Origin of the sequence: Paenibacillus glycanilyticus, from assembly GCF_051200795.1 — a bacterium.
Lineage (GTDB): Bacteria > Bacillota > Bacilli > Paenibacillales > Paenibacillaceae > Pristimantibacillus > Pristimantibacillus glycanilyticus.
Window position 1 is genome coordinate 2317763 of sequence record NZ_CP195155.1, and the last position, 56295, is coordinate 2374057.

Consider the following 56295-nt stretch of genomic DNA (forward strand, 5'->3'; position numbering starts at 1 on the left):
CGTTCCTTATTCCGTTTTTCATGGGTAGCGTAATTGCTTACCTTTCGTTCTGGAATTTCCACTTGATCTACCGCAAGCTTCAAGATCAGATGGAGAACGAGAAGAAGAAGGCAGCGGCGGAGCAGGAAAACGAGTTTGCGGAGCTTACGGAGTCCGAGAGGGACCGGAACCAGTAAATAGCAAGCAAAGCGAAGTTTACTTTTGCCGGATTTACGTCTATAATAGCAATACATCCTGCGATGTTCGTTTCGGCTTTTCGTTGTTTTGAACCAATGGCTGTTTCTAGGGAGACCAACATTGAAACGCGGCTGACAAGCCCCCAAAAGGGGATCTCAAAAACGTTTCTGCGGACACCCACCTGCGAGAGCGGGTTCAGAAGCATGTAAGTCGGACGGCATTCGCGGGTTTTTTCTTGCCATTATAGTGACCGGCAGTTCCTTGGTTATCCTCACCGGATGATCAAGGAACTGCTTTTGTATGTTGAACCAGGTTAATGGACTTTTTTCATACATATAAACATGCTACAATTATATTGATGTACATAGATGCTAGAGGGGGAGATCATCGTTGTTGAAGCGCACTCTAATCGGACTGCTTCGCAGTCACGAAGCGACGGGCGATAAAGCTAAAGACCCACTGCTCAAATCACATATCTACAAGCTTTCGAAGGAAAAGGCATGGGAGGAAGTTGTGTCCACCCTGAAGAAGATGCAGGGTTACAAGCTGCTCCACGAAGTGAAGTCAGTTGGGGAGATTGTCCTGGAGAAACGTACGATGACAGGACGTACAATGGATATAACGGTTACCGTTATTAGCGTGAATCCTGTTACCTCGGCAGTTGATATTTATTCCGCTTCCAAAGGCTCGTTAGGCGATCTTGGTTCCAATTACCGGGTTATTCTTGATATTTACCGGACGCTGGACAAGAAGCTTGCTGCATTCAAGGCATAAGAAGGAATCACATAATAAATAAAAAAGCGAGGAAGGTAAGCCTTCACTCGCTTTATTTACGCGTAAATTATACGAGAGCTTTAACCGCGTTAATCGCTTGCTCGTAGTTTGGATGTTCCGTCATTTCGGACAGATATTCGACGTATTGTACTTTATCGTTTGCGTCGATGACGAAGATGGAGCGCATATCAAGACCGAATTCTTTTATGTATACGCCGTAAGCTTGGCCAAAGTCATGCGATTTGAAGTCCGACAGCATAACGACTTTATCTACGCCTGCCGCACCGCACCAGCGGGATTGCGCGAATGGAGTATCAACGCTAACTGTCAGCACGATTACGTTATCGCCCAGCGAAGCGGCTTCTTCGTTGAAACGGCGGGTTTGCGCATCGCATACGCCTGTATCGATCGAAGGAACAACGCTGATCAATTTTACTTTACCTGCGAAATCTTTCAAGGATACGGAGTCGACAAGCGATTTGTTGACGGTGAAATCAGGAGCTTGATCTCCCACTTTTACTTCCGGTCCGATTAATGTAATAGGATTGCCTTTAAATGCGGCAACGCCAGTGCGTTCTTGTGACATAATGGATATGTCCTCCTTCTCACGTTTAAGGTTTGTAACAGGTTTTATTATAAGCTTTATGAATCGGGGTTGTCCAATGGTTGGAAGGAGTGATACGTAATGATTTTTTTAAGATACGAAAGCTTTCGGGGTTATTTGCGCGCCTATCCGGTTACTTCCGTCATCATTGCGCTTAATCTCATTTATTTTATTGCAATCGCCGTGACGGGGGATATTAACGACAATTATCATTTAATGCGGTCAGGCGGGTTTGTCAGCTATATGCCGGATAATCCGTACGGGCTTCATGAACCTTGGCGGATCATAACCTCAATGTTTATGCATTCAAGCTTTCAACATATTTTCTTTAATATGTTTTCGATCCTTGTATTTGCTCCGCCTCTGGAGCGGTTATTGAAGCCGGCGAAATATGCCGTGTTTTATCTCTTATGCGGAATTATCGCGAATTTGTTAACCGGAGCGGTTCATGGTCTGTTTGGGGATGACCGGACAATTTATTTGTCCACAGGGGCTTCGGGAGCGATCTACGGGGTGTTTGGAGCGTTTCTCTATATCGCAATCTTCCGCAAGGCATGGCTGGACCAAGGCTCAAGAAAAACGGTATATACGATTCTTGGCTTTGGACTGGTCTTCTCGGTTATCGTGCCTAGCGTAAGCTTGCTCGGGCATGTTGGGGGCGGAGTTGCAGGATTTTTGCTTTACGGCTTATTGGACCGCGCGATGACGAAGAGACGGCGCGTGTATTAGAATCAGGATGTACGGGAGAGATTGGAGACATTATGGAACTACGACAGCTTTATTATTTTGTGAAGGTTGCCAAAAAAGAACATGTGACGCAAGCGGCCGAAGAGCTGCATGTTGCGCAATCTGCGGTCAGCCGTCAAATCCATCAGCTCGAGGAAGAGCTGGGTGTGAAGCTGTTCCTGCAGAAAGGGCGCAACCTGCAGCTGACGCCGGTAGGTCAGCTGTTTCTTAAACGCGCGGAAGTGATCCTTGACGATCTGGAGAGGGCAGTCGTGGAAATTCACGAGTTTATGGATCCGGAGAAAGGGGAAATCCGGCTAGGCTTTCCGCATAGTCTCGGGGTGTCGGTTGTTCCCCAGGTTGTCGCAGCCTTCCGCAAGCTTCATCCTAATGTCAAATTTCGATTCCGTCAGGGGATGTACCCGTCCTTGATTCGGGATATGGTAAAGGGCGAGATTGACCTCGCTTTTATCTCGCCTTTTCCGGATGAGCACGAGCAGGTTTGCGGCGAAGTTCTGCTTACGGAAGAACTGTTTGCTATCCTGCCACCAAATCATCCGCTTGCCGGAGAGCAGGAGATCGACCTTATTCAACTGAAGGAAGATACGTTTGTTATGTTCAGTGAAGGGTACTCGCTTCGGCCAATCGTATGGGAAGCCTGCCAGGAGGCTGGATTTACCCCGAAGATCGGCTTTGAAGGGGAAGAGACCGAGACCATCCGAGGTCTGGTTGCAGCCGGTATGGGGGTAAGTCTGCTGCCGGAGATGGCTTTGTATCATGCGGGTGTGCTGCAATCGGCCAAGGTTCGCGTAAGAACTCCCAATGTCACGCGGAATATCGGCATCATTCATCGCTCTAACGAGAAGATGCCGCTAGTGGCAAAAGTATTCCATGGCTTCCTGCTGAGATACTTTAACGAGCTTGAAGGGAAACAAGGACACAAAGAGAAATAAACGATAGAAAAAGGGCTGTCCCATCGTCATGTGACGATTGGGGCAGCCCTTTTGTTATTGGTTAGTCATCATTGTTCGAAGATGTGAAGATCATAATGTACTTAACCAGCTCCAGCAAAGAGATCAGTGCTGCCGCCACGTAAGTGAGTGCAGCTGCGTTAAGTACTTTGGCTACGCCACGTTCTTCTTCGTTTGTAATAAAGCCTTCAGCTACCATTAAATCGCGTGCCCGATTACTTGCGTTGAACTCGACCGGCAACGTGATCACCTGGAAGGCAACGGCAACGGAGAAGAAGATGATGCCTAGTCCTACAAGGTTCATTGCGTGGAACAGGAAACCGGCGATGAGCAGGAACGGTGCAATGCCGGATGCGATGTTAACGACCGGGAATATCCGGTGGCGAAGCACCAGCATCGGGTAATGGACTTTGTGCTGGATCGCGTGGCCAACCTCGTGGCAGGCAACCGCAACGGCGGAAATCGAGCTTTCATAGTAGACCGGCTCGGATAATCTGACAACGCGGTGGATCGGATCGTAGTGGTCCGACAAGGTGCCGCGTACGGGCTCAATAGGTACGTCATGCAAGCCGTTAGCGTCCAGCATGCGTCTTGCAGCCTGGTAACCGGTCAATCCGTACGCGGTTTGTACGCCGGCCCAACGGTTGAACGTTCCTTTTACCCGGAACTGCGCCCAAATGGATAAACCGAAGGCGATTAGGATAAGGAAGTCCATAGGGTGAAAAAACATGTGATCATACCTCCATCAGAGTGGTCAAGGATTGCATCGATGGGACATATCCTTACATAAACGGCCCCTTGTTAATGAGAAGCATTAACGCCTCGATGCAAGCCGCGGTTTGCGGCATCAAGCGGGTGTACAGCCGGTTTGCTTGTCTCGGCTTAAGCTGTTTGATCACCGGCTCCAGCTCTTTTACTTCGCGTTCCAGCTGGGATAGGTGATGCTGAAGGTCTGTCAGCTTCTGAGACACTTGCTCCTCCGGCGTAACCTTGCTCCAGCCGTCCAAAGCTTCCTTGATTTCGTCTAGCGTATATTTTTCGTTCTTCATTTGTTCGATACGTTTGAGACGGACTAAAGTTTCATCATGGTACAAGCGATAATTTTTGGCGGAACGTTCCGACGGTTCTAGCAGGCCCATTGAGGTGTAATAATCAATTGTCCGAGGGCTGACACCCGCTAGCTTCGCGAGCTCGCCTATACGATAAAGCTTCGTATCCCCAATCTCTCCACCTTCTTTCTATAATACTGTCCCCTAATCATAATCGGAAACTAACCGTACAGTCAAACGTGTTACATGAATGTACAAATTTCGCCTCTTTAATGAAAGTTCGTAGATTCTGATTCCAAAGTCGTAGATTCAAAATGCGAAGAATGGATAGGCTCTAGAACCAATTCCCTAGGGGATTTGTGAAAAAACTTAACATTCCGTTCGTTTTGAGACACGAACGTTAGATTTTTTTTCTATTTTACAAGAATATATATTGTCAAATTAGGTGTTCCTGACTATAATGACATTAAGTCTTTCCTAACATGTTAGTAAACATCACATTAAGGGAGTGGTCGTATTGATTAAGAAAATGGTGTTAACTTTAGCTGCGTTATGCTTGGTGTTCCCGGCAATGGCATTTGCCGATGACCCAACGGCAGGAACACTTAACATGGGAATTAACTCGCTGTGGGTAATGGTAGCCTTCGTGCTCGTATTGCTCATGCAAGGCGGTTTTATCCTTTTAGAAACAGGCTCCACCCGAATGAAAAACGCTGGCCACGTTGCCGGCAAAACGATTTTCACGGCAGGACTTGCGGCATTGATTTACTGGGCGGTTGGTTACGGCTTCGCCTTTGGCGCCGACAGCTCGATTAACGGATTTATCGGATTCGGCGATTTTCTTTTTGATCCTTCTATTATTAGCGTAGATGACGGTCTTCCTACTACCTTGTTCTTCCTGTTCCAATTGGCTTTCGCTGCTGTATCGTTGTCCATCGCATGGGGCGGCTTCGCGGAACGAGCTAAATTGTCCTCTTACTTTATCTTTACGATTGTTTTCGTTGGCGTTATTTATCCAATCGTGGCTCACTGGATCTGGGGCGGCGGCTGGCTTGCAAAAGACGGCGCGCAAGATTTCGCGGGTTCTACCGTTGTTCACTTATCAGGCGCGCTTGCGGCTTTCGCGGCAACTGTTCTGTTGAAACCTCGTATCGGCAAATTTAACAAAGACGGTTCCGCTAATGAAATTTCCGGTCACAACCAAGTGTTTACTGCACTTTCCGTATTGCTGCTGTGGGTTGGCTGGTTCGGCTTTAATGCTGGTTCTACTCTTGCAATCGGCGATGGCTTCTTTGGTTATGTAGGCTTTACTACTATGCTGGGTGCAGGCGCCGGCGCCGTTGCGGCTCTTCTGATCTCATGGGCGGTTAATGGCAAAGCCGACATTACGACTATGCTGAACGGTACTCTTGCCGGTCTGGTTGCCATTACGGCTTCTTGCGCATTCGTAGAGCCTTGGGCTGCCGTTGTTATCGGTTTGGTAGCAGGCGTTCTTGTATTCTACAGCGCGAAATTCTTCGAGAAAATCAAAGTCGACGATCCGATCTATGCGATGTCGGTGCATGGCGCCGCAGGTATCTGGGGTACGCTGGCTAACGGTATTTTCGCAACGGACGAATTGGCTGCAAAAGTTGGCGTTGGTCAAGGCGGTCTGATCGATACAGGCAGCTGGCACCAATTGGGCGTTCAAGCGCTGTCGGTTCTGGTATGCGGCGTGTTTGTCCTTGCGGCATCGTTCTTGGTTCTTTTCCTCATTAAAGTAGCAATCGGCTTCCGCGTAACGGAAGAGCAAGAAATTATCGGTCTTGACCTGAGTGAGCACGGCGCTTATGGTTATCCTGAGCAACTTAAAAAAGGTCAAGGCATCCAAGGTTAAGGCAAGGTTTGTTGGACTGACCTGAGGGGAGAGGCGGCGGATGGGCGATCCGGTGCGTGTGCAGCTTCTGAAGCAAATCGGCAAAGCCGATAACGTGAATGTACTGCGCAATTTGCGGGATCAAGTACACGAGCATATGAAAGGTATTCTCCAGATGAGTCCGGTCGAACAATTCAACGAACAATTAAATGAGCTGCATGATACGCTTATCTGCCGCTCAATCATATTAGCGGAAGCGGAAATGGCACGGTTGGGGATGGGTTCTCCCCCCGTGCCTTACGCGTATCTATTGTTCGGCAGCGGAGGACGTCTGGAACAGACGCTGTCGAGTGATCAGGACAGCGGTATTGTGTTTGAAGACTCCGCAAGCGATTCGGAGGAAACAACGGCTTATTTTCAGCAATTAACCTCAATCATCGTCTCGATGCTGCATCAGTCCGGTTATCCGTTATGCGAAGGCAATGTGCTGAGCAACAACCCGGAATGGTGCATGTCGTTAACCGAATGGAAGGTCAAGCTGAATGGCTGGTTTAGAGAACCTTCCTGGGAAGCTGTGCGGTACTTGTTGATTTTGGCGGACGGAAGGTCGGTTTACGGCGATCATCGTCTCGCATTTGAGCTAAGAGATCAATATTTCAATAATGTAATAGAGTATCCGAATATCACGCGGCGAATGCTGGACAATACCATGCGTCATAAAGTGCTGCTCGGATTATTCGGTCATCTGCTGAAGGAACAATACGGATCGGATGCCGGCAGTCTGGATATCAAATACGGCGCTTATATCCCCCTAGTGAACGCGATTCGGCTTCTGGCCGTTCAAGCGGGCATCCGCGAGACGTCAACGTTGTCGCGAATCCGCACGCTTGCCCTCCACGATCAATTGCCATCGGAGGAGGCTGCGGCATATGAGCAGGCCTTCCTGCTCTTTCTCCGGCTTCGGTTAATGACAACGGAGCAGAATGAGGACGGCCTATATGCCAACAACGGTAAACTCTCCAGCCGGAGCTTGTCGAGAGAAATGACCGAGGAGCTGAAGAGCGCGTTAAAAACCGGCAAGAAGCTACAGCGCAAAGTGTTTAAACGGACAACGGGAAGGCTTATGTAAGGCGGTGATGAAAGGGAATGAAGGAACCAAAAGGCGTCGGACGGATGTGGAACCTGTATAAAATGGGAGGCTTTACGCCTGCCCTTGCTTCCATGCTGGGCTCGCAAAATGCGCAGCAGATGGCGTTTATCCGTTCCATCAACAAGGAGCAGCGCAAACAGTCCATGCTGGATACGCCTCTGAGGGAGCTAGATATCGTTGTTTTTGATTTGGAGACGACCGGTTTTTATCCTTCTAACGGCGACGAGATCATATCGTTTGGGGCTGTCCATATGAAAGGCCTTGAGCTTGACGAATCCAGGCAGTTCCATAGTCTTGTTAATCCGAAGCGCCGTATTCCAAGGCAAATTATCGAGCTGACGGGGATAACGAACGAGATGGTGCAGGATGCGCCCGATCTGATGCAGGTTCTCCATGATTTCATGGAGTTTATCGGAAGGAGGCTGCTGATTGCGCATGCGGCCGGACACGATAAGCAGTTTTTGAACGCAGCATTATGGCGGACCTCCAAGGTCAGCTTGAATCACCGGGTATTGGACACCATGCTCGTTGCCAAATGGCTGGAGCCGAAGCGGGCTTCCTATGCGCTCGACGATCTTCTGGAGGACTTTGGGATTCCGATTACCGAGCGTCATCATGCCCTGCAGGACTCCCTGATGACGGCGAAGCTATGGCAAAAGTTTCTTGTCCGGATTTTGGATCGGAATATTACGACATTAGGGGATTTATACGCTTATTTAAGCAAGCACTAGAGCAAGCGGACGAAAGATTTGTCCATCCATCCGGAAAGGCTGGACAACTGCCGCGGGACTGCCCGGCATAGAGATTATCCAATAAGAGAGCCCATCATCGGAGACCGGCAAGCCAAGCCAATCACGTTTGGAAGGGACTGCCGATGAAATGGGATGGGAGTGGAAAAAACCGACGAGCGACTGTCGGTTTTTTTGTATGTCGTAATACGCGGATACCCATTCCCCGGGGTGAAACCGGAATGAGCGAATGGGCTCTTCGTGTACATTCGATATCATGTAAACATGGGTAACAACCGCGGGGCTGTCTGGCGTCGCGGCCGCTCCTGCTAGAACACCGCATGCCTCCTGCGGCAGCGATTTTTGGCAAAAGCCAAGCAGCTGTTCGTATGCTGGACGTGTTATGGCAATGGAAAGCATGTAAGCCGGATGCTCCTTTCCTGAAGGTACAGCTCATTATACATTCCCCAGGAACGGTTTAGCTAGCCGGATTAGCCGTTTTTTCCGGATGCAGAAGACGAATTGCGAACAGTAAGGCGACAATAGCCAACACGGCCAAAAGGATAAACAGAGCGGTAACCGACCGGTCCGCGAGCCAACTGAACAGCGGAGGACCTGCGGCAACGCCGAAAAACCTTAAGCTATTATAGAAGGAGGTTACAATCCCCCGGTGAGAGCTGTCGACGGAGCCTGTAATCCATGTGTTTAGGCAGGGAAGAAGCAATCCTGTGCCTACGCTGCTTATTGTGATGAAACCAATAAACACGTAGATGAGCCAATAGCTGAACAAGCAGCCGATCAGGGCAGCGCTCATAAGCGAGAGTCCGATCAGAATGCACCGGCGCATTTTTTTCCCATCCTTCTTGATGGAATGTCCGGTTAAATAGGCGGTTATGACAAGACCAAGCAGCGGAATGGCAAGAATACAGCCTTTCAGAACACCGTCGATGTTGTAGGGAGGTTTCTCCAGCAGATCGGACAAATAAAACAAGACCCCAAATAACAGGAATAGGCCTAATGCTCCCGTACAGTATGCGGTAATCAGCCATCGGCCTTTTTCACGGAATATTTTTTTCATGTCGGCCAAATATTGCTTAAGCTTCAAGGGCTCGGATTTGGAATCCGGTTCCTTGATAAAAAACCAAACGGCAAGCAGCGATGCCGCGCAAAATACGGGAAAAGCAAAAAATGGCGCGTACCAGATAATAAGGGCGAGGAGAGAGCCAAGAATCGGACTAACCACTTTGCCTGCGCCGTTGGAGGCTTCGACTATGCCTAACGCTTCGCTTTCCTGGCCATCCTTGTACATATCGCCAACCAGTGCCATTGCAATTGGAGCGGTTCCGGCCGCTGCGAGACCTTGCAAAGCCCTGGAGCTGATCAAAAGCCAATAAGACCCCCAAATCGCGGCAAAACCCGCAACGATTCCCGCAGCCCCATATACCGCCAATGCGGGAATGATGATTGCTTTGCGGCGAAAGCGGTCCGACAAATACCCAATCGCTGGTATGAAAACGGCGGCGCTTACCGAGAATAAAGTGATAACAAGGCTGGACTGCAGCTCGGACAGCTTCATTTGTTTGGCAAGGTCGGGCAAAATCGGGACAAGCATGGAGTTGCCGAGCACCAGGACGAGCGGGACGGAAGCAAAAGCGATATACTGCAGCCATTTGTGTTCGGCCATAAAAGGTTGTCCTCCGATCTAGGTGACATTGACGATTTTATGGCTAATGTGCCCCCCGGCTTGAGCTTCCATTCCTCGCCGTGTTACGATAGGCATAATCTAGAAATGAAGAAGAAAGAAGGGACACCATGAAGCGCGCTACGATGCTGTTTATCGCCGCATTTGTATTGGCTGGTTTAGCGGTGTATCAATATGTATCCAAGGATGAATCAAGCGTTACGGCAGCGGCTTCCGATTTCAAGCCAAAGGCCGGCTCCGAGGCGGTAACCTTTGAGCTGCCGGGGCTTGATGAGAAGAACTACGCAATCGGCGGCAAGCAGGACAAGCTGACCTTTGTGAATTTCTGGGCTTCCTGGTGCGGGCCATGCGAGCTGGAAGCGCCGGATTTGCAGAAGCTGTATGAGAAATACGGGGATAAAATCGCGTTTTACGGCGTAAATGCCACAAAGTTCGATAAAGAAAGAGCGGCAAGGCAGTTTGTGGACGATCACGAATTTACGTTCCCGGTTCTGATGGACCGGAAAGGGGATGTCACCAATACCTACAAGGTAGATACGTTCCCTACAACATTCCTGATCGACTCCTCGGGAGTCATCCGCGAGAGAATCAACGGCGTCATTACGATTGACGAATGGGAAAGGCTGATTGAGCAATACAGCTGATTCAAAAAAAGAAACGCCCGGCAGGCTAGCTGCCGGGCGTTTCTTTTAATTTAGTGGTTAATTACGCCGATGCGTTCGATATTGTCAAAGTTTGCCGTTGTTGACTTCTCCATGTTAAGCAAAGCATAACGGATACTGTCGACAAGCGCTTCCCAGCTTGCTTCGATTACGTTGCTGGATACGCCTACCGTGCTCCATGTGCTGTCCACATTAGAGGATTCGATAAGAACGCGCACCTTGGCGGCTGTTGCATCCTTTTCGTCAAATACGCGAACTTTATAGTCGGAGAGATGAATCTCTTCGATCTTCGGATAAAACTGCACCAGAGCTTTGCGCAGGGCATTGTCGAGCGCGTTGACCGGACCGTTGCCTTCCGCTGCCGTGTAGACCTGCTGGCCGTCTACGTTCAGCTTGACGATGGCTTCCGAGTTCATTTGACCCTTCGCGCCGCTCTCAACCAGAATCTTGAACGACTCAACCTTGAAGACTTCAACCGGCTCGCCAAAGGCTTGACGGAGAAGAAGCTCAAGGGAAGCGTCCGCGGCTTCGTATTGATAGCCTTGGTGTTCAAGCTCCTTGATATGATCCATGATCGCTTTGGTCTGCTCGTTGTTGGCATTCACATCGAGTCCAAGCGACTGCGCCTTCGAAATAATATTCGATTGGCCGGCAAGCTCGGATACCAGAATGCGCTGCTTGTTGCCTACAAGCTCAGGCTGGATATGCTCGTACGTTTTGGAGTCTTTCATGATTGCCGACACGTGAATACCGCCTTTGTGGGCAAATGCGGCATTGCCGACATAAGCCTGTCCGACCGGCATATTCACGTTCGCAATTTCGCTCACGTAACGGGCGGTGCCGGTTAGTGACCGAAGCTTCTCTTCCGGGAGAACATCGTAACCCATCTTGAGCTGAAGATTCGGGATGATCGAGCAAAGATTCGCGTTGCCGCAGCGTTCGCCGTAACCGTTAATCGTTCCTTGCACCTGACGCGCACCGGCCTGAATGGCTGCAAGGGAGTTGGCCACGGCCAGCTCGCAGTCATTGTGGGTATGTATGCCGATAGGCGCCGTCAGCTCTTGGCGGATGCGGCTGACGATTTCGTGAATTTCACCCGGCAAGGTACCGCCGTTCGTATCGCAGAGCACCAGCCAGTCTGCGCCGGCTTCCTGGGCTTTTCGCAATACCGCTACCGCATACTCCGGATTGTTTTTGTACCCGTCGAAGAAATGCTCGGAGTCAAACAAGGCCTCCATGCCTCTTTGCTTCAAGAAAGCGATGGAATCGTAAACCATGGACAAATTCTCTTCCAGCGTAGTCTGCAAAGCCGTATGCACGTGGAAATCCCACGATTTGCCTACGAGCGTAGCCGCCGGTACGCCGGACTCCGCAATGCGCACGAGGGAAGCATCTTGATCTGCCTGGCTGAATTTACGGCGCGTGCTTCCGAATGCCGTAATTTTCGATTGCAGCTTCAAGCTCTTAACCCGTTGGAAAAACTCAATATCCTTGCCGTTGCTTCCAGGATTCCCGCCTTCAATATAATGAACGCCGAGAGCGTCAAGTTTTTGAGCAATTTTGAGCTTATCATCCGCTGACAGGCTGATCCCTTCGCCTTGCGTACCGTCGCGCAGCGTAGTATCAAATATTGTTATCGATGTTGTCATAGCCGGGACGCCTCCTTCTTCACTGATCGCCTACACAAAATATAATTAACTATTATAACACTTGTTGATTAGAATGTAGAGAGGAGCATGGAATTTTTTTGACGCCTCCATATGATTTGACGCACCTTCCTGCTGGGCGGTATGCTGGGAGGAGTAGGAAGGTGAATACAGGCTATGGCTGACGTACACAAGGATTATCCGGCCAAAGGGCGCGTCATTCTTCATCTGGATATGAATGCATTCTACTGCTCCGTGCACGAAGCGGAGGAACCAGAGAAATATAAAGGAAAGCCGACGGCCGTTGCCGGAAGCGTAGAGCTCCGCAAAGGGATTATCGTCACCTGCTCTTACGCCGCGCGAGGCAAAGGAATCAAGACGGGCATGACCGTTAGGCAGGCGATGCGGATCTGTCCCGATCTCATCATCATCCAGCCGGATTTTGAGCTGTATCGCATATATTCGCGCGGGTTTATGAAGATCGCAAGGGAATATACGCCCTTAGTGGAGCCGATCTCGATCGACGAATGTTATATGGATATTACCGGCTCCAAGATCTTCGGTTCGCCCCTGGAAATCGCGGAAGCGCTGCAAAAGCGGATCGCGGAAGAGTGGACGCTGCCATGCTCGATTGGCGTCGCGCCTAACAAGCTGCTCGCCAAAATGGCTTCCGATATGAAGAAGCCTAACGGATTGACGGTATTGCGGCTGCGGGATGTACCGAATGTATTGTGGGATAAACCATGCGACGTGCTTCATGGTCTCGGGAAAAAAACGGCCGAAAAGCTGGAGAGGCTGCGCATACGAACAATCGGTCAGCTCGCGGCGGCCGACGAGGAGCTGCTTATTCGCCAGTTCGGCATATACGGCTCGTGGATGAAGTCGGCCGCCCACGGCATTGATCATTCCGAGGTGCGCGCGGACCGGGAGCAAAGCAAATCGATCGGGCACACCACCACGCTGCCTTATGACGTAACGGACAGGGAGGATGCCCACCGGATTCTGCTCAATTTGGCCGACCAGACGGCCCGCAGGCTGCGGCGGCAGAAGCTTATGGCATCCACGGTCCAGATCACGATCCGGAAGCCGGATATGGCCACTATAACGCGTTCCAGCACGCTTCGCGCCCCGACCCATTCGACAGATGTTATTTATCATGAAGCCTGCCGGCTGTTCGATGAGCATTGGAAGGGAAATGAACCTGCCCGGCTCCTAGGGGTTACCCTGCAAAATCTGACGGCGGAGGAAGAGACTGCCGTTCAGCTTGATCTGTTCGATTATAAGGAGCAGCCTCGCAAGGAAGCATTGACCAAAACGATGGATGTGCTGCGGGACAAATTTGGCGAGAGTGCCGTACTTACGGCGGGCATGCTGGGGGATGATCCGTCCGTGCTTATCCGCAATAAGCGATTGCGCGGCACTTCTCTCCAAAAGGATGAATTGTAACAATTGCATGGGCATAGCTTGTTGCCAAGGTGGTCGGTTTGTTATATATTGATGAGTGAAGGTTCACAATAATTATAGCGAGCGGTAGATACATCACGACGTTTGCAGAAGCATTTTTATGTCTATTTTTTGTGGGAGGGAATACCAATGGCTAAATTTACATGGGTAGAGAAAGACACCTGTATCGCATGTGGAGCTTGCGGCGCTACGGCACCAGATATTTACGATTACGACGACGAGGGTATTGCTGAAGTCATCTTCGGAAACGACGGCAACCATGGTAATACTGAAATTCCTGAAGATCTGTACGACGATCTGCAAGATGCTTGCGACGGCTGCCCTACAGATTCGATCAAAATCGCTGACGATCCGTTTAATATGTAAGCTGTCATAATAAAACTCCATGCTACTTCAGCGTTCGCTGGGAGCATGGAGTTTTTTTGCGCGTCTGCGTATGACTATTGATTGAGGATGAGGAGGACGGTAACGGCGGCGATAATAACAACCACGACCGAACCGATCCAGGCGAGCGCCTTGACGTTTACCTCTTCTTTTGGCTTCTGTTTCATAGCGGGAGCTTTCCGTTTGGCTGTGCTCATCGTCAATCAACCTTTCCGTGGGAAAAATGAATACCGTATACCCACATTGTAAACGGTTTCTTGTTCTGCCGCAATATCCGGAAGGACTTGCCGGCCAGCGTCGCCCTTTTCTTTTTCTTATAAAAAAGATAAACTGTCAGGTAGGACAGAAACTTGAAACGGAGTGTGTAATCTTGCTTTATTCTTCTATTCTTAAACCGGTATTTTTCCAAATGGATCCCGAAAAGGCTCATCATCTCGTCATTGACGGCCTGCATACAGCCGGACGCGTTCCGGGCATGAACAACATGCTGCATGCCATGTACGGCGTGAGCGATTCGCCAGAGCTTGCGGTTGATCTGTTCGGCATTCATTTCCCTCATCCGGTAGGGCTTGCCGCCGGCCTGGACAAGAATGGCGTGGCAGCGGACGGCTTCTCCAGCATCGGCTTCGGTTTTGCCGAGGTAGGAACGGTAACGCCAAAAGGACAGCCGGGCAACGAGCTGCCGCGGCTCTTCCGCTTGCCTTCCGACGAAGCGCTTATTAACCGGATGGGCTTTAATAACGAAGGGGCGGAAGCGATGGCCCGCCAGCTGTCGCAGCGCAAGATTAACCGGATCCCGATTGCCGTTAACGTCGGTAAAAATAAAGCAACGCCAAATGAACGGGCTCACGAAGATTACCGTTCCTGCATACAAGTGTTATATCCGTATGGCGACTTCTTTGTCGTCAACATCAGTTCCCCGAACACGCCGGATCTGCGCGCGCTGCAGCATGGCGACGAGCTGCGCACGCTTCTTGGCGAAGTGTTGGAGGAAATCGGGCTTCAGGCGTCGAAATTAGGTAGTAAAGCAAAGCCGGTTCTGGTGAAGATTGCTCCTGATATGACGGACGAGCAGCTTGAGCTTACCGTCTCGACGATTAAAGACAGCGGCGTAGCGGGCATTATCGCTTCGAATACGACGATTTCAAGAGAAGGGCTTAAGCATCCTAACGCCAAGGAAACGGGCGGACTTAGCGGAGCGCCGCTGCGCGAGCGCTCGACCGAGGTTGTTAGGGCGGTATACCGGCAGACGGAAGGCAAGCTTCCGATTATCGGTTCGGGCGGAATTTTCACGGCGGATGACGCATACGATAAAATCCGCGCCGGAGCCTCGCTCGTCGAAATTTATACCGCTTTGATCTATAAAGGTCCAGGAGTACTCCGCGAACTGACGAACGGCTTAAAAGAACGATTGCGTAAAGACGGCTACCGTAACATATCGGAGGCAGTGGGCGCAGATCATCGATAGGAACAGGAGGCGGCCGGATGGATGGAAGAGATTGGAATCTTTTTTTACAGCCTTACGAGCAAGCAGTCGAAGAATTGAAAGTGAAGTTGAAAACGATGCGGGTCGAGCTTAAGATGCGTGAGGCGTATGCTCCGATCGAGTTCGTTACCGGTCGTGTTAAGAAAGTGTCAAGCATACTGGAGAAGGCGAGACGGCTAAGCGTTCCCGCCGATCAGCTGGAAAAAGGCATCGAGGATATCGCGGGTATCCGGATCATGTGCCAGTTCGTAGACGATATTCACCGTGTCGCCGGATTCATCCGCATCCGGAAGGATCTGAAGCTTGTCTACGAGAAGGACTACATTACGAATTACAAGGACAGCGGCTATCGCAGCTACCATATGATTGTGGAATACCCGGTGCAAACGGCGCTTGGTCAAAAATTCGTGCTCGCCGAAATTCAGATTCGCACGCTTGCGATGAATTTCTGGGCTACGATTGAGCATTCGCTGAATTATAAATATAAGGAAAGCTTGCCGGACGACGTTCGCGAGCGGTTGAAGAAAGCAGCCGAAGCGGCTTTTCTGCTGGATACCGAGATGTCGAGCATCCGGCACGAAATTTTGGATGCGCAGCGCGACTTCGAGGAGCGCTCCAACGTGGTTTCCACCGTGCTCAGCGCCATTCAGGATTTGTATTTCTATCACCGCGTAAGAGAAGCGGCGCAATTCCAGATGAAATTCAACGAGCTGTTTGAGCAGGAGGACCTGTATGGTCTCAAGCAGCTGTCGGTTGATATTGAAGCGGCGATTCTCCGCGCGAAGAAAGGCAACAATCCTGGCTGAGGCTCATCTTCAAAATCCCGCGTACTGCTTATAGGCAGGACGCGGGATTTTATTTGCGCTGAAATTTGACAAAAACTTGAGTCCGCCTTATCTTAACGATGTAAGGTTAACGATAAACATGAAGCATGAAGCTTAACGGCCGGGAGGCATAAGATGCAGCAGAACCATGTAACGATGAAGGATATCGCAAATAGGCTTGGCGTCAGCAGCGTAACCGTCTCGAAAGCGCTGGGCGACAAAGAAGGCGTCAGTGACGAACTCAAGCAGAAGATTAAGGAGATTGCCCAGGAAATGGGCTACCGGTTCAATACGGCGGCGAAGGCAATGAAGGAAGGGCTCTCCTACAACATTGGCGTTGTTATAGCAGAGAGGTATGCCAGCGTAACGCAGTCTTTTTATCTTCAATTTTATCAGTATCTGTCTACCGCTCTGGAGGATGTGCAGTATTCCGGCATTCTGCATACGTTGAGCGAGGAAGATGAAGGGCAGCTCGTACTGCCGAGAATCTACCATGACCGCAAGGTCGACGGGTTTATTATATTAGGCCAGCTAAGCAATGCTTATATTTCGGCCATTCATGAAACCGGCATCCCTCTTGTATTTCTGGATTTTTATACGGACCGGACGGAACTGGATTACGTCATTATGGATAATTTCTACGGCATGTACGAGATGACCAATTATTTGATCGCAAACGGCCACCGGGATATCGCTTTTGTTGGCAGCTTGCATGCTACCAGCAGTATACAAGACCGTTTTCTGGGTTATTATAAATCGCTCCTTGAGCATCGCATACCGCTGCGGCAGGAATACATCCTGAATGACCGGGATGAGAGCGGCAAATTGCTGGATGTCGCCATCCCGGAAGCACTGCCAACCGCTTTTGCCTGCAATTGCGACCAAGTGGCCTATCTTCTGATGAATACGCTGCGCAAGCAAGGAGTTCGGGTACCGGAGGATTGCTCGGTTGTTGGCTTCGATAACGATATTTACGCCACCCTTGCCGAGCCGGCGCTTACGACGGTTGAAGTTGACAGACAGGAAATGGCTAAAACGGCGGTTAACAAGATGGTCCGCAAAATTAGTGACCCCGCATTAAACAGCGGCAGGGTACTGGTCAGAGGGAAAATGATTTACCGGGAATCGGTAAGAAGCATGAAGTGACGATAGTCGCTTCATGCTTTTTTTATTGACGGGAGTGAGCAGTCCTTTTACAATGAACTTGTAACTTAATCGATAACTTAATATTTAATTTACTTAAGTTATAACCGGGGAGCTGAAACGGGTGGAGCAGCAAGACTTAAAAAGCTGGCGGCAAGAGATCGAAAGCGAGCTGCAAGATAATATTCTTTCCTTTTGGATGAAGCATTCGCTTGATGAACGGGATGGAGGGTTCGTTGGGCGGATCGCCAATGATTTGAAGATTCAGGAGAAGGCGGATAAATCCCTCGTATTAAACGCGCGCCTTTTGTGGACGTACGCTTCCGCATACCGAAAGTATGGAGAGCCTGCCTATTTGAAGATGGCTGAACGGGCTTACCGTTATTTAACCTCCTGTTTTTACGACCGGGAGAACGGAGGGTACTTCTGGCTGTTGAACCACGAGGGAGAGCCGATATCGAAGAAAAAACAAATTTACGGTCAAGCCTTTGTTTTGTACGCTTTTTCGGAATTCGTGCGTGCTTGCCCGAATGAAGAGGTGCTTAAGCAAGCCGTTCAGTTATTCGAGCTGATCGAACGATATAGCTATGATCCTGTATACAAAGGGTATATCGAAGCGCTTGATAGCAACTGGGAGGCCACGGATGAGCTTAGCCTTAGCTCTACCGATTTGAATGAGAAGAAATCCATGAACACGCATCTGCACGTGCTTGAAGCGTATACGAATTTGTGTCGGGTATGGCCTTCGGAGCGTTTGAAGGAAAGTCAAAAGGAGCTTATCGCGACGATGCTTGATCATATCGTGGACCCGCAGTCCGCGCATTTCAAGCTGTTCTTCGATGAACGGTGGAATTCCAAGTCGCACGAGATTTCTTACGGACATGATATCGAAGGCAGCTGGCTGCTCATGGAAGCAGCGGAGGTGCTGGGAGACGGGGAGCTGATTGACCGTACGGAGGCGGTTGCGCTTGCCATGGCGCAAGCCGTCTACGAGGAAGGCTTGGATACCGACGGCGCGGTCGTTAACGAAGCGGACCCGAAGGGCTGGACGGATACCGATAAAGTGTGGTGGCCGCAAGCGGAGGCGGTCGTGGGATTCCTGAATGCCTATCAGCTGTCGGGCAAGGATTATTTTCTGAATGCGGCTTACCGGACCTGGCGGTTTATCGATCGTTATCTGGTGGACAAGGCAAACGGAGAATGGTTCTGGAAGGTCAATCGGGCGGGTGAGCCCGATATGGCGGACATGAAGGTTGATGCTTGGAAATGCCCGTATCACAATGGCCGTATGGGCCTGGAAGTGCTGGAGAGGATCGAGAAGCTGAACGTACAAACCAAATAGGCGAAGGGATGAGTAGACAATGAACGAAACCGTTTTTATGGAAAAATTACAACGTTTGCATGCGGAGCACAAGGAGCTTCTTACTCGGCCGAACACGCCTGTTCATGGCGGAAACGGTATCTATGACCGTTATGCATACCCGGTTATTACGGCAGCTCATGCGCCGGTTTATTGGAGGTATGATCTTAATCCGGAGACCAATCCCCATCTTATGGAGAGGATTGGCGTAAATGCCGCTTTTAATCCCGGAGCAATCGAATTAAACGGAAAGTTCTATCTGGTTGTGCGAGTGGAAGGTCATGACCGGAAATCATTCTTTGCGGTTGCGGAGAGCGTTAACGGCATTGACGGATTCCGTTTCTGGGATTATCCGATAGTAATGCCGGAGACGGATATTCCGGATGTGAACGTGTACGACATGCGGCTGACGAAGCATGAGGATGGATGGATCTACGGCGTATTCTGCACGGAACGGAAGGATCCCGAAGCGAAGCGGGGAGACACTTCCAGTGCCGTCGCAAGCGCGGGCATTGCTAGAACGAGGGATCTGAAGGCATGGGAACGGCTGGATGATCTCCGGACCCCTTCTCCCCAACAGCGCAACGTCGTGCTCCATCCCGAATTCGTGAACGGCAAGTATGCATTCTACACTAGGCCGCAGGATGGGTTTATTGAAGCCGGATCCGGCGGCGGTATCGGTTGGGGCTTGTCAACTAGCATCGAGCATGCGACTATTGAGTTGGAAACGATAGTGGATGAGAAAAAATACCATACGATCAAGGAAGTGAAGAACGGACAAGGTGCGGCGCCAATCAAGACAGAAATAGGGTGGCTGCATATTGCCCATGGCGTTCGGAATACGGCGGCAGGACTGCGTTATGTGATCTACGCGTTTATGACGGATTTGAATGATCCAAGCAAGGTAATTTATGCGCCCGGAGGCCATTTGATTGCGCCGGATGGGGATGAGCGGGTTGGTGATGTGTCGAATGTCGTCTTTACGAACGGGCTGATCGCTAGAGACAACGGAGAGGTGTACATCTATTATGCTTCCTCGGATACGCGCTGTCATGTCGCGGTTACGACCGTTCAGAAACTCGTCGATTACGTTGTAAATACGCCTGCGGATCCGCTTCGTTCCTATGCCTGCGTGCAGCAGCGCAGCGAGTTGATCGCCAACAATCTGAAGCTTATGGAGCGTCCCGATTTCAGCTTTCTTAACGAATGAAGTCCCGAAGCAGTCGGGGCAAAAAGAAAGGGATATGATCTATGCCGCTAATTGATATGCCGCTTGAACAGCTGTACAACTACAAAGGACGCAATCCTCGTCCGGAAGACTTCGACGCTTATTGGGAGCGTGCGCTGGATGAAATGCGTGCGGTCGATCCGCAAATCGAGCTTGTGCCGAGCAGCTTTCAAGTACCGTTTGCAGACTGCTTCGACCTGTATTTCACGGGTGTGCGCGGAGCGAGAATCCATGCCAAATACGTCCGTCCGAAAAATGTCCCGGAGCCGCATCCCGCCATTATTCAATTTCATGGCTATACCGGGAATGCGGGAGACTGGTCCGATAAGCTGACTTACGCGGCACTCGGATATTCCGTGTTCTCGATGGATTGCCGCGGACAAGGCGGGCTGTCGGAGGATACGGGCGGAGTAAAGGGCACTACCCACAACGGGCATATAATCCGGGGGCTGAACGACCACCCCGACAATCTGCTGATGCGCCTTATTTTCCTTGATACCGCGCAGCTTGCGGGGATTGCCATGGACCGGCCGGAGGTTGACCCTGACCGGGTAGGGGCAATAGGCGGATCGCAAGGCGGCGCGTTAACAATTGCCTGCGCATCGCTGGAACCGCGTATTTCGAGACTTGCGCCCGTGTATCCGTTCCTGTGCGACTACAAACGCGTGTGGGAGATGGATTTGGCGAAGGACGCGTACGGTGAGCTGAGAACCTTCTTCCGGCATTTCGACCCGCGGCATGAGCGGGAAGAGCAAATTTTCGAGAAGCTTGGTTACATCGACCTGCAGCATTTAGCCAATCGGATTAAAGGGGAAGTGCTGATGACCGTAGGATTAGCGGATACGATTTGCCCTCCTTCCACGCAATTTGCGGCGTACAACAACATTACCGCGCCGAAGTCGGCCGATATTTATCCGGATTACGGTCACGAGCATATTCCGGAAGTGTCTGACCGGACGATTCAGTTCATGCTTGGTCTATAAAGGAGAAAGAGGAGGTTGCCCATTTCGGGACAACCTCCTCTTTCATTATGCCCGTGACCGGATTCGCTGCTCGGCCGTCTCGTTAAACTTAAGCAGCAGAGTGCCGAAGGTACGGATATCTTCCTCGCTCCAATCGTTAAGAAGATCCTTGAAAAATGCCTCTCTCGACTCGCGAACTTCCGCGAGCAAGGAAGGCGCATCCTCCGTCAGCTGCAGCAGGCTGATCCTCGCGTCATTCGGATCGGTCAACCTTGAGATTAGTCCTTTGGCTTCCAAGGCCGCAATCTGACGGCTTACCGTAGAGATATCCAGCTGGAAGGTGGTGGAAAGCGTTTTGATTCCGGTTGGTCCCGCTTTTTCCAGATGCTGAAGGATCAAGTAAGAGGAGCGGTCCATCTCCTTGCCCATAATATTGGAGAGCCGGGCAGCCTCGGCGCGGCGGATGAAGAGGGAGATTTGGCTTTCAATCAAGCTGAATGGCGACTTATCGTTCCTGTCCATAGGGCTGTTTTCCATTCCTGTCTTAGTTTCTTAATGTTAGCTTACCTTTCGTGTTTGCATAATGCAAGCAAGTCCATGGTAAGTAATGTATGTCCTCACGATATGTATTTGCATTCCGAAAATAAACTTGTATAATACAATGGTTATTACTTGTATCATACAAATAAATAGTAGGAGTGCATGTCAAATGAAAGGGAACTTATTCTGGCTTAATCTGAAGCTGATGGCTAATCACAAAACGCTTCGGATCGGCTCGATTGTTTTGTTGTTTATTCCGCTGCTCTATACAGGCATGTTTCTGGCTGGCTATTGGGATCCGTACGGCCATATGGACAAGCTGCCCGTAGCGATAGTCAATGAGGACAAAGGGGCCGTATCGGAGGGCAAAGAGCTGCATCTTGGCCAAGATATCGTGGATAATATGAAAAGCGCCCATACGCTTGATTATCATTTTGTAGAGCGGTCAGAGGCAGAGAAAGGGCTCTATGACGGCGATTATTATTTGACGATCGTTATTCCGGACAACTTCTCGCAAAGCGTTACGACGCTGACGGAAGAGCATCCGCAGCCTGCCGATTTGGTCTATATGACGAATCCGGGCAACAACTATGTATCCGGTCAGATCGGAAGCAACGTGCTGAAGGAGCTAACGAATAAGGTCAGCCAAAATATCGTAAAGAGCTATACGCAGACCGTTTACGGGAAAATGCAGCAAATGGCTGACGGCTTCTCGGCTGCGAGCAGCGGCGCGGAGCAGCTGGCGCAAGGAACGGAATCCGCGCAGGATGGCGTAAGCAAGCTGAATAACGCGATAGCGTCGCTGGCCAGCGGTGCAGGAAAGCTGAGCGATAGCATGAAGCCGCTCGGGCAAGGGATTCAGCAATTAGCTAGCGGAGCTGCCGGCCTATCTACGGGGACAGCTTATTTGAACGATAATCTTTCCAAGCTGAAGTCGGCAGGACAACAGCTTGCTGACGGGGCAAATGCGCTGCAGAAAAATACGGCAGCATGGAATGAAGCGGCAGACTCCGCAATGAAGGCTGCTTCAGGAGTGGACAACTCGGCTGAAAGCCTTCAATCACGGATCAAGGCTTATGTCGAGCAGCATCCCGAGTTGAAAGATGACACTGCCTTCGCTGCGATTGTAAGCGGCAGCGAGAAGCTTGCTCAGGATGCTGACGGCGCCAGCAAGTCTGTTGAAGGGTTAAAGCAGCCGGCGGAAGCCGCCCGGCAATCCGGCGTTAAGCTGGCTGCAGGACAATCGGCATTGGCGGACGGCCTTGCGCAAGCGTACGAGGGCAGCGGCAAGCTTGCAGCCGGCAGCGCCCAGCTGAAGGACGGGCTGGACGCCTCCAGCACTGGCATCGGCAAGCTGCAGAGCGGCATTCATCAGCTTGCCGGAGGCGCGCAGCAGCTGAACAACGGTTCGCAAGAGCTGCTTGGCGGGGTTATCCGCCTCGTGGACGGCTCGCAGCAGCTGACGGACAAGCTGTCGGATGCCGCACAGTCAACAGCGGGTATAAAAGCAAGCGATGCGGAGCTTAATATGTACGCCCAGCCGGTGCAGCTCGAACAAAAAGAGCTGAATACGGTTAAGACGTACGCAACGGGCTCAGCCCCTTATTTTCTGGCGTTAGGCCTCCTGGTTGGTTCTTTGATGGCCTCTAACATTATACATTTCCAAGAGGGGCAGGTCCGTTCCGCATGGCAAAAGTTCTTGGGCAGAATCGGCGTCTTTTATCTGGTAGCCCTGCTGCAGACCATCGTGCTTGACCTTATCGTGCTGTACGCGATTGGACTGGACGTGCAAAGCGTGCCGAAGTTCTTCCTGTTCACTTTCGTTACGGCCTGCATGTTCACGACCCTCATACTGATGCTTGTCGCGATCTTCGGAACGCTGGGCAAGCTGGTGGGTATTGCGCTTGTCGTAACCCAGCTGGCGAGCAGCGGCGGCACGTTCCCGATGGAGCTTGCGCCGCAATGGATTCAATCCGTTGGGCAATGCCTGCCGATGACATATGTGCTTCGCGGCATGAAGAGCGTCATCTCCACAAGCAACTGGGATATGTATTGGAGCAATACGGGCATTCTGGTTGCCTTTCTTGCGGGGTTTGCGGTTATTATGCTTGCGGCGTATCTTCTTCGTTCTGCCAAAGAAGCACCTGCGGCGCCGGCAGCCGCACACTAGAAAAACTTGCGCGCTTGCCCGTTTCCGGGTAGTCTCAATATAAAAGAGAAGAAATCGGGCAGGAGGATTGCAAGAGAATGAAAGCATTGCAGGATAAGATTCGCAACGAAGGCATTGTGTTAAGCGAGACCGTACTGAAGGTGGATTCCTTTCTTAATCATCAGATAGATCCGCAATTGATGTTTGAGATCGGGCAGTTTTTCGCCGCGGCGTATGAAGGAGAAGGCATTACCAAGGTGTTGACGCTGGAATCGTCAGGGATTGCTCCCGCGGTTATGACGGCACTGGCACTCCGGGTGCCCCTTGTTTTCGCGCGCAAGCAAAAATCGCTTACGCTTCGCGACGATCTCTACGTCGAGGAGGTATACTCCTTCACGAAGCAGGTGAAGAGCGAGGTGGCGATCTCCCGCAAGTTTTTGTCGCCGGGGGAGCGGGTGCTTATCATTGACGATTTCCTTGCTTACGGGGAAGCGGCCTTCGGGATGGCGAGAATCGTGGAAGCGGCTGGCGCAAGCGTAGCGGGTATCGGCATTGTAATAGAGAAGTCCTTCCAAAGCGGAGCGGACAAGCTGAAGGAAGCGGGCTACCGGGTAGATTCGCTGGCACGCATCGCTGTCTTGTCTCCGGACGGCATTCAATTCGCAGCGGAATAAAGCAAAAGCGGAAGCTCTGTTTGGAGAGCTTCCGCTTTTTTTATCATTACATCGCCTGCAAGCCCGCCTGATTGAGCAGATTCCAAGGCTTGTTGTAATGAGGCTGGAAGAAGAAGTCGACGAAGGTGAGCTCATTCATCGTCATGCCGTTCTGGATGCAGACCGACATCGTATTGATCGCTTGCGTCAGATCATCCTTCGACATCACCTGGGCACCTACAATCCGGCCGGTATCCGCTTCGTAGACGACCTTGAGCAGTACTTTCTCGTAGGTCGGCATAAATTCAGGACGGTCATTGTCTTCCAGGGTGACGGTTTTTACATCCATCCCGGCGTCGAGGGCAGCCAGCTCGGTCATGCCGGTCGAAGCGATGTTTTGCTCATAGATCTTAATGCCCGAAGTGCCTTGCGTACCCATGTAACGGACCGTTGGAGCGACAAGGTTGCGGGCAACGAGCGTACCCATCCGGACGGCATTGGTTGCGAGAGGGATGTACGCATGCTTGTGGGTCGGGTTATAAAAGACGGCGCAGCTGTCGCCCGCGGCCATGACGTCCGGATTGCTGGTGCGCATATACTCATCCACGATAATGGCTCCGTTGGGCAACATGTCGATCTGGCCTTTCAGCAGATCCGTATTCGGGCGGAAGCCGATGCAGAGGACAACAAGGTCCGTGTCGTATTCGCCGGCTGTTGTTACGACGGTGTTTACCTTGCCTTCTTCGCCGCGGAAGCCGGTTACGGTCTGTGCCAGCTTAAGCTCGATACCGCGGTTGCCAAGCTCTTGTTCAATCGCATCGGTAAACTCGCGATCCAAATATTTGTACAGGATCCGGTCCATATTATCGATAAGCGTCACTTGCTTGCCAAGCTGCTCGAAAGCTTCAACAAGCTCGATTCCGATGTAGCCGGCACCAATAACGGTAATCCGGTTGGCGTGCTTCGCTTTTTCGATGATCGCTTGGGCGTGAGTGTAGTTTTTGCACAAGACGATATTTTCAAGCTCCATCCCTTTCAGCTTTGGAATTATCGGCCACGAACCGGTTGTTACGACCAGCTTGTCGTAGCTTTCCAGCTTCTCCTCATTGGTTTCGAGATTGCGAGCCAGAATTGTCTTGGCTTCTGTGTGGACTTCCAGCACATCATGGCGCAGCTTCATCTGAACACCCATGTCCGTCAGCTGCTGAGGCGAAGCGTAGAACAGCTTCTTCACATCCTGCACAACGCCGCCGACATGAAGGGCAATGCCGCACGAGAGGAACGATACGTTGTCATTGCGCTCGTAAACCGTAATTTGCGCCTCGGGATAAAGCTTAGCCATCTGAGTAACAGCGGCGGTACCTGCATGCGTGCATCCAATAACAGCGATCTTCATATAAAATTCCTCCTCAAATTTTCCTGTGAAAATATTCACATACTTCTGCGAAAGTAAAGGAAGCGGATCTTGACGGGGGAGCATGTTGCTTGTTCATTGCATCGCCGGCTTCCTTCCGGGCTCAGTGAAGATGGTGATGAGAGCTTGCGGTTTGATAAACGGCGATGCCGCTCCATCTTGTGTGAATTAATTCACAATCTCTTGTTGCTCTTATCATATGCCACTTTTATCAAATTGACAAGGGGTTGTGATTAATTTCACATATTGATCACAAATGCTCAGCCCTTCTAATTAGAGATGCATTAGAGTATACTCGATGTTATATTTCTAACGTATTTTAGCTGCTTGCAAGGGGATGACCAGATGTCCGGCTATTTGCCGATTGCTTTTACGACAAAAATGAAATCACTGCTTGGAGAAGAGTTTGACCGGTTTATGTCTTCCTACGAGGATCCTCGTGTGTACGGTATCCGGATCAACCGTTTGAAGCTGGGTGCCGAAGAGTGGAGGTCGATCTCGCCGATGGGGGAAGCCGTTCGCCCGATCCCGTGGGCGCCGGAAGGCTTTTATTATGAAGAAGGAGCAAGACCGGGCAAGCATCCGCATTATCATGCCGGTCTTTACTATATTCAAGAGCCAAGCGCGATGGCTCCGGTTGAGCTGCTTGATGTCCATCCCGGACATCGCGTGCTTGATCTATGCGCGGCACCGGGCGGCAAGTCGACTCAGATTGCGGCCAAGCTGCAAGGCACTGGCGTGCTGGTAAGCAACGACAACGCCAGGGAACGGACGAAGGCGCTTGCCAAAAACATCGAGCTGGCCGGCGTCCGCAATGCCGTTGTACTAAACGAGGAGCCGTCGGCTCTTGCGCCGGTCTTCCGGGAATGGTTCGACCGCATACTGGTCGACGCGCCATGCTCGGGAGAAGGCATGTTCCGCAAGGATGAGTCGATGATCGCGGAATGGGAGAAGCATTCCATCGAACGCTGCTCGGCGATGCAGAGGCCTATTTTGCGCGATGCGGCAGCAATGCTGGCTCCGGGAGGCGTTTTGGTCTATTCCACCTGCACGTTCTCTCCGGAAGAAAACGAAGCTCAAATCGCGGAGCTGCTTGCCGAATATCCGGATTTCGAGGTTAAGCCGGTTCGGCATCAATTCGGCTGGAAGCCGGGGCATCCGGAATGGGCTGGAGAAGCGGGCGAAGGTCTTGCGGCAGAGCAATCGGCGTCGCTTGCGGGAACGGTCCGGCTGTGGCCTCACCATATTGAAGGCGAGGGTCATTACGCGGCGGTGCTGACCCGCAAAGGCACGGCTCCCGCGGAGGGAATGCCTTACAATGAGCCCCTTATCCAGACGGTCGAAGACAACATAAAAAGAAAAAAAGTAAAGGGCAATGCAGGTGCTGCCTTGCGTGCAGCGGAGAAGAAGGGCGGCCGCGGAGCAAAAGACGGCGGCAAGCTTCAGCGGGCTGGCGGTTCGGTACGGCATTCAGGCAAAGGCCAGCCGGAGGTTGTTGATGCAGCCGCGTCATGGCATTCTTTTGCGGATCAAGAGCTGTCGGGTAGTTTTGCCGGTACGGGGTCTATTCAGAGCTTTGGCTCTCGTATCTATCTTCAGCCGGAAGGAATGCCTTCATTAGACGGTTTGCATGTTGTGCGCGCAGGCTGGTACGTCGGGGAAGCGGGCCGCAACCGATTTGAGCCTTCGCAAGCGCTTGCCATGGGGCTCCGGCATTCGGAAGCCGTACGATCGCTCGATTTTGCGTCGGATAGTCCCGAAATTATCCGGTATTTGAAAGGCGAGACGCTTTTTGTAGAAGCCCATAACATAAAAATTGAAGGAAATCCCGCACAGCCGCTTAAAGGATACGTGCTTGTATGCACGGACGGTTATCCGGTCGGTTGGGGAAAATATACGGGAGACGGCATGCTGAAGAACGAGCTGCCGGCTGGCTGGAGGTGGATGTAAGATGGGTAAAAAGATGCGGATAGACAAGCTTCTGTCCCATACCGGATACGGAACCCGCAGCGAGATCAAGAAGCTGGTGAAGCAGGGAAAAGTTACGGTAGCCGGAAAAGTCGTCAAAGACAGCGGGCAACTCGTTGATCCGGAGCTCGATGAGGTTGCGTTCGACGGGGAACGGGTAATGTACCGAGAGGTTATTTACTTGATGATGAACAAGCCTCCCGGCGTCATCTCCGCTACGGAAGACCGCCGCGAACGGACGGTTATCGATTTGCTTGAGCCGGAGGATCAATTAATGGATCCGTTCCCGGTCGGAAGATTGGACAAGGATACGGTTGGTCTCCTGCTGCTCACGAATGACGGACAGCTGGCGCATGAGCTTCTGTCGCCGCGCAAGCATGTTCCCAAAACTTATGAAGCGGTTGTGCAAGGCGATGTCGGCGAAGAGGATCAGACGCAATTCAAGGCCGGCGTTACGCTGGATGACGGATACGTCACGATGCCTTCGGATTTAAAGATATTGAAAAAGGACGGCGGCGAGGGTGGCGTAACTTCGGTCATATCGCTTACGATAATGGAAGGGAAGTTCCATCAGGTGAAGCGGATGTTCGAAGCGGTAGGCAAAAAGGTTGTATACCTGAAAAGGGTATCGATGGGACCGCTTGAGCTGGATGCCGACCTGGAGGAAGGGACTTACCGCGAATTAACCGATGAGGAAATCGTGCTTCTGCGCGCTCACCGGGCTGCGGATTAAAAATAGAGACCGGGATGGAGAGAATCGTATGGCATTACAGTATGATTTGATTGCGCTTGATGTAGATGGCACCTTATTGACGGATGATCATCAACTGACAAGCAAGACTCGTGAAGCCGTGCGGGAAGCGGCAGACCGGGGAGCAAGCATTGTATTATGCACGGGCCGGGCGCCTTTCAGCGTCTTTCCGGTACTGGAGGAGTTAGAGCTGACCGGTACGATTATTACGCATAACGGCGGAGCGACGATTGACTCGGATACGAGGAAAATCATCCACCAATACGAGATCGCGCCGCAGCAGCTGGAACCATTCGTGGATTATTGCCGGAAAAATCAAGTCCATTACGACGTAAACACGGCTTTTGATATGATGGTTGAATCGTTAACGCCGGAGGTATCCGATATGTACAGCAAGTTTCATGCGTCGCCTTCCGTTCTGGGACAAGGAGCCAGCCTGCCGCAGGGGCTTGTCAAGTTTACGGTATTCGGCAGCAAAGAGGTGATGGACCGGGTGCAGGAGGAATGGGAGAAATGGCCGTCGTCCCTGCAGACGATCCGAAGCGGCGATTTCTTTATCGACGTGCATCATCCGGAAGCAAGCAAGGGCAGAGCATTGCGGCAATTTGCTCTCAGCCATGGCATTGACCGGAGCCGGATTCTTGCGATCGGCAATTATTATAACGACATTTCCATGCTGGAGTTTGCCGGCTGCGGAATTGCGATGGGCAACTCCCCGGACGGGGTAAAGGAAGCGGCGGATGTCGTGGGACGTTCCAACGCCGAGGATGGCGTTGCGTACGCCCTTCGGGAGTTCGCCTGGAGCTGAGCGGATTGAGAATGAACAATAAGAAGGGGCAGCCCCCTTGGTCATGTCGACCTCGGGGGCTGCCCCTTCTTTCATTGGGTTTAGTACCAAGTCCTTAGTGCCAAACTCCTCTAATGATGATTACCAGAAGAATGAAAAGGACAAGGATGAAACCTACCGTATTGACGCCGCCTCCATATACGCCAGACATGCTAATTCCTCCTTGTGATTATATTCCGCTGGAAGGCTGCTGTCACTCGAGTACATTCGCCCTCTGTTCGGTATACAGTATAGTATTGTGGGAGGCCTTCTTTGGAATGGACTCCTGTCACGATACATCGGGATTTGGGTAGTTACCCAGAAGGAAAAAGCTTGCTGGCAGCGGGTTTCGGCATCATCCCCGGCATTCGCCGCGGTATTTAATTGAAACGCCGAAGCCCTTTCGGCAGATGGTTCTTAAGCTGGCCGCCGCTTGCTTTAGCCCAGCCAAGCGCAAGCCCGTCTACGGCAACAAGCCCCCAGCCGCTCTCTTCGCCCACAGCGGGCAGCGTCTCGCCGCGAAGGTAAGCGGCAATCTCCGGTGCATCCGGCGGATAGCTCCGTACCCACGTTGCGTCCTCCGCTTGAATCGCGAGAGCAAGCGCATGCGCCGGCTCCAGCCGGTTCTTGCGGATATCGCCGAGATGAAGGCCGGGCCGCGCGACCTTAAGACCGTCAAGATCGGCGGCGCCAAAGCTGCCGTTTGTTTGATGGGGCAGCCAATAGAGGGCGTCGCCGAAGCGAAGCGGCTCGCCCGGACCAAGCTCGAAGCCGGGCAATGCCTGCTCGGCAAAGCTGTGGAACAAGGCCATCTCCGCCGTCAGCGGCTTGGGCCGTCCCGCCGCGCGTTTATCGCGCCGTTTGTCTCTGCCTTTTGCCGGTTCATCCGCCGACTCAGGCTGCTCGCCTTCGGACGTTTTCCGCAGGCGGGCGACAAAATGTCCTTCGCCGCGGACCTGCTGCGGCCATAAACGCTCGATTTGTTCAACCTGGAAGGAAGGGTGGTTGGCAACGAATTGCTCGATCGTATCCTCGTTCTCGGCACGGTTAAACGTACAGGTCGAGTAGACGAGTATGCCGCCGGGCTTAAGCATGACCGCGGCATGCTCCAGAATTTCGGACGAGCGTTCGGCGCAATAGGCGACATGAGCCTCCGACCATTCGGCTACCGCATCTTCATCCTTGCGGAACATGCCTTCACCCGAGCAAGGAGAATCCAGCATGATGCGGTCGAAAAAGGCGGGAAACCGTCTCGACAGCTCATGCGGCGCGGCATTCGTAACAACAGCGTTGCGGATGCCGAGACGTTCAACGTTTTCGCTTAAAATTTTCGCTCGGGCAGGATGGATCTCATTGGCGATCAGCAGGCCTTCGCCATTCATGCTGCCGGCGATTTGCGTCGTTTTGCCGCCCGGAGCGGCCGCGAAATCAAGAACCGTCTCGCCGGGCCGGGCATCCAGCAGCTCGGCCGCGGACATGGCGGACGGCTCCTGGATATAATAAAGACCGGCTGTATGATAAGGATGCTTGCCGGGTCTTGAAGCTTCGTCATAATAGTAACCGGTTTTGCACCAAGGTACGGGCTCCAAATGAAACGGCTGCTTAAGAGCAGCCGCTTGGTCCCCGATTGGTTGTCGACATTTCAAAGGATTAAACCGAAGCCCGTAAACACGGGCATCATTGTAGCTGTCAAGAAACCGCTCGGCTTCTTCCCTTCCGAGAAGAGCCTGCATTTGCCGGACATAAGCCTCCGGCAGCTGCACGTTCTTCAATGTACTGCAACTCCTTTATGCTTATCTGTTGCGTCCGCGTCGACCGCCGGGAGCAGGACCGCGGGAACCGCCGCCGTTATTGCCTCCGCGCGAATCTCTGCCGCCGCGTGGAGCGCCCCCGCCCGAGCCGCGTGAATCTTTGCCGCTGCTTGGACGGCCTTCCCATCTGCCGCCGCCGGCTGCCGCGCCGCGCGTATTGCCGCGTGCTGCGCCGTCTTGGCTCCGTTCGCCTCTGCCGCTGCCGGTTGCCGCGCCGCGCGTATTGCCGCGAGCAGAACCGCCTTGAGTCCGTTCGCCTCTGCCTCCGCGGTTAGCGCCGCGAGCGTCTCTGCCACCGCGTCCGGATTCGCGTTCGCCGCCTCTGCCGCCGCGTTCGGGAGCAGCAGCTTCCCACGGATTGCCCTCTGTGCCGCTGACGGCAGCTCGTTCCGGCTTGCCGCGTCCGCCTGCTTGCGAACGGCCTGCACCCGCGCCGCGCTCATTGCGCTCGCTTCTGCCGCCGCGTCCGCCTTGGGCCGGTTTGAAGTCGCGATTGCCGCGACCGCGGCCTCCGCGATCCGGTTTTTTGTCATAGCTCTTGCCTTCGCTGCCGGAACGCGGAGCGCTAGTCTTCACGATTGTGCCGTCCGGTTCAACCGTGCGGCGCTCAAGTACAGCATTGATGCTGCGCTCGATATGGGCAACCGCACCGCGGTCGTAAGGCGATGCGATGGTAATTGCCACGCCGCGTTGTCCGGCACGGCCTGTCCGGCCGATCCGGTGGATGTAAATCTCGGAGTCGGTTGGCACATCGTAGTTGAATACATGGGTAACGCCTTCAACGTCAAGGCCGCGTGCCGCCACGTCCGTTGCGACCAGAATTTGAAGCTTCGCATCGCGGAAGCGCTTCATGACCTGCTCGCGTTTGGCTTGCGTAAGATCGCCATGCAGCTCGTCCGATTCGAAGCCGTGGTCTTGAAGATCCTTGTTTAGTTTTTTTGCGCGAACCTTCGTGCGGCAGAAAATAACGGCCAGGTAAGGGCGTTGTGTTTCGATCATGGAAATCAGCGCTTTCTGGCGTCCGCGGTCAGTCGTCTCAATAACCAGCTGTTTGATATTGTCCAACGTGACATTCGCGCTTTGAATTTTAATGTCGACCGGAGTCTTCATGTAATTCTCGGCGAGACGTTTGATCTGATCCGGCATGGTAGCCGAGAAGAGCATCGTTTGACGGGCGCGAGGCGTCTGTTCAACGATATTTTGCACTTCGGGCAGGAAGCCCATGTGAAGCATTTGATCCGCTTCGTCGAGTACAAGCATCTTCAGCTTGCCGAGGTTGATCGTCTCGCGTCTCATATGGTCGATCAAGCGGCCGGGCGTAGCCACAACGATGTGAGGCGAATTGTTAAGCTTGCGAATTTGCGCGTCTACGTCTTGTCCGCCGTATGCGGCAAGGACTTTGGCGCCAACCGCCGCGGCAAGCTTTTTCAGCTCGCTTGTAATCTGGATAGCCAGCTCGCGCGTCGGAGTCAGAATCAGCGCTTGAACCTGCTCCTTCTCGACGTCGATGCGCTGCAGAATCGGCAAGGTGAAGGCGATCGTTTTACCCGTCCCCGTTTGGGCCTGAGCGATGACGTCTTGTCCGGACAGCAGGACGGGGATTGCTTTCTTTTGCACGGGAGTTGGACTCGTAATCCCATTGGATTGCAGGACATCGGTCAGTTCCGGGATAATACCCATGGAAATAAATTCAGTTGACATTTTGTATATGTTCCTCATTTCATCGAACTCGTTTATCGTTTAGTATACCAGTTGTGCCTTGGAAGTGCATCTTTCATCTACATATGCTATGCTGGGCGTCATAAGCTATTAAGCATACATGCAAACAAAGGAATGATCAACAATGAATAGCGGTACAGAGCGCGCTTCGGTGAAGCCGGGGCTTGAGGTGGATATTGTCCTGAAGCAGGATCAGCGGACGGGGAAGCTGACGCGCGGCATCGTAAAGGATCTGCTTACGAATTCGCCGACGCATCCGCATGGCATCAAGGTACGTCTCACTGACGGCCAAGTCGGAAGAGTAAAACGCATTTATTCGTGAAAAAGGAGCTTAGAGCGCGATGGCATTCGGGATTTCCAGGTCTGAAGTGACGGCATGGAAGGAAGCGGTCGCCCGCGGGGAGATTGCCTACCTGACGCATTATTGGGTGGATCCGCGTTTTCCGGGCATGAAGACCGTAACCAAGGTAGGCTGCTCCGATCTGGACAAGCTTGCGTTATGGTGCAGGGATAACGGTCTCAATCCGAGATATATTCATAGACGGGATAAATACCCGCATTTTGACCTGTTGGGGCCTAAGCAAAAAGAAATTCTCTTGCGGGAAAATCTACATGCGCAGCTGGAACGGTTTCATCTTCTATGAAAAGGAGGACGTTGGACATGCAGACGAACACGCTGCATCAGATGATAGAAGAGTTAAGTCTCAACGCATGGCCGTCTCTTCAGACGGTCGTTTACGACGGCTGGCTCCTCCGGTTCGCGGATGGTTATACGAAGCGTTCGAATTGCGTGATGCCGCTGTACGAGAGCCATGGCCAAGTGATGGAAAAAATCGTTCACTGCGAGAAGCTGTACGCGGAGCGCGGTTTGGACGCGGTATTTAAAATCACGCCGTTTGCAAGACCTAGTCAGCTGGATACTCTATTGGAGGAGCGGGGCTACCGGATGGTGGATCCCGTTTACGTGAAGACGGCGGCGCTGGAGGATCTTCCGGAGCCGGCAGACTTCGCATGCCGGATCGACGAACGGCTTAGCGAACACTGGCTGGATGAATTTACGCAGATGATGCCGCTCTCGGACAAGCAGCGGGAAACGGCGGTTAAGATGCTGACCGGCATGCCGCTCCGCCAATGCTTTGTCACATTGTATGCGGATGGGGTTCCGGCGGCATGCGGAATCGGCGTAATCGAGCATGGCTATATCGGCTTGTACGATATTGTCACCTCCGAGAGGTTCCGTAATCGAGGACTTGGCTATCAGCTGCTGCTGCACATTTTTCGTTGGGGGAAGCGGAACGGGGCGGATAAAGCCTATTTATTGGTCGTTCAGGCGAACCAACCCGCAAACCGGCTGTATGACAAATTCGGTTTCGAGACGCAATACGAATACTGGTACCGGGTTAAATCTTTGAAGCAGGATGAGTGAACGTTTAGATGGTCTTAGGGTTAGCATTCATACAAGGCTTTTTATTTTCTTTATCTCTATGTTTGGATTTGGGCATGGTGAACGTTGCCATTATTAAAACCGGGGTCGAGCGCGGCTTTAAGCCTTCCTTTATGATAGGTTTCGGTTCATGCTTTGGAGACTTGACCTATCTGGCGCTTGCGCTGATCGGGTTCAGCTTTATACTCGAGATTACCGTCGTTCGTTGGATTTTATGGATTGCGGGAACGGCGGTTTTGCTTCTGCTCGCTTATAAAATGGCGAAAGAATCGCTCCATCCGAGAATGATCGATTGGAAGGCGAGGGAATCGGAAGCAGGGCAGCAGCCCAAGCGGAGGCTCGCGGATTTTCTGTTTGGACTCGGAGCGGCCTTGTCGTCGCCTACGGTTATGCTGTGGTTTGTCGCTTCGGCGGGGCCGATTGTAGCCGAGGTTCACGGCGATAGCCGTTATACGATTGCGGTATTTATCGCGGGCTTCTTTTCCGCCGGCTTATTGTGGTCGCTTGGCATGGCCTACCTAAGCGGGCGGGCAGGCAAAGCGCTAGGCGCAAAGTTCGTGAGGATCATTTCGATTTTCTCGGCTCTGCTTTTTGTTTATTTCGCAATCCGCGTATTCTGGTCGGGGCTGCAGTTTGTGTTAGGCGAGTAGGTTATTTATTGTGCGAAAGAGGGATATCGTGTCCGTTGTGAATGTGTTGGCTTCCAGGCTTGGCCGTAATGACGAGGAACCTAATATTGAACTTGCGCGAAGGCTGGCAAGCGAAGAAAATCTTGCCGGCATACAAGATATCATCGAGAATTTGTCCGGTAAGGATAAAAAGGTTCGGCATGATTGCATCAAGGTTGCCTATGAGATTGGCGAGCTTCGGCCGGACCTGATAAGCCCATTCGCTGCACGATTCATCGAGCTGCTGGACAGTTCGGATAATCGGCTGGTATGGGGCGGGATGACGGCATTGTCCACCATTGCGGATGCGGAATCGGAAGCGATTATGGAGCATTACGGTCAAATCGCGAAAGCCATGAACGAAGGTTCAGTCATAACCGTGGACAAGGCTGTTCTTACGCTTTCGAAATTAGCGGCAGCAAACGAGGACAACAACAAGTTAATTTTTCCGATCCTGCTCCGCCATCTTGAAAGCTGCAGGCCCAAGGAAGTTCCGCAGCATTCGGAAAGCGCGCTTCTTGCCGTGACGGCTCTAAATAAGGAGGCTTTCCTGAAGGTACTGCGTGCAAGAGAGCAGCAACTCACGGAAGCTCAGTTAAGGAGAGTCAAAAAGATCTATAGGACGTTAGACAAATAGCACAAAATTAAAAACTCGGATGCGCTTATCAAGGACAAGCACATCCGAGTTTTTAGTTTTAAGCCTATTTACAGCATGAGCGACAACAGCTGCTCTTTCGTAATCGGGCCGAAGTAGAAGTTCACGTCGATCTCATCCAGCAGCTTGCCGAGCGATTCCGCGTCGTAACGCGTGCCGATCAGCTTCGAAGTCACTTCGCTTGTCTCGCCTCTGCCGAAGAAGTCGCCAAATACGGCGGCATCCACGATTTTGCCTTCTTCCACCTGCAGGCGTATGTCGTAAGTGCCCGCGCCTTCAATGCGCTTTGTCTGACGGACGTTAAAGGCAGGGGAGCGGCCGTAATTCCAGTCCCAGCTGCGGTAACGCTCGTCAGCCAGCTTCCGGACATTCGCCCAATCCTCTTCAGTAAGCTCGTAAACCGGAATTTCCGGCTCGCCTTCGAATATCGACTCCAGCAAATATTGTCTCAATTCCTGAATGGTCATTGGTTCCTTCAAAAATTCCGAGATGTTGGCAACGCGGCTCCGAATGGATTTGGTTGCTTTCGAGACGTATTTCTCCGCATTAACCTTAAGCGCCGAAACGACGTTCTCAATCTCCGAATCAAATAAAAGAGTGCCGTGGCTGAACATTTTTCCTTTGGTAGCAAATTGGGCGTTGCCGGAAATTTTGCGTTCGCCGACCTGAAGGTCGTTGCGTCCCGACAGCTCCGCGTCAACGCCAAGCTTGCGTAATGCCCGGACAACGGGCTCCGTGAACTTCTTGAAGTTGTGGAACGACTTGCCGTCATCCTTCATGATGAAGCTGAAGCTAAGGTTCCCGAGATCGTGATAAACCGCGCCGCCTCCCGACAGCCTGCGCACCACATGGATGCCGTTCTCGTTGACGTATTCGGCGTTAATTTCCTCAACCGTATTCTGATTCTTGCCGATAATGATAGACGGCTCGTTAATGTAGAACAGCAAATACTCGTCTTCCGGCAGCGAACGTAAAATATATTCCTCGAGCGCCAGATTCAGCGTCGGGTCCGTGATATTGTGATTGTCGATAAAGCGCATGCGTGATTCTCCTCTTTCTATTCCGTCCTGCTCCCATTATAACCCTCACGGAAAGATTTTTCATGCGGGATCGGACAAAATGTTGGCGCGTCCTATCTCACACGCTGCGTGCTTTGCCGCCTTCCCCGATCCAGGTTTTCTTCCAGTCCAGCTGGGCAATCGCAAGCATAATGACGCTTAACAGCGCTATGCCGCACAAAATGAGGAAGCCCGGCGTGTAGGAGCCCGTGGACTGATACAGGTTGCCCAGAATAAGCGGCAGCGCATATCCGCCCAGTCCGCCGGCTGCGCCAACGATCCCCGTTACCAGTCCAATCTCGTCGCCGAACCGCTGCGGTACGAGCTGGAACACGGAGCCGTTGCCGGCGCCAAGACACATCATGCCTACGAATAACAGGCCAATCACGAGATAGAGAGGCGGAAGACTCGAAATCGTTGCGAGCATAACAGCCGCACCGGTATACAAAATCATCAGAACCTTAATGCCGCCAAGCTTATCGGACAAGTAGCCGCCAATCGGACGGAAGAAGCTGCCCGCGATGACGCATAGCGTAGTGAAATCGGCTGCTTTGACGGCAGACAAGCCGTATTGGGTGTTGAAGAAGATCGTCAGGTAGTTGGAAAGGCCAACAAAGCCGCCAAACGTAACGCCGTACATGATGCAGAAGAGCCAGGTATCGCGCTGCTTTAATATTTTTGCGTACTGGGACAGCTTTTTTGGAGCGGGCTGGTTCGGGCTGTCTTTCGCGAAGATTGTAAAGACGATGAAGGCAATTGTGATCGGAATAAGTGCAAGGCCAAAAACCACTTCCCAACTTCCGAAATGCTGGGCGATCCGGTTGGCGAACAAGGTGGAGAAGACCGTTCCGCTGTTGCCCGCGCCGGCGATTCCCATGGCGAGACCTTGATATTGAGGCGGATACCAGCGGCTTGCAAGCGGAAGTGCAGCGGCAAACGATGCGCCTGCGACACCAAGCATGAGGGCAACGATATGCAGATCCGACAGGGAATCAACAAATTTCCAGCCCCATACAAGAGGGATCATCGTAAGCAGCATACCGAGCTGTCCGGTTCTCTTTGGTCCGATATAGTCGGTAAGGAAGCCAAATACCAGGCGGAGAATGGAGCCGCCAAGCACCGGCAGGGCAACGAGGTTGGCTTTTTGAACCGGCGTCATATCATAATCTCCGATAATAACGACGCTAAGCGGTCCAATCAGTACCCAGATCATAAAGCTGATATCGAAATACATAAAGGCGCTAAATAATGAAGGCTTATGACCGCTTTTCCAGAACGACGTAGGGTTGCTCATAACCAATTCCCTCCAATGGATATATTTCTGTGTTTTCTGTTTGCAGACTCGCGTTCCCGGGACGAGGGTCTGATTTTCGTTTCATTTCAACATTAAAAAAAGGCCGCAAACTGCCCTTGCGGACAGAAGCGGCCTCTTTGCCGAAGGCGGTACAGCATTGTACCCGCCGGATCGTACGGTCACATCATTGTGAACCCAATTCGAATTATAGGTGAATTGTCAAATACATGTCAATAAACTTAACACCAAATTTTTAAATAATCCTAAAACAAAGCGGTATTCGATATTTTTGTGTAACTTATATTGACATGTAAATAAACTTCCATTATGCTCAAAACAAATGATCAGCACAACGATGTGCTGTCGACCTTGGCAACGGAGCCCGCTTCCTTATTTATATAGGGAACGGGCTTTTTATGTTCATTTTGTACGGTGGGGAGGGAATGTCTAATGACTACCTTGCAGAAGCAGCAGCTTGTTGTATCCGTAGAAGAAGCGCTTCGTCATTTGTGCGGGGGAGCGTCCCCCGTTCGAACCGAAAAGCTGCCCTTGGAGGATTGCGTGGGCAGAGTGCTGGCGGAAGATTTCTTTACGCCGTTTCCAATGCCGCCGTTCCGCCGGGCTGCTATGGACGGGTATGCCGTACGCTCTCAAACCTTGCTTGAAGCCGGTCCGGGCAGTGAGGTCATGCTTAAAGTGATTGCGGAGGTTAAGGCGGGCACATCCAAGGAATGGGCTCAGGAGTGTACCGTAGACCGGCCGGTTAATGATAGGGATGCCGTGCGGATTTTTACGGGTGCGCCCGTGCCGCATCGTTACGATACCGTTGTCATGCAGGAAGTGGTTACCCCCATTTACGGAGAAGACGGGAAGCCCCTGTGGATCGGAATAGACCGTCCGCATCCGGCAGGCCGACATATCGCGGAAGCCGGAGAGGATCTTGCGCCAGGCAAGCTGATTCTTGTGAAAGGAACCGTGATCGGGGCAAAAGAAATGGCGGTGCTGGCCTCTTACGGGCAGGCTGAAGCGGTTGTGCGCGTGAAGCCCAGGATCGTTGTTCTGCCGGTTGGCGATGAGCTTCAGGAACCGGGTACGGCGCTTTCCGCAAACCGGATTTATGACGCTAACGGACTTGTAGTTTACGCTTTCCTGAAGCAGCTTGGCGCTCAAGTCACCCGCCGGAAGCCGGTTCCGGATCATCCCGCCATTCTGGCTAATGAAATCAGGCTTGCCGCGGAGCAGGCCGATATAGTGATAACGACAGGCGGGATATCGGTCGGTGACCATGATTACGTTGAGCGGTCCGCTGCCAGCGCCGGCTTTGAGCCGATGTTTACGAAGGTGCTGATGAGGCCGGGAACCCCAACCTCCGCTTTTAAAAAAGAGGGCTGTCTGCTGTTTGGTTTGTCGGGTAATCCGTCCGCTTGTTATTCCGGTCTCGAGCTGCTGGTGAAGCCGGCCGTTCAATGGCTTAAGGGAATGAAAAATTACCGCAATCAATGGTTAAAAGGGAAGCTGGAGGATTCGGTCGGCAAGCCTTGCCCTTATCCCCGATATATTCGCTCGATAGCAACCATGGAGCTTGGGGTATGGCGAATTGCACCCCTCCCCAATGACAAATCGGGAAATATTGCGGCATTCGCGGAAGCAAACGCCATTGCCGTAATCCCGGCGGGCGGAAGAGGTGCGGCGAAAGGGGAAATCGTTTCTTTTCTATTACTAACGCATATGGCAAACGGAGGATTAACGTTGTGACGACAAGGAAACTAGCGGTAATCGGCAATGGAATGGCAGGCGTAAGATGCGTAGAGGAGATAGACCGGTTATCGCCCGGAGCCTTCGAAATTACGATTATCGGAGATGAGCCGCATCCGAACTACAACCGGATTATGCTGTCGAAAGTGCTGCAGGGCGATACCTCCATTTCGGATATAACCATCAATGACTTTGCCTGGTATAAGAAGCGGGGGATCCGGCTGCTGCTGGGCGAGAAGGCTGTGCGGATCGATGCGGTTGGAAAAAGCATTTATCTGGAATCGGGCAAGACGGTGCTTTACGATGAACTTATATTGGCAACGGGATCTTCGGCTTTTGTCCCGTCGATCTCGGGTATTCAGAAATCTGGCGTAACGGCCTTTCGCAACATAAAAGATTGCGAGACGATGATCGAAGCCTCGGAATCCTATCGGAGAGCGGCGGTTATCGGAGGCGGCCTGCTGGGGCTGGAAGCTGCGCGCGGTCTGCTTAACCTGGGCATGGAGGTGCATGTCGTTCATAACGCCTCCTATCTGATGAACAGGCAGCTGGATGCGATGTCGGCCGATATGCTGAAGCGGGAGCTAATGCAGCAGGGCATGCGGTTCTGGATGGAGAAGCGGACGGAGAAAATTATCGGCCGCAAAAGGGCGGAAGGGCTGTTGTTCAGCGACGGCACCAAGCTTGTGGCTGATCTTATCGTCTTGGCCGTCGGGATCAGTCCCAACATCGCGGTAGCCGTTAACAGCGGAATTGCCACGAACCGGGCTATTCTTGTCGACGATTACATGCGGACTAACGTGCCTCATATCTATGCGGTTGGAGAATGCGCGGAGCATAACGGGACGGTATACGGATTGGTCGCCCCGCTGTACGAGCAGGGCAAAGTGCTGGCCAAGGTACTGACGGATACAGATAACGTTCCTTACAAAGGCTCCATTCCTTATTCCATGCTGAAGGTGTCCGGGGTGGACGTGTTCTCGGCAGGAGACATTCAAGGCGATGTTGAGGTGGCGCTGCAGCAATATAACGGTCTTCAGGGTACCTACAAGAAAGTAACCGTCAGAAACGGAAAAATAGCCGGAGCTGTATTGTACGGGGATAGTTCCGAGGGTATGAAGCTGCTTGATTACTTGAAGAAGAAAACGGATGCGAAGATACTCCTTGAGAAGCCAGAGGGGGCATCCGGCGGTGCCGATGAGGCTGTTGTTGCGATGGCCGATCACCAGACCGTATGCTCGTGCAACGGCGTCAGCAAGGGAGCTATCGCATGCGCGATCCAGGAAGACAATTTGCAGACGGTCGAGCAGATCCGGGATAAGACAAAAGCATCCGGCTCGTGCGGCGGCTGCAAGCAGCTCGTTGGCGCGGTGCTGGCAAGCGTGCTGGCGGGAGCAGGAGGCGGAACCAAAAAGGCGGTGCCAATCTGCGGCTGTACCGAGCTTGGTCATGAAGAAGTAAAAGCCGAAATTGCGGAACGGGAGTACGCAAACGCGGCGCAGGCAAGAGAAAAGCTAGGATGGAGCAAGGCAGACGGCTGCGTCGTTTGCCGCGGCGCCATTCCTTATTATATGGGATTGATCCAGGAATCCAAAAAGACAGTAAGCCCGTTGTTGGACGATGAGCGCAAGGAGTTATCATGGGATACCCGGGAACTCAAACTGCCTTATCCGGTGCAAACCGAGCGGTCTGCCCATTATTTGAAGCCTTCGGACGTCCTGGTCCGGGATTTTGGGCTTGCCGCCGTACCTGCCGGCTGGGAGGTTTACGTTGGAGGCCATTCGGAGCATCCGGTCAAGCAAGCGCAGCTGCTTGCGGTAGAGGCGGAGGAGGAGCAAGCCATGCAGCTGGCGGCAGCCTGCGTTCAGTGGTACCGGGAATCCGCTTATTACGGGGAGCGTCCTTGGAAATGGCTTGAGCGAATCGGCCTCCAGCCGCTTAGGGAAAAGCTTCTGGATCGCGGAGAGCAAGAAGATTTACTCAGCCGGTGGCAGGCGGCGGAAAGGGCGGAGATGGTATGGAGCGGCACGTAGAAACAATGACATTCTCGGTGGAGCAGGCGAGGCAAGTGATGGCCACGCAATGTCCCTTTTGCAGCGTGCAATGCAAGATGGAGGTTGTGGAGGACCGCTTGGGACGGCGGCCGACCTATCAGGTAACGGCGATCCCGAACAAAGCTTCGGAAGGCCGGTTATGCGTGAAAGGGATGAACGCGTATCAGCATGCGGTCAGCAGGGAAAGGCTGCTTCACCCGATGATTCGCAAAAACGGCAAGCTGACGCAGGTGACGTGGGAAGAAGCTCTCGAGGCGGTCAGCAGCCGGCTGTCCGGACTTCAAGCGGAGCATGGCGCCCATGCCGTTGGTCTCTACGGCGGCGGATCACTTACAAACGAATCTGCCTATTTGCTGGGCAAGTTCGCGCGGGTAGCCCTGCAGACCAAATATATTGATTATAACGGCAGGTTTTGCATGTCGGCGGCGGCATCGGCGGGCGTAAAAACCTTCGGCATCGACCGCGGCCTGACAAACAAGCTGTCGGATATTCCTCTAGCCGAATGCATTATTTTGGCGGGGACTAACATCGCGGAATGCCAGCCGACGCTGATGCCGTATTTTACGAGAGCGAAGGAAAACGGGGCCATCATCATTGTTATTGATCCCCGTGTATCGGCCACCGCTTCTATCGCAGATGTCCATCTGCAGGTGAAGCCCGGTATGGATGCGGCTCTGGTGAACGGCATGCTGAAGGTTATTTTTGACGAGAAGCTGATTGACGAAGCCTTTATCAAGAGCAGGACAAAGGGCTTTGCCGAGGTGAAGGAGCATGTGGATTCGCTGGACCTTGGTGAAATGACTGACATTACCGGCGTAAGCTTGGACCTGATCCGCAAAGCGGCAATCAGCTTTGGCAAAGCGCGTACGGGAATGGTCTTTACTGCCCGCGGCGTTGAGCAGCATGCGGATGGGCATATGGCCGTAAGAAATTTTCTTAACATGGTTCTGGTCACGGGCAAAATCGGCAAGGAAGGCTGCGGCTATGGCGCGGTGACCGGACAAGGGAACGGGCAAGGCGGACGCGAGCATGGGCAAAAGGCGGATCAGCTGCCCGGTTACCGATTGATCGAAAATCCGGAGGACCGCGCTTATATAGCGGGCGTATGGGGGATTGAACCGGAAGAGCTTCCCGGCAAAGGAGTATCCGCGTACGAGATGATGGAGCTTGTTCATAGCCGGGATATAAAAGGGCTGTTCGTCATGGGCTCTAATCCGATTGTATCGAACCCAAACGCCGTTCTGGTGGAAGAAGCGCTGGAACGGTTGGAATTCCTTGTTGTTGCGGATATGTTCCTATCGGAAACCGCAAAGCTCGCCGATATCGTACTGCCTGTGACTTCCTATCTCGAGAACGAGGGAACGATGACGAATCTGGAGGGCAGGGTTCTTCTGCGTCCGGCTGGCCGTCCGGCTCCGGGTGAAGCGCGTCATGACTGGCAGATTCTATGCGACTTGGCTTATTGGCTTGGCAAAGAAAAGTATTTCACCTTCCGCCAGCCGGAGGACATTTTTAATGAGCTGCGCGTTGCAAGCCGCGGTGGCATTGCGGATTATTACGGCATTACGTACGAAAGGCTCCGCAAGGAGGAAGGGATCTATTGGCCATGCCCTTCTCTTGACCATCCGGGAACACCGCGGTTGTTCGGAGAACGATTCGCCCATCAGGACGGGTTTGCCGTATTCCAGACCGTAGACAGTCAGTCTCCGGCCGAGCAGCCTAATCATGAATATCCGCTGTACATGACAAACGGCCGAATGCTGTCCCATTACCTAACGGGAGTGCAGACGCGAAGAAGTCCCGTCCTGGCTGCCCGCGAGGTGGAAAACATATTGGAGATTCACCCGTCGACAGCGCGGAAATACCGGCTTGAGGATGGCGTGCTCGCCAGCGTGCAATCCGTCAGGGGAACGGTTATCGTTCGCGCGAAGGTGACTTCGGATATTCGCGAGGATACTTTATTTATCCCGATGCATTGGGGAGATGCCCAGAACGTGAACCGGGCAACCCATGCTCTTCTGGATCCGAATTGCAAGATGCCGGATTTCAAGACAAGCGCGGTAAAGGTTCAGCCTCTTGCTGAATATTTGTTGGAGGAGCAGGAGAAGGGGCTGATGAAGGAATGATTGGCGGCATTATATTGGCCGGTGGCCAAGGCAGGCGAATGGGCGGATTAATGAAGGCGCTCCTGCCGATCGGCGGGCAGTTTATGATTGAGCGCGTTCGTGACAACATGCTGCCCTTATGCGGCAGCGTGACGGCCGTGGTCGCTTCGGAGGATCAAGCTAAGCTCCTCTCCGGCTTGAGGCTGCCATGCCTGATTGATGCGGCGCCCGGTCAAGGTCCGCTTGCGGCTCTTCATACCGCTTTTGAATACAATTGTTATTCCGCGCTGTGGATATCCGCTTGCGATATGCCTTTCGTATCGGGTAAGGCTGCCGCTATATTGCAGCATCGGATGGAAGAGAGCGGCAGTCTGGCTGCCGTGCCCGAAGTGAATGGTCGGCTTCATCCTCTTCATGCTATTTACCGCGCGGAGTGCCTGGAACAGGTTGAGCGTTGTCTGCGGGAAGGCGACTACAGCATGAACGGATTTCTGAAGAGGATCAACTATGCCAAGGTTCCGGAGGAGAAGTTTAAGGCGGCCGGCATTTCCCATAGCTTTGTTGACAATATCAATACGCCTGAGCAATACGAAGAAGCGAAAATTCGAAAGGAGGTGTAGCCATGGCAGCAGCCGTGTATCAGATTACGGGCTATAAAAATACGGGCAAAACAACGCTCGTGTGCCGGCTGATCGATTATTTGGTATCCCGCGGCGTGCCGGTCGCAACGATTAAGCATGACGGGCATTCATTCGAAGCGGAGCCGGCCCATACGGATACCGCCAGGCACCGTTCCTCCGGAGCGGTCTGGTCGGCGATTACTTCGGCAGACCGGACGGCTATTGTGAAGGAAAAGCCTTCCGCATTGCTTGAGCTGATCGGAGAAGCGCCGGCGGAGGCTTTTATCCTTGTTGAAGGGTTTAAGGCGGAGCGGTTGCCGAAGCTTGTAATCGTGAGGCGGGCGGAAGACGAACGGCTGCTGGGCGAATTGAGCGGCATTACAGCAGTAGCGGTCTGGCCGGGATATCATCTGCGGAAAAACGCCATTCCGGCAGGAGCCGAGTTATTCGAGATAGACGATGTGCAGGGGATAGGAGATCATATACAGATAAAAGGTTCGAGAAGACTGTCCTGAGCGGGACTGTCTATTTTTTTTTGCATCCTGAGAAAAACTTTTTCGGTATTGAACCGTATACAATACTTAACGAAGAAACAGCAGCAGGAGGCGAACCCATGTTTCAATTATTCATCTATATCGGCTGTGGATTTATTTTGATATCCGGGGTAGCTTTGGGAGCCTGGACAACGCCTGAGCAGCAAAGAAGCAATTTTAATTCGGAGCAGCCATCGGATAAAAGAATGAGAAACAAAGTTGCTACCTGGTCCTTTTTGCTGGCTTTGGTCTGTCTCGCAATTGCCGGACTGATCAACTGGCTGGATTAATAAAAAGCGCCCCGTTTATGACAAACGGGGCGCTTTTTCTCGTCAGTTTTCCGGAAAGGGTGCTTCCGAGGGGTTCGTCGAAACGGAGGGAAGGCGGATGACGGCTTCCGTTCCAACCCCTTTGGTGCTGCTGAAGCGGATCGAACCCTCCATAGCCTCGATAATCCGGAAGGTGACCATGAGACCAAGGCCCGTTCCCTTGGATTTGTTGGAGAAATAGGGCTCGCCAAGCTTGCTTAGCTTCTCGGGATCAATCCCTTCGCCATTATCGATTACCCGGATGAGAACCTCATTATCTTCCTTGTTGGCCAGAATGGATACGGCTCCGTCAAAGCTGGATATGGCCTCCAGGCTGTTTTTGATCATATTTATGATTGCCTGTTTAAACTTCTCGGCGCTGCCGAGCACATAAAGGTCCGGTTCCGCGATGACTTCAAGCCTTGTGCTTTGCATTGCGGCAAGCGGTGAGATGATATCCTGAATCTGATTCAATTCCTCCGGAATATTCAAGGTCTTTATATCTTCCAGATGAGGCTTGGCGAACGTGAGGAACTCGGTAATGATGCTGGACGCGCGGTCGAGCTCTTGTACGGCCAGCTGCAGGAACTGCTTCTCCTTGTTTACGGCCTTTTCTCCTACCAATTGAATGAATCCGCGCGTCACCTGCAGCGGATTGCGTACCTCATGCGCGATAGAAGCGGCCAGATGGCTGATCAGCTCCATTTTCTCCGCGCGCTGAATTTCCCGGTTGAACATTTCGAGCTCCTTGGAATATTTAACGAGCTGGTCGTGGTTGCGGGAGAATTGCCTGCCCATCACGGCAATGAGCGACAGCAGGAAGGCGAGCAGCCCCCACTTCCAATAGATCAGATGATAGGTCTCATCCCGGAAATAGATAATAATCTCCGAAATAAACACGCTGAAGAAGACGGAGTATCCGACGGAAATCATAATCGCGTCCCGGTTCCCCTTCCAAGCGTAACCAATCGCGTGAACAGTCAGAATGAGAAATTGAATAGCGGCGATAAAGGTAAGCGGTACAACTTGAAGCAAGCTAAGGCTTATGCCCGGAACAATGGTTTTGCCAAGCGCCCATAACACAATAACCAAGACCGTAACCGGAATAAGGACGATTCTGAATTTTTTTATAATGCCGTGAATGCCAGGTCCAAGAGTCTGTTCGAAAAAGACCGCGAGAGCAGGAGTAAGCAGGAACAGGGCTAGATCAAACAAATCGAGAAACGGTTTTCCGTAAGCATAATAATGGTGGTATAGAGCGGGAGAGTAGGCTAGTATAATTTCACCCAGGCATAAGATGATCAGGCATAAAGACATCCACAGCACCATTTGCTCGCGTTTAAGAAAAAACAGGCAAGTCATCATGATTAAGGCAATGAACATAAACGAACCGCCATAGACCAATTCAATCAATCCGTAACGCTCATATTCGGGAAGCATCTGATTGTAATCTCCGATGACCATTTCAGGCTCCAGCGATTGTCTCTCATCGGATAAACGGAGCAGGATCAGCAAGTGATTGCCTTTTGTCGCATCGGACAGAGGGAGGAGCGTATAGTTCACATCGTAAGGATACGATCTTTCCATGTTATAGAGCAGGCCTTCCCGATGTTCAAGAGCTACGCTGACAGCAGTCCCGTAAGCACGTTTTATCCATATTCCCGGCGTATTCCAATCCAGGGACGGAAGTGTGATGCGCAGGATCAGGGCATCGGCACCGGCTGCCCGCTTCTGCATAGGCTGCTCGGTGTCGGCATGCTGCCATTTTGTCGGGTCTCCCTCTGCGATCCATGCCGGTTGATAGGATTCCTTAGGCTTGTACAGCCACTGGTAGTCCCATTCCTTGATGACGGAATAGTTTTGCTGGGGTTTCTCTATGGAAGAGACATGTTGAATCTGGTAGACCGAGCATATAACCAGTACAATTATGCCTGTAATCAGAAGAATGGTTGATCTCATTACCGTCACCTACAGTTGATATTTCTGTCATCTTTTACCATACTTGCTAATTCGACAAAAATCAATATGATGCAACAAAGTATATATCACCTTCATACTTGAGTGCTATAATAAAGCCATTTAAATTGAGGCAGGGGCGGTGAAAGCATGGGGGTAAGCGAGTATTACGCGCGTAATGGCGAGGTCAGCATTCATTATTACGATTCAAGAGACGAAGCGGATGAAAGGTTGGTTCCGATTGTAGTCTGCCCGGGATTATCGGAAACGGCGGAAGAATATTTGGATTTTATGGAAGCGGCGGCGCCAAGGCGATGCATTCTGTTATCATTCCGCGGAAGAGGGAAAAGCGATACCCCAGAGGCTGGTTACGATCTGAAGGATCATCTGACTGATCTGGAATCCGTCGTGAGGGATGCCGGGGTGAAGAGCTTCCATCTGTTTGCTTATTCAAGAGGGGTATCCTATGCGCTGCAATACGCCCATGCCTTTCCAAACGATGTGCGTTCCTTTATCGTTGGCGATTATCCGCCCGAACATCGGGCGATGCCTGACGGCTGGGCGGAGGACTATATCCATCATTATCTGATTCCATATAACCGTACATCCAACATACGGACGGACGCAGTATGGGGAATACAACGGGAGTCGGTTCAAATTCCGCTGGACCAGCCATTGCAGCTGCCGCTTATGGTGGCAAGGGGACAACGGGAGGGCTCTTTGGTTACGGAAGAGGATCTGGCCAGGTACAAACGGATGAGTGAAGCGGTCAGCGTGAAAGAGTACGCCCGGTCTGACCATGCGCTGAAGGGTGAAGACAAAGCATTGTTTTACGCGGATATTATCCGGTTTGTTTATGAGCAGGACGGAGGTACGGAATAAGAAAAATAAGTAATTGAAGGTCGCAACTATTGTGTGTTATAACTATTGCGGGTGATGCAGGAATGGAACAATTGCCGCAGTATGTGGATGTGCGCGAAATACTGCAAGGCGTCGTTAGAAGATTCGGCCTGCAGCAGAAGGGCGGAGCCCAGGGATTCGGGATTTCCGTTATTCAAAGCCATATTCTGTATGAGCTGCACAAGCGTCCGAATCTATCGTTGAATGAGCTGGCGGATGTGCTCTGCGTGAAAGCAAGCACGTTAAGCAGGCAGGTCCAGCAATTGGTTGAGCTTGAGCTGCTCAGTCGCGAACCGGATCAGAAGGACCGTCGATACGTAACCTTGACCTTGACGGCAAAGGGACACCTGAGCAGCAGAAGGCCGTTGCGGAAGCAATGGAAGATTATATCTTAAGCATTTTTCAGTATGTGCCCGCAGATAAAAAAAGGCAGGTGCTCGAAAGTCTTCAACTATTAAATGAGGCGATGGGGCAAAGTTCTCATTGCTGTTTACCTCCTCTATAGAGGAGTTTATTTTTGGATAATAGTTGCAAATTGCAATTATTAACCGAATCGATATGAATTAAAGCGGGGAACGACAAGTGGCATTTATAGCAATTATTCTTTTTTTGATTACGTTAACGTTTGTTATTTGGCAGCCGAAAGGGCTTGGTATTGGCTGGTCAGCCGCAGGCGGTGCTGTACTGGCGTTGCTTTTTGGCGTTGTCAGCTTTGCGGATGTAGGAACCGTAACCGGCATTGTATGGAATGCAACGATTGCTTTTATCGCCATTATCCTGAACTCGTTGATCCTTGACGCAATTGGTTTCTTTGAGTGGGCAGCCCTTCATATGGCCCGTCTAGCTAAAGGAAACGGCAGAAGAATGTTTGTATACGTCATTGTGCTTGGCGCAGCGGTTTCGGCCTTTTTCGCCAATGACGGAGCAGCGCTTATCCTTACGCCAATTGTGCTCGCCATGGTCAGGGCGCTTAAGTTCGACAGTAAAATGATCCTGCCGTTTATTATGGCCGGCGGTTTTATATCGGATACGACATCATTGCCCCTCATTATAAGCAATCTGGTAAATATCGTTTCGGCCGATTATTTCGGAGCGGGTTTTGTGGAATATGCCAGCAGGATGATCATCCCGAACCTCTTCTCGCTTGGCGCAAGCCTTCTTGTGCTGTATCTTTTTTACCGGAAAAGCATTCCCGCGGATTACGATGTCCGCGAGGTGAAGGAACCAAGAGAAGCGATTAAAGATCACAAGCTGTTCCGCTTGTCCTGGATTTTGTTGGCGATTCTGTTTGTTGCCTATCTGGCCAGCGAATTTATTCATGTGCCGGTATCGATCATTACGGGGGCCGTGTCTTTGGTCTTCTTGCTGTTCGCCCGCCGGAGCCCGGCGATTCAGACCAAGAAGGTTTTGAAGGAAGCTCCATGGACCGTTGTTGTGTTTTCGATTGGCATGTATGTCGTGGTCTACGGGCTGCGAAACGCGGGACTTACGGATGCGCTTGGGAACATCATTCAAGCCATTGCCGACCATGGACTTTTTGCCGCAACGATGGGTATGGGCTTCCTGTCGGCGATCTTATCCTCCGTAATGAACAACATGCCAACGGTAATGATTGATGCCTTAGCGATCAAGGGGACAGCTACGGCAGGCGCGATCCGGGAAGCGTTGGTTTACGCGAATGTGATTGGATGCAATCTGGGTCCAAAGATGACGCCAATCGGTTCGCTGGCCACCTTGTTATGGCTTCATGTTCTCGCGAAGAAGGACGTGAAGATTTCATGGGGCTCTTATATGAAAGCAGGCTTCGTATTAACCGTGCCGACCTTGTTTATCACGCTGGCCGGGTTATATATCTGGCTTGAGTTTATTCATTCGTTTAACGTGTATGTTGGCTTTGCGATTGCGGGATTCCTATTGGCAGCGGGTGTTGCCCTCGCCTTTTTCTTCAGGTTGAAATCCGGCAAAAAACAAGAAGCGGAAAAACAAGTGGCATAGCCATGACAGGAGGATACGGATGACAGCAAAACCTATCGTATATTTCCTATGTACGGGCAATTCGTGCAGAAGCCAGATGGCGGACGGATTCATGAAGCTGCTGGGCGGAGACGAATTCGAGGTGTACAGCGCCGGCTTGGAAGCGCACGGACTAAATCCGAAAGCCGTGCAAGCGATGAAAGAAGCGGGAGTGGATATTTCGGGCAATACCTCCGATGTGATTGATGTCGAATTATTAAACCGGGCTAATTACGTCATTACCTTATGCGGGCATGCGGACGAGCATTGCCCGGTCATTGCCAATGAAAATGTCGTTAAGTGGCACTGGGGATTTGACGATCCGGCGAAGGCTACCGGCACCGAGGAAGAAATCATGTTCCAATTCCGTGCCGTGAGGGATGCCATTCATGACCGAATTAAACAATTTGTAGATGAAAAAAGCTGCCGTTAAGGCAGCTTTTTTATTAATCCTCAGGCTCATTCATGCCGCGGACGTAAATCACGTAACAGCCCCGGTCTTCGTCAATTTCGGTTGATGTCGTAAACATGGGACCGTAACCCGGAACATCTACGATATCCTTCAGCAAGTAACGGATAACCTCATAATGGTTGGCGCTGCCGATCTCGGTCAGCTTGCGTCCCCGCTCGTTAGGCTTCCTGAATTCGATATAAATGCCGCGTCCCCGGTAGTTGGATTCGTCTCCGTAATTCTCGTTTGGACCGATGCGCTTGACGATCAGCATTTCTTCGTTTTCCTGCATCTCGTTTGAGGTTAATTCGTATTGAACTCCGTTTGCAATCAGGTAGGTGCATAATTGACGGGCATACATCTCATCGATTCCAACAGAAGCGGCAGGATACTCCATTAACGGCTCGTATTCATTAAAGCCTTTGTCGACAAAATAAATTAATTTATTCATCTCTCTCACTCCGAATCAAAATGATTTCACTATCATACCATCATTTTATGGAAACTTTAACTTTTCTTGCTGCATCCCTATTAAAATATGATATAACTTTATAGGAACTATGAAGCTTGGAGGATACCAGTTTATGAATTTAACTCAAAAAGCAATGCTTGGCGTCTCTGCCGTTGCCATGGCTACCGCCCTTGCGGGCTGCGGTCAAACAACGACTTACCCGCGAACGGCTCCGCCAACGGACAGCCAATGCAGGGACTGGGAGTGGGACAGCAAAAACGGAGTATACCGCTGCGACGATTCCAGCTCCTCTTACTACCGGAATTATTACTATGGCAACAGCTATTATTCCTCCCGATCGGCTCTGCAAAAAAGCAGCTCTTATTCTGCTTATAAATCCAGCATTACAAGCAAAACGAGCTCCGGCTTTGGCAAAGGCAGCTCCATTGGCGGAGGCTGAACGTGGACCAATTCGCCAAGGCGAGAAACGCCTTTTATTCCGGAATTAAAGATTATTGGGCAGATTTGTACGGCGAAGAGTATTCCCTTTATGACCTATACGGCATGACGAAAGAAGAGGTTCATAAAATTCGCGAATCGACGAACCGCATTGGCCATATTTTCTATAAGACCGCGCAATTGCTTCGGACCGTGGACGACGATACTTTGCTGATGCTTGGTTTCCCGCGCGAGACATTGGCGTACATAAGAATCAGAAGCTTATCGGTCGAGAGCGTTATCGCCAGACTGGATCTGATTGGGACGGGAGAGACGTACAAATGCATGGAGATCAATTCGGATACCCCGACCTTCATCAAAGAGCTCCATTATGTAAACGGACTGGTCTGCGAAGTCTTTAATCACCATAATCCGAATAAGGGCTTTGAGAAGCAGCTTGCGCTTGCGGTTGAGAAAGCGGTTATCGAGAGTCTGGAATACCTCGGTGAAGATCCGAATGAGCCTCGCATCGTGTTCACGGCCCATGGAGATAACGTTGAAGACGCCAATACGGCTCTTTACTTGCAGAGCTTTCTGCCCTTCCCGTCGAGCTTTGTTCCGCTTGATCAGCTTCAAATTATTCGGCATGTCGGGTTGTTTGACGGTGAGGGAAATCCCATTCACGTGCTGTATCGCCAAACCTTCCCGGTAGAGAATCTTATTGAGGATGAAGATGAGGAAGGGAATCCCATCGGATTATGGCTGCTGGAGCTCATCGGGCAGAAGAAGGTTGCTGTCGTTAATCCGCCGTCCGCCTTCCTTCTCCAATCGAAGGCCGTGCAGGCTATTATTTGGGGACTGCATGAAGAAGGGAGTCCTTTTTTTACCGAAGAAGAGCACCGATGGATCGGAGAGCATTTTCTCCCCACCTATCTGGAGCCGGACCGCTTTCTTGAAGGCCGGACGAAATACGTGATGAAGCCTGCGTTTGGACGCGAAGGGGATACGGTCAAAATTTTCGAAGGCGACGGTACGGTAGCGGCGGAGGATAGTCATAACTCCTACGCTCATTACCTTCCTGTCTATCAGGAATACGTCGAGCTGCCAACCGCCAATTTCCGGACGGTAAAGGGAGAACGTGAAGGCTCGTACATGTACGGCAGCTTTTTAATCGGAGGAAATGCGGGCGCCATAGGCATTCGCATCGGCAGCCCGATTACGGATAATTTATCTTATTTTTTGCCGGTTGGCATTACTAAATCAGAGTAAGGAGCTAAATTGGAATGGACACTAATTTATATGTGGATTTTTTGCTTTATTCATTGACGGGTTTCGCCATTATGATAGCAGGGCTGCTCTTGTTTGAACTGACAACGAAGAATAAGGAGTTTGCCCTTATCTTTAAAGGAAATGCTTCGGCAGCCTTGTCGCTTGGCGGCAGGCTGGCAGGTCTCGCCATCGTAATCCGCGCGGCTGCGGAAAACTCGGTATCGCTCTCCGACATGCTGCTGTGGGGCGTGATCGGGATCATTGCGCTCGTTATCCTCTACTACTTGACGGAGCTGATTACTTATTTATTCGGCAAGGGGCTTAAGGTGAACGTGACCATCTTTAAAGCCATTGAGCAGAACAACATCGCGGTAGGCATTCTTATTCTGCTTATTTCGTGCAGCGTAGGCATGATTATCGCCGGATGCCTTACTTATAATCCGGATTTGCTCGGGTAACCCGGCAAACACCCGCATATCTTGACATGTGGCGTCACTGGCGGTATAATCGGGTCTAACCATGTTTTTCTATACTTAATGGCGTTGAAGAGGAGCAGTAATGTCGCGGAGCAAGGCTAAGAGAGCCGGCGGATGGTGCAAGCCGGACCTGCAGCGATATGAATCTCGCCTTGGAGCTTTGCGTTATTATTACGCAACGAATAGCCTGCGTTAAAGGCAATGAGTGAACGAAAGGCAAAGCATGCCGGACGTTAACTAGGGTGGTACCACGGGAATAATCTCTCGTCCCTAGCGATAATACGCTAGGGGCGGGAGTTTTTTTATGTTTGTGATGCGCTCGCGCACACTTTTTAGGAGGAAATGATGATGAGTCAGGAATTTCAAGGCTACAACCCGCTGGCGGTAGAGCCGAAATGGCAGAAATATTGGGATGAGAACAAGACATTTGCAACAACGGAAGATCCGGGCAAGAAAAAATTTTACGCCCTTGATATGTTCCCTTATCCGTCCGGCGCGGGTCTGCACGTAGGTCACCCGGAAGGTTACACGGCTACGGATATTGTATCCCGTTACAAACGGATGCGCGGCTATAACGTTCTTCATCCGATGGGCTGGGACGCGTTTGGTCTGCCGGCGGAGCAATACGCTCTGCAAACGGGACGCCATCCGCGCGAGATCACGGTGGAGAACATCAACAACTTCCGCCGCCAGATCAAGTCGCTTGGCTTCTCGTACGACTGGGACCGCGAATTCAGCACAACGGATCCGGATTACTATAAATGGACGCAATGGATCTTTATCCAACTGTATAATAAAGGACTCGCTTATGTTGCCGAAGTACCGGTTAACTGGTGTCCTGCGCTGGGTACCGTACTGGCGAACGAAGAAGTGATCGACGGCCTGAGCGAACGCGGCGGCCACCCGGTTATCCGCAAGCCAATGCGCCAATGGATGCTGAAAATTACGGAATACGCCGAGCGCTTGCTCGAGGACTTGGAAGAGCTCGACTGGTCGGAAAGCATCAAAGACATGCAGCGCAACTGGATCGGCAAATCGACTGGCGCGGAAGTAACTTTCGCCATTGACGGTCATGATGCTTCGCTTGTCGTATTTACAACGCGTCCGGATACGCTGTTTGGCGCAACTTACTGCGTACTGGCACCCGAGCATGAGCTGGTTGCGGCAATCACGACGGCTGACCAAGCCGAAGCGGTTGAGGCGTACAAAGAAGCGGCGGCTCGCAAGAGCGATCTGGAGCGTACCGACCTTGCGAAGGACAAAACAGGCGTATTTACGGGCGCTTACGCGATCAACCCGGTTAATGGCGCAAAGACGCCAATCTGGATTGCCGACTACGTGCTTGCGGGTTACGGAACGGGCGCCATTATGGCGGTACCAGGCCATGATACCCGCGACTGGGAGTTTGCGAAGCAATTCGATCTGCCAATCCTTGAGGTTGTTCAAGGCGGCGACGTAACGAAAGAGGCTTATGCAGGCGACGGTCCTCACGTCAATTCCGATTTCCTGAACGGTCTGAATAACGACGATGCGATCAAAACGATGATCGAGCATTTGGAAGGCTCGGGCAAAGGCCATGGCAAGGTCACTTACCGTCTGCGCGACTGGCTGTTCAGCCGCCAGCGCTACTGGGGTGAGCCGATTCCGATTCTGCACCTGGAAGACGGTACCATGAAGCCGGTTCCCGTAGATCAGCTGCCGCTTGTATTGCCGGACGTGGATGCGATCAAGCCATCCGGCACCGGTGAATCGCCGCTTGCGAACGTTACGGAATGGGTAAACACGATTGATCCGGAGACGGGCATGAAGGCTCGCCGCGAGACAAACACGATGCCGCAATGGGCGGGAAGCTGTTGGTATTACCTGCGCTTTATCGATCCGAAGAACGAGAACGAAATTTGTTCGCCGGAAAAACAAAAGGAATGGCTGCCGGTTGACCTGTACATCGGCGGCGCGGAGCATGCGGTGCTTCACTTGCTCTACGCGCGCTTCTGGCACAAAGTGCTGTACGATCTTGGCGTCGTAAACACGAAAGAACCGTTCCACAAGCTGGTGAACCAAGGCATGATTCTCGGCACGAACAACGAGAAAATGTCCAAATCGCGCGGCAACGTTATTAACCCGGATGATATCGTGAACGAATTCGGTGCGGATACGCTCCGCATGTACGAAATGTTCATGGGACCTCTGGAAGCGACGAAGCCTTGGAATACCAACGGCGTAGAAGGCACATACCGCTTCTTGAGCCGCGTATGGCGCTTGTTCGTCAGCGAAGACGGCAGCGTAAACGCGAAAATCGCAAACGACGGCGAAACAACAAAAGCGTTCAAGCAAACATGGCACCGTTCCATCAAAAAGGTGACCGATGATTTCGAGAACCTGCGCTTTAACACCGCGATCAGTCAGTTGATGATTTTCGTTAACGAAGCCTACAAAACGGATGTATTGCCGGTTGAAGCCATGAAGAACTTCCTGCAAATGCTGTCCCCGTTGGCTCCGCATATCGCTGAAGAGCTGTGGGAGAAGCTGGGCGGAACGGGCTCCATCACTTACGAGCAATGGCCTTCGTACGAAGAAGCATTGACCGTGGATGATGAAGTTGAAATCGTCGTGCAAGTGAACGGTAAAATTATCGAGCGCGTTTCCATTGCAGCCGATACGGCGGAAGCAGAGATGGAAAGCCTTGCCAAAGACATGGATAAAGTGAAAGAACTGATAGAAGGCAAAACGATCCGCAAAGTGGTCGTTGTTAAGGGCAAGCTCGTTAACATCGTAGCGAACTAAATAGCAGGCAAAAAAAGAAGAGGTGAGCGGCCCAGCAGCGCAAAATGTGCTACTGTCCGTTCACCTCTTCGCCGTAGAAAGCGGTATTTATTTTTGCGACGTCTTCGTCGAATTTTTTATGCGTCGTCCGGATCAACCGGTTAAAGGTGCCGTCAAGCTCACGATTCAGCAGCTGCAGGGCCTGGGCCGTAATTCCTCCGGGAACGGCTACTCTCTTCTGGATATCTTCCGGAGATAGTCCGCCTTCCGTCAGCAGAAGTCCCGTGCCGAGCAGCATGTTGCTTGCAACGCTGACCGCGTCCTCGCGGCTGATTCCCGTTTCGCATACGGCGGCATC

57 protein-coding genes, 1 other RNA gene and 1 other annotated feature (2 of these 59 only partly in view) are annotated in these 56295 nt (G+C 51.9%); of the genes, 41 read left to right on the plus strand and 17 right to left on the minus strand.

The annotated features are described in order from the left end of the window. The 3 genes from ACR9FF_RS10460 to ACR9FF_RS10470 form a co-directional block, all read left to right on the plus strand. Window positions 1-176, plus strand: partial view of a YesL family protein gene (locus tag ACR9FF_RS10460; RefSeq protein WP_435170892.1) — the end only. 610 nt of this gene lie to the left of the window's left edge; the window shows 176 of its 786 coding nt (coding positions 611-786); its start codon lies off the left edge, out of view; its stop codon occupies window positions 174-176. 52 nt (window positions 177-228) lie between these two features. Next, window positions 229-411: non-coding RNA, 6S RNA (gene ssrS / locus ACR9FF_RS10465), on the plus strand. A gap of 156 nt (window positions 412-567) precedes the next feature. Then, window positions 568-951, plus strand: a complete 384-nt coding sequence (locus ACR9FF_RS10470) for a DUF1499 domain-containing protein (RefSeq protein ID WP_127496562.1) — start codon at window positions 568-570, stop codon at window positions 949-951. Window positions 952-1018: 67 nt separating this feature from the next. Here ACR9FF_RS10470 and tpx read toward each other — a convergent pair whose 3' ends face one another. After that, window positions 1019-1537 (minus strand): thiol peroxidase, encoded by a 519-nt coding sequence (gene tpx, locus ACR9FF_RS10475; protein ID WP_127496561.1) that lies wholly within the window; start codon window positions 1535-1537, stop codon window positions 1019-1021. 99 nt (window positions 1538-1636) lie between these two features. Between tpx and ACR9FF_RS10480 the strand changes: the two genes are divergently transcribed. Both ACR9FF_RS10480 and ACR9FF_RS10485 read left to right on the plus strand, forming a co-directional pair. Next, window positions 1637-2284 (plus strand): rhomboid family intramembrane serine protease, encoded by a 648-nt coding sequence (locus ACR9FF_RS10480; protein ID WP_435170895.1) that lies wholly within the window; start codon window positions 1637-1639, stop codon window positions 2282-2284. Window positions 2285-2316: 32 nt separating this feature from the next. Then, window positions 2317-3234 (plus strand): LysR family transcriptional regulator, encoded by a 918-nt coding sequence (locus tag ACR9FF_RS10485; RefSeq protein WP_201004983.1) that lies wholly within the window; start codon window positions 2317-2319, stop codon window positions 3232-3234. A gap of 61 nt (window positions 3235-3295) precedes the next feature. Here ACR9FF_RS10485 and ACR9FF_RS10490 read toward each other — a convergent pair whose 3' ends face one another. Together ACR9FF_RS10490 and ACR9FF_RS10495 are read right to left on the minus strand one after the other, a co-directional pair. Further along, entirely contained in the window at window positions 3296-3982 is a 687-nt protein-coding gene (locus ACR9FF_RS10490; protein WP_127496558.1) for a zinc metallopeptidase, read from the minus strand. 52 nt (window positions 3983-4034) lie between these two features. Further along, the gene (locus ACR9FF_RS10495) at window positions 4035-4475 is read right to left on the minus strand and encodes a MerR family transcriptional regulator (RefSeq protein ID WP_127496557.1); all 441 of its coding nucleotides are present in this window, start codon (window positions 4473-4475) and stop codon (window positions 4035-4037) included. A 343-nt stretch (window positions 4476-4818) separates the two neighbouring features. On the opposite strand from ACR9FF_RS10495, the gene ACR9FF_RS10500 reads away from it, so the two are divergent. Genes ACR9FF_RS10500 through ACR9FF_RS10510 form a run of 3 tightly spaced genes read left to right on the plus strand, consistent with a single transcriptional unit; the run spans window position 4819 to window position 8037 of the window. After that, window positions 4819-6177, plus strand: coding sequence for an ammonium transporter (locus ACR9FF_RS10500; protein WP_127496556.1), 1359 nt, complete (start codon window positions 4819-4821; stop codon window positions 6175-6177). A gap of 40 nt (window positions 6178-6217) precedes the next feature. Further along, a complete protein-coding gene (locus ACR9FF_RS10505) occupies window positions 6218-7285 on the plus strand; it encodes a DUF294 nucleotidyltransferase-like domain-containing protein (RefSeq protein ID WP_435170898.1) in 1068 nt (355 codons plus the stop codon). A gap of 17 nt (window positions 7286-7302) precedes the next feature. Beyond that, window positions 7303-8037 carry a 3'-5' exonuclease gene (locus ACR9FF_RS10510; protein ID WP_127496554.1) on the plus strand — a complete coding sequence of 245 codons (735 nt, stop codon included), beginning with the start codon at window positions 7303-7305 and terminating at the stop codon, window positions 8035-8037. On the opposite strand, the gene ACR9FF_RS10515 is transcribed toward ACR9FF_RS10510, so the two are convergent. Both ACR9FF_RS10515 and ACR9FF_RS10520 read right to left on the minus strand, forming a co-directional pair. Then, window positions 8023-8454 (minus strand): M67 family metallopeptidase, encoded by a 432-nt coding sequence (locus ACR9FF_RS10515; protein ID WP_435170900.1) that lies wholly within the window; start codon window positions 8452-8454, stop codon window positions 8023-8025. The genes ACR9FF_RS10510 and ACR9FF_RS10515 overlap by 15 nt on opposite strands. A 58-nt stretch (window positions 8455-8512) precedes the next feature. Beyond that, window positions 8513-9718, minus strand: a complete 1206-nt coding sequence (locus ACR9FF_RS10520) for an MFS transporter (RefSeq protein WP_248756174.1) — start codon at window positions 9716-9718, stop codon at window positions 8513-8515. A 128-nt stretch (window positions 9719-9846) separates the two neighbouring features. Here ACR9FF_RS10520 and ACR9FF_RS10525 point away from each other — a divergent pair, with 128 nt between their 5' ends. Beyond that, a complete protein-coding gene (locus ACR9FF_RS10525; RefSeq protein ID WP_015843748.1) occupies window positions 9847-10380 on the plus strand; it encodes a TlpA family protein disulfide reductase in 534 nt (177 codons plus the stop codon). A 50-nt stretch (window positions 10381-10430) separates the two neighbouring features. Here ACR9FF_RS10525 and cimA read toward each other — a convergent pair whose 3' ends face one another. Continuing rightward, window positions 10431-12047, minus strand: a complete 1617-nt coding sequence (gene cimA, locus ACR9FF_RS10530) for a citramalate synthase (RefSeq protein ID WP_127496551.1) — start codon at window positions 12045-12047, stop codon at window positions 10431-10433. Between the two features lie 174 nt (window positions 12048-12221). Between cimA and ACR9FF_RS10535 the strand changes: the two genes are divergently transcribed. Continuing rightward, window positions 12222-13490: a DNA polymerase IV gene (locus tag ACR9FF_RS10535; protein WP_127496550.1), complete on the plus strand. Its 1269-nt coding sequence runs from the start codon at window positions 12222-12224 to the stop codon at window positions 13488-13490. Between the two features lie 147 nt (window positions 13491-13637). Next, the gene (locus ACR9FF_RS10540; RefSeq protein WP_015843751.1) at window positions 13638-13874 is read left to right on the plus strand and encodes a ferredoxin; all 237 of its coding nucleotides are present in this window, start codon (window positions 13638-13640) and stop codon (window positions 13872-13874) included. A gap of 74 nt (window positions 13875-13948) precedes the next feature. On the opposite strand, the gene ACR9FF_RS10545 is transcribed toward ACR9FF_RS10540, so the two are convergent. After that, complete coding sequence (locus ACR9FF_RS10545) at window positions 13949-14089, minus strand: hypothetical protein (RefSeq protein ID WP_248756178.1); 141 nt, start codon at window positions 14087-14089, stop codon at window positions 13949-13951. Window positions 14090-14262: 173 nt separating this feature from the next. On the opposite strand from ACR9FF_RS10545, the gene ACR9FF_RS10550 reads away from it, so the two are divergent. From ACR9FF_RS10550 to ACR9FF_RS10575, 6 genes are all read left to right on the plus strand, one after another. Continuing rightward, a complete protein-coding gene (locus tag ACR9FF_RS10550; RefSeq protein ID WP_127496549.1) occupies window positions 14263-15360 on the plus strand; it encodes a quinone-dependent dihydroorotate dehydrogenase in 1098 nt (365 codons plus the stop codon). A gap of 17 nt (window positions 15361-15377) precedes the next feature. Continuing rightward, a complete protein-coding gene (locus ACR9FF_RS10555; RefSeq protein WP_127496548.1) occupies window positions 15378-16184 on the plus strand; it encodes a GTP pyrophosphokinase in 807 nt (268 codons plus the stop codon). Window positions 16185-16337: 153 nt separating this feature from the next. Next, window positions 16338-17348 carry a substrate-binding domain-containing protein gene (locus ACR9FF_RS10560; protein ID WP_435170905.1) on the plus strand — a complete coding sequence of 337 codons (1011 nt, stop codon included), beginning with the start codon at window positions 16338-16340 and terminating at the stop codon, window positions 17346-17348. A 121-nt stretch (window positions 17349-17469) separates the two neighbouring features. Then, a complete protein-coding gene (locus ACR9FF_RS10565) occupies window positions 17470-18687 on the plus strand; it encodes an AGE family epimerase/isomerase (protein ID WP_435170907.1) in 1218 nt (405 codons plus the stop codon). Between the two features lie 19 nt (window positions 18688-18706). Continuing rightward, complete coding sequence (locus ACR9FF_RS10570) at window positions 18707-19915, plus strand: glycoside hydrolase family 130 protein (RefSeq protein ID WP_435170909.1); 1209 nt, start codon at window positions 18707-18709, stop codon at window positions 19913-19915. A 41-nt stretch (window positions 19916-19956) separates the two neighbouring features. Then, window positions 19957-20916 (plus strand): acetylxylan esterase, encoded by a 960-nt coding sequence (locus ACR9FF_RS10575; RefSeq protein ID WP_435170911.1) that lies wholly within the window; start codon window positions 19957-19959, stop codon window positions 20914-20916. Window positions 20917-20961: 45 nt separating this feature from the next. Here the strand turns inward: ACR9FF_RS10575 and ACR9FF_RS10580 are convergent, their stop codons facing one another. After that, a complete protein-coding gene (locus ACR9FF_RS10580; protein ID WP_127496543.1) occupies window positions 20962-21417 on the minus strand; it encodes a MarR family winged helix-turn-helix transcriptional regulator in 456 nt (151 codons plus the stop codon). A gap of 187 nt (window positions 21418-21604) precedes the next feature. On the opposite strand from ACR9FF_RS10580, the gene ACR9FF_RS10585 reads away from it, so the two are divergent. Together ACR9FF_RS10585 and ACR9FF_RS10590 are read left to right on the plus strand one after the other, a co-directional pair. Next, window positions 21605-23605, plus strand: coding sequence for a YhgE/Pip family protein (locus tag ACR9FF_RS10585; RefSeq protein ID WP_435170914.1), 2001 nt, complete (start codon window positions 21605-21607; stop codon window positions 23603-23605). Window positions 23606-23682: 77 nt separating this feature from the next. After that, complete coding sequence (locus ACR9FF_RS10590) at window positions 23683-24258, plus strand: xanthine phosphoribosyltransferase (RefSeq protein WP_435170916.1); 576 nt, start codon at window positions 23683-23685, stop codon at window positions 24256-24258. Between the two features lie 46 nt (window positions 24259-24304). Here the strand turns inward: ACR9FF_RS10590 and ACR9FF_RS10595 are convergent, their stop codons facing one another. Continuing rightward, complete coding sequence (locus ACR9FF_RS10595; protein ID WP_435170918.1) at window positions 24305-25633, minus strand: FAD-dependent oxidoreductase; 1329 nt, start codon at window positions 25631-25633, stop codon at window positions 24305-24307. A gap of 363 nt (window positions 25634-25996) precedes the next feature. Between ACR9FF_RS10595 and ACR9FF_RS10600 the strand changes: the two genes are divergently transcribed. From ACR9FF_RS10600 to ACR9FF_RS10610, 3 genes are read left to right on the plus strand one after another with little or no spacing between them, the layout of a single operon-like run. After that, complete coding sequence (locus ACR9FF_RS10600; RefSeq protein ID WP_435170920.1) at window positions 25997-27601, plus strand: RsmB/NOP family class I SAM-dependent RNA methyltransferase; 1605 nt, start codon at window positions 25997-25999, stop codon at window positions 27599-27601. Window position 27602: 1 nt separating this feature from the next. Then, window positions 27603-28352: a pseudouridine synthase gene (locus ACR9FF_RS10605; RefSeq protein ID WP_435170922.1), complete on the plus strand. Its 750-nt coding sequence runs from the start codon at window positions 27603-27605 to the stop codon at window positions 28350-28352. Window positions 28353-28380: 28 nt separating this feature from the next. Further along, window positions 28381-29178 (plus strand): Cof-type HAD-IIB family hydrolase, encoded by a 798-nt coding sequence (locus tag ACR9FF_RS10610; protein WP_435170924.1) that lies wholly within the window; start codon window positions 28381-28383, stop codon window positions 29176-29178. A 94-nt stretch (window positions 29179-29272) separates the two neighbouring features. Here ACR9FF_RS10610 and ACR9FF_RS10615 read toward each other — a convergent pair whose 3' ends face one another. From ACR9FF_RS10615 to ACR9FF_RS10625, 3 genes are all read right to left on the minus strand, one after another. Further along, complete coding sequence (locus tag ACR9FF_RS10615) at window positions 29273-29368, minus strand: dihydroorotate dehydrogenase (protein ID WP_127496536.1); 96 nt, start codon at window positions 29366-29368, stop codon at window positions 29273-29275. A 208-nt stretch (window positions 29369-29576) separates the two neighbouring features. Next, window positions 29577-30968 (minus strand): RsmF rRNA methyltransferase first C-terminal domain-containing protein, encoded by a 1392-nt coding sequence (locus ACR9FF_RS10620; RefSeq protein ID WP_435170931.1) that lies wholly within the window; start codon window positions 30966-30968, stop codon window positions 29577-29579. Between the two features lie 21 nt (window positions 30969-30989). Next, window positions 30990-32708 (minus strand): DEAD/DEAH box helicase, encoded by a 1719-nt coding sequence (locus tag ACR9FF_RS10625; protein ID WP_435170933.1) that lies wholly within the window; start codon window positions 32706-32708, stop codon window positions 30990-30992. Between the two features lie 142 nt (window positions 32709-32850). On the opposite strand from ACR9FF_RS10625, the gene ACR9FF_RS10630 reads away from it, so the two are divergent. Genes ACR9FF_RS10630 through ACR9FF_RS10650 form a run of 5 tightly spaced genes read left to right on the plus strand, consistent with a single transcriptional unit; the run spans window position 32851 to window position 35475 of the window. Continuing rightward, entirely contained in the window at window positions 32851-33048 is a 198-nt protein-coding gene (locus ACR9FF_RS10630; RefSeq protein WP_127496533.1) for a YwbE family protein, read from the plus strand. Window positions 33049-33067: 19 nt separating this feature from the next. After that, complete coding sequence (locus tag ACR9FF_RS10635; RefSeq protein WP_127496532.1) at window positions 33068-33370, plus strand: hypothetical protein; 303 nt, start codon at window positions 33068-33070, stop codon at window positions 33368-33370. A gap of 17 nt (window positions 33371-33387) precedes the next feature. Beyond that, entirely contained in the window at window positions 33388-34152 is a 765-nt protein-coding gene (locus tag ACR9FF_RS10640; protein WP_435170936.1) for a GNAT family N-acetyltransferase, read from the plus strand. An 8-nt stretch (window positions 34153-34160) separates the two neighbouring features. Then, window positions 34161-34820 (plus strand): LysE family translocator, encoded by a 660-nt coding sequence (locus ACR9FF_RS10645; RefSeq protein WP_317980273.1) that lies wholly within the window; start codon window positions 34161-34163, stop codon window positions 34818-34820. Between the two features lie 28 nt (window positions 34821-34848). Continuing rightward, window positions 34849-35475 (plus strand): hypothetical protein, encoded by a 627-nt coding sequence (locus ACR9FF_RS10650; RefSeq protein WP_435170938.1) that lies wholly within the window; start codon window positions 34849-34851, stop codon window positions 35473-35475. Window positions 35476-35543: 68 nt separating this feature from the next. On the opposite strand, the gene ACR9FF_RS10655 is transcribed toward ACR9FF_RS10650, so the two are convergent. Both ACR9FF_RS10655 and ACR9FF_RS10660 read right to left on the minus strand, forming a co-directional pair. After that, window positions 35544-36533: a lipoate--protein ligase gene (locus ACR9FF_RS10655; RefSeq protein WP_317980271.1), complete on the minus strand. Its 990-nt coding sequence runs from the start codon at window positions 36531-36533 to the stop codon at window positions 35544-35546. Window positions 36534-36630: 97 nt separating this feature from the next. Next, entirely contained in the window at window positions 36631-37845 is a 1215-nt protein-coding gene (locus tag ACR9FF_RS10660; RefSeq protein WP_435170941.1) for a nitrate/nitrite transporter, read from the minus strand. A gap of 450 nt (window positions 37846-38295) precedes the next feature. On the opposite strand from ACR9FF_RS10660, the gene ACR9FF_RS10665 reads away from it, so the two are divergent. The 6 genes from ACR9FF_RS10665 to ACR9FF_RS10690 all read left to right on the plus strand — a co-directional run bounded on the left by ACR9FF_RS10665 (window position 38296) and on the right by ACR9FF_RS10690 (window position 45202). Continuing rightward, the gene (locus ACR9FF_RS10665; protein ID WP_435170943.1) at window positions 38296-39600 is read left to right on the plus strand and encodes a molybdopterin molybdotransferase MoeA; all 1305 of its coding nucleotides are present in this window, start codon (window positions 38296-38298) and stop codon (window positions 39598-39600) included. After that, the gene (nirB, locus tag ACR9FF_RS10670; protein WP_435170945.1) at window positions 39597-41633 is read left to right on the plus strand and encodes a nitrite reductase large subunit NirB; all 2037 of its coding nucleotides are present in this window, start codon (window positions 39597-39599) and stop codon (window positions 41631-41633) included. The genes ACR9FF_RS10665 and nirB overlap by 4 nt, the downstream gene beginning before the upstream one ends. Then, complete coding sequence (gene nasC, locus ACR9FF_RS10675) at window positions 41618-43780, plus strand: assimilatory nitrate reductase catalytic subunit NasC (RefSeq protein WP_435170947.1); 2163 nt, start codon at window positions 41618-41620, stop codon at window positions 43778-43780. The genes nirB and nasC overlap by 16 nt, the downstream gene beginning before the upstream one ends. Next, window positions 43777-44379, plus strand: coding sequence for a molybdenum cofactor guanylyltransferase (mobA, locus tag ACR9FF_RS10680; RefSeq protein ID WP_435170949.1), 603 nt, complete (start codon window positions 43777-43779; stop codon window positions 44377-44379). The genes nasC and mobA overlap by 4 nt, the downstream gene beginning before the upstream one ends. Window positions 44380-44381: 2 nt before the next feature. Continuing rightward, entirely contained in the window at window positions 44382-44894 is a 513-nt protein-coding gene (mobB, locus tag ACR9FF_RS10685; protein ID WP_435170951.1) for a molybdopterin-guanine dinucleotide biosynthesis protein B, read from the plus strand. Window positions 44895-44992: 98 nt separating this feature from the next. Next, window positions 44993-45202 carry a DUF5316 family protein gene (locus ACR9FF_RS10690; RefSeq protein WP_435170953.1) on the plus strand — a complete coding sequence of 70 codons (210 nt, stop codon included), beginning with the start codon at window positions 44993-44995 and terminating at the stop codon, window positions 45200-45202. Between the two features lie 42 nt (window positions 45203-45244). Here the strand turns inward: ACR9FF_RS10690 and ACR9FF_RS10695 are convergent, their stop codons facing one another. Further along, window positions 45245-47179, minus strand: a complete 1935-nt coding sequence (locus ACR9FF_RS10695) for an ATP-binding protein (RefSeq protein WP_435170955.1) — start codon at window positions 47177-47179, stop codon at window positions 45245-45247. A 147-nt stretch (window positions 47180-47326) separates the two neighbouring features. Between ACR9FF_RS10695 and ACR9FF_RS10700 the strand changes: the two genes are divergently transcribed. The 4 genes from ACR9FF_RS10700 (at window position 47327) to arsC (ending at window position 50522) form a co-directional block, all read left to right on the plus strand. After that, complete coding sequence (locus ACR9FF_RS10700; protein WP_435170957.1) at window positions 47327-48058, plus strand: alpha/beta fold hydrolase; 732 nt, start codon at window positions 47327-47329, stop codon at window positions 48056-48058. Between the two features lie 62 nt (window positions 48059-48120). Next, the gene (locus tag ACR9FF_RS10705) at window positions 48121-48471 is read left to right on the plus strand and encodes a MarR family winged helix-turn-helix transcriptional regulator (protein WP_435170959.1); all 351 of its coding nucleotides are present in this window, start codon (window positions 48121-48123) and stop codon (window positions 48469-48471) included. Window positions 48472-48658: 187 nt separating this feature from the next. After that, a complete protein-coding gene (locus ACR9FF_RS10710; protein ID WP_435170961.1) occupies window positions 48659-50071 on the plus strand; it encodes an arsenic transporter in 1413 nt (470 codons plus the stop codon). 19 nt (window positions 50072-50090) lie between these two features. Beyond that, window positions 50091-50522: an arsenate reductase (thioredoxin) gene (arsC, locus tag ACR9FF_RS10715; protein WP_435170963.1), complete on the plus strand. Its 432-nt coding sequence runs from the start codon at window positions 50091-50093 to the stop codon at window positions 50520-50522. 13 nt (window positions 50523-50535) lie between these two features. Here arsC and ACR9FF_RS10720 read toward each other — a convergent pair whose 3' ends face one another. Then, complete coding sequence (locus tag ACR9FF_RS10720; protein WP_435170965.1) at window positions 50536-50991, minus strand: RNA helicase; 456 nt, start codon at window positions 50989-50991, stop codon at window positions 50536-50538. 133 nt (window positions 50992-51124) lie between these two features. On the opposite strand from ACR9FF_RS10720, the gene ACR9FF_RS10725 reads away from it, so the two are divergent. The 4 genes from ACR9FF_RS10725 to leuS all read left to right on the plus strand — a co-directional run bounded on the left by ACR9FF_RS10725 (window position 51125) and on the right by leuS (window position 55958). Continuing rightward, on the plus strand, window positions 51125-51451 hold the full coding sequence (locus ACR9FF_RS10725) for an aminotransferase yhxA (RefSeq protein WP_127496515.1): 327 nt from the start codon (window positions 51125-51127) through the stop codon (window positions 51449-51451). A gap of 2 nt (window positions 51452-51453) precedes the next feature. Then, window positions 51454-52698 carry a glutathionylspermidine synthase family protein gene (locus tag ACR9FF_RS10730; protein WP_435170967.1) on the plus strand — a complete coding sequence of 415 codons (1245 nt, stop codon included), beginning with the start codon at window positions 51454-51456 and terminating at the stop codon, window positions 52696-52698. 14 nt (window positions 52699-52712) lie between these two features. Continuing rightward, the gene (locus ACR9FF_RS10735; RefSeq protein ID WP_127496513.1) at window positions 52713-53156 is read left to right on the plus strand and encodes a DUF350 domain-containing protein; all 444 of its coding nucleotides are present in this window, start codon (window positions 52713-52715) and stop codon (window positions 53154-53156) included. Between the two features lie 75 nt (window positions 53157-53231). Then, window positions 53232-53449: a binding site (T-box leader), on the plus strand. Window positions 53450-53522: 73 nt separating this feature from the next. Continuing rightward, a complete protein-coding gene (gene leuS, locus ACR9FF_RS10740) occupies window positions 53523-55958 on the plus strand; it encodes a leucine--tRNA ligase (RefSeq protein WP_435170970.1) in 2436 nt (811 codons plus the stop codon). A 49-nt stretch (window positions 55959-56007) separates the two neighbouring features. On the opposite strand, the gene comER is transcribed toward leuS, so the two are convergent. Next, window positions 56008-56295, minus strand: partial view of a late competence protein ComER gene (gene comER / locus ACR9FF_RS10745; RefSeq protein WP_201003782.1) — the final stretch only. 552 nt of this gene lie beyond the right edge of the window; only the last 288 of its 840 coding nucleotides appear in the window; the start codon falls outside the window, past its right edge; the stop codon is at window positions 56008-56010.

Bases quoted from the DNA above. Each gene is read 5' to 3' on its own strand.
- tpx (WP_127496561.1), bottom strand. From the start codon at position 1,537: ATGTCACAAGAACGCACTGGCGTTGCCGCATTTAAAGGCAATCCTATT.
- ACR9FF_RS10480 (WP_435170895.1), top strand. From the start codon at position 1,637: ATGATTTTTTTAAGATACGAAAGCTTTCGGGGTTATTTGCGCGCCTAT.
- ACR9FF_RS10485 (WP_201004983.1), top strand. From the start codon at position 2,317: ATGGAACTACGACAGCTTTATTATTTTGTGAAGGTTGCCAAAAAAGAA.
- ACR9FF_RS10490 (WP_127496558.1), bottom strand. From the start codon at position 3,982: ATGTTTTTTCACCCTATGGACTTCCTTATCCTAATCGCCTTCGGTTTA.
- ACR9FF_RS10505 (WP_435170898.1), top strand. From the start codon at position 6,218: ATGGGCGATCCGGTGCGTGTGCAGCTTCTGAAGCAAATCGGCAAAGCC.
- ACR9FF_RS10510 (WP_127496554.1), top strand. From the start codon at position 7,303: ATGAAGGAACCAAAAGGCGTCGGACGGATGTGGAACCTGTATAAAATG.
- ACR9FF_RS10515 (WP_435170900.1), bottom strand. From the start codon at position 8,454: ATGCTTTCCATTGCCATAACACGTCCAGCATACGAACAGCTGCTTGGC.
- ACR9FF_RS10520 (WP_248756174.1), bottom strand. From the start codon at position 9,718: ATGGCCGAACACAAATGGCTGCAGTATATCGCTTTTGCTTCCGTCCCG.
- ACR9FF_RS10525 (WP_015843748.1), top strand. From the start codon at position 9,847: ATGAAGCGCGCTACGATGCTGTTTATCGCCGCATTTGTATTGGCTGGT.
- cimA (WP_127496551.1), bottom strand. From the start codon at position 12,047: ATGACAACATCGATAACAATATTTGATACTACGCTGCGCGACGGTACG.
- ACR9FF_RS10535 (WP_127496550.1), top strand. From the start codon at position 12,222: ATGGCTGACGTACACAAGGATTATCCGGCCAAAGGGCGCGTCATTCTT.
- ACR9FF_RS10540 (WP_015843751.1), top strand. From the start codon at position 13,638: ATGGCTAAATTTACATGGGTAGAGAAAGACACCTGTATCGCATGTGGA.
- ACR9FF_RS10545 (WP_248756178.1), bottom strand. From the start codon at position 14,089: ATGAGCACAGCCAAACGGAAAGCTCCCGCTATGAAACAGAAGCCAAAA.
- ACR9FF_RS10555 (WP_127496548.1), top strand. From the start codon at position 15,378: ATGGATGGAAGAGATTGGAATCTTTTTTTACAGCCTTACGAGCAAGCA.
- ACR9FF_RS10560 (WP_435170905.1), top strand. From the start codon at position 16,338: ATGCAGCAGAACCATGTAACGATGAAGGATATCGCAAATAGGCTTGGC.
- ACR9FF_RS10570 (WP_435170909.1), top strand. From the start codon at position 18,707: ATGAACGAAACCGTTTTTATGGAAAAATTACAACGTTTGCATGCGGAG.
- ACR9FF_RS10575 (WP_435170911.1), top strand. From the start codon at position 19,957: ATGCCGCTAATTGATATGCCGCTTGAACAGCTGTACAACTACAAAGGA.
- ACR9FF_RS10580 (WP_127496543.1), bottom strand. From the start codon at position 21,417: ATGGACAGGAACGATAAGTCGCCATTCAGCTTGATTGAAAGCCAAATC.
- ACR9FF_RS10585 (WP_435170914.1), top strand. From the start codon at position 21,605: ATGAAAGGGAACTTATTCTGGCTTAATCTGAAGCTGATGGCTAATCAC.
- ACR9FF_RS10590 (WP_435170916.1), top strand. From the start codon at position 23,683: ATGAAAGCATTGCAGGATAAGATTCGCAACGAAGGCATTGTGTTAAGC.
- ACR9FF_RS10595 (WP_435170918.1), bottom strand. From the start codon at position 25,633: ATGAAGATCGCTGTTATTGGATGCACGCATGCAGGTACCGCCGCTGTT.
- ACR9FF_RS10600 (WP_435170920.1), top strand. From the start codon at position 25,997: ATGTCCGGCTATTTGCCGATTGCTTTTACGACAAAAATGAAATCACTG.
- ACR9FF_RS10605 (WP_435170922.1), top strand. From the start codon at position 27,603: ATGGGTAAAAAGATGCGGATAGACAAGCTTCTGTCCCATACCGGATAC.
- ACR9FF_RS10610 (WP_435170924.1), top strand. From the start codon at position 28,381: ATGGCATTACAGTATGATTTGATTGCGCTTGATGTAGATGGCACCTTA.
- ACR9FF_RS10615 (WP_127496536.1), bottom strand. From the start codon at position 29,368: ATGTCTGGCGTATATGGAGGCGGCGTCAATACGGTAGGTTTCATCCTT.
- ACR9FF_RS10625 (WP_435170933.1), bottom strand. From the start codon at position 32,708: ATGTCAACTGAATTTATTTCCATGGGTATTATCCCGGAACTGACCGAT.
- ACR9FF_RS10630 (WP_127496533.1), top strand. From the start codon at position 32,851: ATGAATAGCGGTACAGAGCGCGCTTCGGTGAAGCCGGGGCTTGAGGTG.
- ACR9FF_RS10635 (WP_127496532.1), top strand. From the start codon at position 33,068: ATGGCATTCGGGATTTCCAGGTCTGAAGTGACGGCATGGAAGGAAGCG.
- ACR9FF_RS10640 (WP_435170936.1), top strand. From the start codon at position 33,388: ATGCAGACGAACACGCTGCATCAGATGATAGAAGAGTTAAGTCTCAAC.
- ACR9FF_RS10645 (WP_317980273.1), top strand. From the start codon at position 34,161: ATGGTCTTAGGGTTAGCATTCATACAAGGCTTTTTATTTTCTTTATCT.
- ACR9FF_RS10655 (WP_317980271.1), bottom strand. From the start codon at position 36,533: ATGCGCTTTATCGACAATCACAATATCACGGACCCGACGCTGAATCTG.
- ACR9FF_RS10660 (WP_435170941.1), bottom strand. From the start codon at position 37,845: ATGAGCAACCCTACGTCGTTCTGGAAAAGCGGTCATAAGCCTTCATTA.
- ACR9FF_RS10665 (WP_435170943.1), top strand. From the start codon at position 38,296: ATGACTACCTTGCAGAAGCAGCAGCTTGTTGTATCCGTAGAAGAAGCG.
- nasC (WP_435170947.1), top strand. From the start codon at position 41,618: ATGGAGCGGCACGTAGAAACAATGACATTCTCGGTGGAGCAGGCGAGG.
- mobA (WP_435170949.1), top strand. From the start codon at position 43,777: ATGATTGGCGGCATTATATTGGCCGGTGGCCAAGGCAGGCGAATGGGC.
- mobB (WP_435170951.1), top strand. From the start codon at position 44,382: ATGGCAGCAGCCGTGTATCAGATTACGGGCTATAAAAATACGGGCAAA.
- ACR9FF_RS10690 (WP_435170953.1), top strand. From the start codon at position 44,993: ATGTTTCAATTATTCATCTATATCGGCTGTGGATTTATTTTGATATCC.
- ACR9FF_RS10695 (WP_435170955.1), bottom strand. From the start codon at position 47,179: ATGAGATCAACCATTCTTCTGATTACAGGCATAATTGTACTGGTTATA.
- ACR9FF_RS10700 (WP_435170957.1), top strand. From the start codon at position 47,327: ATGGGGGTAAGCGAGTATTACGCGCGTAATGGCGAGGTCAGCATTCAT.
- ACR9FF_RS10705 (WP_435170959.1), top strand. From the start codon at position 48,121: ATGGAACAATTGCCGCAGTATGTGGATGTGCGCGAAATACTGCAAGGC.
- arsC (WP_435170963.1), top strand. From the start codon at position 50,091: ATGACAGCAAAACCTATCGTATATTTCCTATGTACGGGCAATTCGTGC.
- ACR9FF_RS10720 (WP_435170965.1), bottom strand. From the start codon at position 50,991: ATGAATAAATTAATTTATTTTGTCGACAAAGGCTTTAATGAATACGAG.
- ACR9FF_RS10725 (WP_127496515.1), top strand. From the start codon at position 51,125: ATGAATTTAACTCAAAAAGCAATGCTTGGCGTCTCTGCCGTTGCCATG.
- ACR9FF_RS10735 (WP_127496513.1), top strand. From the start codon at position 52,713: ATGGACACTAATTTATATGTGGATTTTTTGCTTTATTCATTGACGGGT.
- leuS (WP_435170970.1), top strand. From the start codon at position 53,523: ATGAGTCAGGAATTTCAAGGCTACAACCCGCTGGCGGTAGAGCCGAAA.